A 57,671-nucleotide genomic window follows, 5' to 3' on the forward strand; every position below is an offset into this window, starting at 1 on the left:
CCCAGACCATCGGGTCGCCTTTCTTTTGGGTACTTTTCTTTGGCGAAGCAAAGAAAAGTGCCTCGCCCGCCGGGGCGAGTCCCGGCCAGCAGGCATACCCAGCGGCACGAGCAAACCAACATGGATCCCGGATCAAGTCCGGGATGACAGGCCCTGGAAACTAGTCCGCCACCACCACCGGAACACGCTGCGCCAGCGCACACATCAACTCATAACCGACCGTACCCGCAGCCGCTGCGACCTCGTCGATCGACAACAAGGCGCCGCTGGACGCCCGCCCCCACAAGGTCACGTCCGACCCCATGCCCGCATCGGGCACCGGTGTCAGGTCCACCGTGATCATGTCCATGCTGACGCGGCCCACCATGCGTGTGCGCACGCCATGAACCAGCACCGGTGTACCGGTCGTGCAGTGCCGGGGGTAGCCGTCGGCATAACCGCAGGCCACGACGCCGATGCGCAGCGGGCCGTCGGCTGTGAAGCTGGATCCGTAACCGACCGTGTCCCCCGCCACCAGCTGTTGCACACCAATGATTTTCGACGCCAGCGTCATCGTCGGCTGCAACCCCCAGTCGGCGGCACTGTGCTCGGGGAAATCGGGCGAACTGCCGTACACCGCGATGCCGGGCCGCACCCAGTCGGACTTCTCGCCGATGGCGATGCCATGGCGAAAGGTGGCCGCGCTGTTGCTCAGCGTGCGTTCGCCGGGCAGGTCGTGCGTGACCGACTCGAACACCTGCAGCTGGTGGGTGATCCCGCGTGCGCCGTCGGCGTCACTGAAATGGGTCATCAGTGAAATTTCTTCCACCTGCGGCAGGGCGTTGAGCCGCGTCCAGGCCGCGCGGTAACGCTCGGGCGTGAACCCCAGGCGGTTCATGCCCGAGTTCATCTTGAGGAAGACGCGGTGCGGCATCTGGGTCTTGTGGGCCGCGAGCATATCGATCTGCTCGTCGCAATGAATGGCGTGCCACAGGCCCAGGCGTGAACACAGTTCCAGGTCGCGTGCGTCAAAACAGCCTTCCAGCAGCAGGATGGGGCCGCGCCAGTCGAGCGCTCGCAGGCGCTGGGCCTCGGCCAGGTCCAGCAACGCAAAGCCGTCGGCGCTGCGCAGCGCATCAAACACGCGCTCGATGCCATGGCCGTAGGCGTTGGCCTTGACGACGGCCCAGACCCGCGCGTCCGGCGCAGCAGCGCGCGCGCGCGCCAGGTTGTGGCTGAGGGCGGCGGCATGAACAGTGGCAAGAATGGGGCGGGGCATGTCAGGCAACGGCTCGTGGTGATGGAAAACAGGACGGGGGCAAGGGTTAACGCAGGCTTGTCAAGACCTATTTGTCGATTCTGCCATCCTGCCGCGTGCTATAAACCTTGATAGTCAGGAGACATTCACTTATATCGTGCAACATCAGACGGCCTGATGCATTCGCCACAGTGACCAAAACAGATTAATGAAGCTGAAGCGCGGTTTTTACACCATCATGGCGGCCCAGTTTTTCAGCTCGCTGGCTGATAACGCGCTGTTCGTCGCCGCCGTGGAGCTGCTCAGAACCAGTGGCGCGCCCAAATGGCAGCCGGCTGCGCTGGTGCCCATGTTTGCGCTTTTTTACGTGGTGCTGGCGCCCTTTGTCGGCGCCTTTGCCGATGCGCAGCCCAAGGGCAAGGTCATGTTCATCAGCAATGCCATCAAGGTGGTGGGCTGCCTCATGATGCTGTTCGGCACCCACCCGCTGATGGCCTACGCGATTGTCGGCCTGGGTGCTGCGGCCTATTCACCGGCCAAATACGGCATCCTCACCGAACTGCTGCCGGCCTCCCAGCTGGTCAAGGCCAACGGCTGGATCGAAGGCCTGACGATTGCGTCCATCATCCTGGGCGTGCTGCTGGGCGGCCAGCTGGTCGGCCATTCGGTGTCGCACCTGTTGTTGTCGTTCGACTTCCCCATCATCAGCACCGGCATCGACACGCCGCCCGAAGCGGCCATCTGCGCGCTGATCCTCCTGTATGCGATCGCGGCCTGGTTCAACACGCGGATTCCGCTGACCGGCGTCGAAATGCGCCCGATGCCGCGCAACAAGCTCGAGCTGCTGCCCGACTTCTGGAACTGCAATTCCACGCTGTGGCGCGACAAGCTGGGCCAGATTTCGCTGGCCACCACCACGCTGTTCTGGGGCGTGTCGGGCAACCTGCGTTACATCGTGCTGGCCTGGAGCGCGGCGGCTTTGGGCTACAGCACCACACAGGCGTCGTCGCTGGTGGGCGTGGTGGCCATCGGCACCGCCGCCGGCGCGATCCTGGCGTCCATGCGCATGCGGCTGGAACACGCCACCCTGGTGATGCCACTGGGCATTGCCATGGGCCTGCTGGTGATCCTGATGAATTTCATCACCAACGTCTGGGTGGCCGCGCCCTTCCTGATCCTGCTCGGCGGCCTGGGCGGCTTCCTGGTGGTGCCGATGAACGCGCTGCTGCAGCACCGCGGCCACAACCTGATGGGCGCCGGCCGCTCCATCGCGGTGCAGAACTTCAACGAGCAGGCCTGTATTCTGGCGCTGGGCGCCGGCTACAGCCTGTCCACCGGCATGGGCCTGTCGGCCTTCGGCGCCATCACCGCCTTCGGTGTGGTGGTGGCCGGTTTCATGTGGCTGATCCAGCGCTGGCACAAAAGCAACTGCATCAAGTACAAAGAGCAGGTGGACCACCTGCTGACCATCGCGCGCAGCGACAACTCGCACTGATGCGGGGGGCATGGATGGGCGGCCGTGCCGTGGCCCCGTGGAGCCAGACGCCGTGAACCGTCGTGGCGCCGCCCTCGCTGTCTCCGCGCTGGTCTTCAACGCCTTTGTCTGGGGCGTGTCCTGGTGGCCGTTTCGCGAACTGCAGTCGCAGGGGCTGCACCCCCTGTGGTCCACCGCACTGATCTACTTCTTTTCGCTGGGCTGCATCTCGGCCTGGCGGCCCGGCGGCTGGCGCAGCTTCGCGCGGCACCCGCAGCTCTGGTGGCTGGCCGTCGCCGCAGGGCTGACCAATGTCGGCTTCAACTGGGCCGTGACCGTCGGCGATGTGGTGCGGGTGGTGCTGCTGTTCTACCTGATGCCGGCGTGGTCGGTGCTGCTGGCCTGGGGCCTGCTGGGGGAAAAGCCGACCCGCGCTTCGCTGCTGCGCCTGGCGCTGGCAATGGCCGGTGTGCTGATCGTGCTGAAGTCGCCGGACTCGCCCTGGCCGGTACCGCACAGCGCCGCCGACTGGCTGGCCCTGATGGGCGGCCTGAGCTTTGCCGCTACCAACGTGCTGCTGCGCAAGCTGGCGCACACGCCCAGCGAATCACGCATGATGGCCATGTTTGGCGGCGGCGGCCTCCTCGCCACCGCCACCGCATTGCTGGGCATGGCCTGGGACATCGTGCCGGCGCCGGTCTGGAGCACCTCGTGGGCCGCTGTGGCGCTGGGACTGGCAGTGGCCTTCCTGCTCAGCAACATGGCGCTGCAGTATGGCGCGGCGCGCCTGGCGGCCAGCACCACCGCACTCGTGATGCTGACCGAGATCCTGTTTGCCAGCCTGTCGGCGGCCGCACTCGGCGCGGCGGAATTCAGCTCGCGCACGCTGCTGGGCGGCAGCCTGATTGTGCTGGCCGCCGCGCTGGCTGCCCTCGCCCCTGCGCCCCCTCCCCCCAAATAACCTTCGAGTTTTTCGGCCAGCTGCCGTACAGTGGCAGATCAACCAGGAGCGCCCCATGAGCAGCATTTACGACTTCGAAGCCCGACAGATCAACGGCCAGGACATCCCGCTTTCGCAATTCAAGGGCAAGGTCATGCTGATCGTGAACACGGCCAGCAAGTGCGGCTTCACGCCGCAGTTCGGCGGCCTGGAGGAACTGCACAAGACCTACACCGGCAAGGGCCTGGTGGTGCTGGGTTTCCCGTGCAACCAGTTCGGCTCGCAGGACCCGGGCGCCGACGGCGAGATTGCCGAGTTCTGCCAGGTCAATTACGGCGTGAGTTTTCCGATGATGGGCAAGATCGACGTCAACGGCCCGGCTGCGCACCCGCTGTACAAATGGCTGTCGTCCGAAGCGCCGGGCCTGCTGGGCAGCAAGGCCATCAAATGGAACTTCACCAAGTTCCTGGTCGGCAAGGACGGCCAGGTGATCCGGCGTTATGCGCCGACCGACAAGCCGGCCGACCTGGCGAAAGACGTGGAAGCCGCGCTGGCCGCCTAGAAAGCGGCCCGCCCGCGTCGCGCGGCGGCGTCCGGCGATGGCGCTTTTGCCGGGCAGGGTCCGAGCCCGAACAGCGGACGCAACCAGGCGCTGCGGCGCACCAGGGCAGTCAAACCCCAGCAGCCCAGCACCGTTGCGCTCAACAACAGCAAGGGCTCGCCCAGCGGCCCCAGGTGCAGCGGCGCCAGCCACCAGGCCAGCGCGATGATCAGCGTCTGGTGCAGCAGATACCACGGGTACACCGACTCCCTGGCCCAGGGCAGCCAGTGCCAGGGATGATTGAGCTTCACGTGGCCCCAGCCGAGAATCGCCAGCAGCGCCGTCCACAGGTAGACGTCGGCCGTCAGGCGCAGCAGCTGGCGCGGCACGGTCAGCTCGGCGGGCAACGCGCGCATGCCCAGATACAGCGCCAGCAGCGCCAGCGCGATGCCGAGCGCCGGCCAGCGCAGCCGCGACGCCTCGGCCCACCAGCCTTCGTCCGTGCCTATCCACCAGCCGTAGAGAAACAGCGTGAAATACACCGCATGCAGCCAGCCGTCATGGATCAGGTCATGGGTGGGCGGAAAGTGCGGCCACAAGGCCAGTGACCAGGCCATCAGGGGCAGGGCCGGCACACTCAGCAGCGCCCAACCACGCAGGCCCGTGAACCCCCTGCGCAGGCGCCGGGCCGCAACCGAATGAAGCAGTGGCAGCAACAGGACCAGCACGGTGGTGTACACCCACAGGTAGGGCAGGTACCAGAGGTGATTCCAGGTCACCCCGAAGTCCGAGCCGTCAAACGCATTTTTCGGCCAGGGCCCGCCGCCGGCATAACGCAGCAGGAAGGCGCCAAAGCCGGGCGCAATGCGGCCGTTGGCCACGCCCTGCGCATAGGCCTGGAAGGGCACGATCACGGCCATGCCGAACAGCAGCGGCAACAACAGCCGCCAGCTGCGTTCGCGCCACAGGGCACCGGCGCCCCGGTCGCGCTGCAGAAAACCCAGGGCCAGCCCCGAAATCAGGAACACCAGGTCCATGCGCCATAGATTGAGCGACCGCATGGGCAACTGCAGCCACTCGGCCGCATGCGGGCTTTTCAGGTGCCAGGGCCAGCCGGCCACGTACGTAATACATGGCCACGTGATAGAGGATGACCAGGCCAAAGGCCAGGACGCGCAAGGCATCGATGTCGTGACGGCGGTTCATGGTTTTCTCCCGGAGGAAACACAAGTGACCGTCATTTTTTTTGTGCACCAGGCTTCTTCGGACACCCCCGTGGGACAAGTTGCAGGCTGTTTGTGACAAGCGGTGGCCGAGGGGGACGAAAATGCGGGCATTTCTTCTAGACTGACGGCATGTCGGACCCAGCAGACTCCAAAATAGCCTGGCTGGCGCGTTACCGGCCCTACCGGCGCGCCGCCGAAATCGGCTTCTGGATCACCGTGCTGTCTATCCACATGCTGTTCAACAGCATCACGGCCTGGATCGACCTGCGCCATGTGGCTTTTGTCCAGCCCCTGGTCTGGGAACTCTCAAGCAACCTGACCGTGGGCCTGCTGATTCCCGCACTGGTCGCCTTCGAACGGCGCTTTCCACTGCACTGGGACACGCTGCGCCGCAACCTGCCCTGGCACCTGGCCGGCACACTGGTGTTTTGCGCCGTGCATGTGCTGGTGATGATGACGCTGCGCAAGGCCGCCTACGCGACCGTGGGTGCCAGCTACCCCATCGGCAACTGGGCAACCGTGTTCACCTACGAGTACCTCAAGGACGTGCGCAGTTATGTGCTGATTCTTGGCACCGTGCTCGGCTACCGCCTGCTGCTGTTGCGCCTGCAGGGAGAGGCGCGTGTGCTGGACGCGCCCGAAGCCGCCGCGGGCACCGCACCGGCGGCCGGCGCTGCCACGCGGCCCGAACGTTTCCTGGTGCGCAAGTTGCGCAAGGAGTTCCTGATTGCCGCCACAGACATCGAATGGCTGCAGGCCCAGGGCAACTACGTTGGCATCCACGTCAACGGCCACGACTACCTGCTGCGCTCGACCCTCGCGGATTTCCTCGGCCAGCTGGACCCGGCGCGTTTTGTCCAGGTGCACCGGAGCTTCGCCGTCAACCTGGACCGTGTGGCCGAAATCGAGCCGCTGGACAGCGGCGACGCCCGCCTGCGCATGAAGGATGGCAGCCAGGTGGCGTGCAGCCGGCGCTACCGCGCAGCCCTGGGCGGCGTCTGACTCATGACCAAATCGACCTTCAGCCCAATCTGGACGGGCACTAACAGCTATCTATTTTGTAGCACATCAACCCCGGTCAGCGACTCGTCCAGCACTTCGATCCAGTGCCGCACCGGCGTGGCGGTGCCGCTTTGCAGGTGGGTGATGCAGCCGATGTTGGCCGACACAATCACCTCGGGGGCCATCTCGCCCAGGTTCGCCAGCTTGCGGTCGCGCAGCTGGAAAGCGATCTCCGGGTTCAGCACCGAGTAGGTGCCGGCGGAGCCGCAGCACAGATGGGCTTCGCAGCTGGCGACCTTCACGTCGAACCCCAGGGCGCCCAGTTGTTGCTCAACGCCGCCACGCAGCTGCTGGCCGTGCTGCAGGGTGCAGGGCGGATGAAACGCGATCTGGCCGGCCTGGGCCGTCACGCGCGCACGCAGCGGCGCCACCAGTTCGGGCAGCAGCTCGCTCAGGTCGCGCGTCAGTTCGCTGATGCGCGCCGCCTTGGCCGCATACGCCGCATCGTCCTGCAGGTGGTAGCCGTACTCCTTGACCGTGACGCCGCAGCCCGAGGCGTTCATCACAATCGCCTCGGTCCCCGCCTCGACATGCGGCCACCAGGCGTCGATGTTGCGGCGCATCTCGGCCTTGCCGCCGTCCTGGTCGTTCAGGTGAAACTTGACGGCGCCGCAGCAGCCGGCCTTGGCCGCCACCACAGTCTGGATGCCCGCCGCGTCGAGCACACGCGCCGTCGCGCTGTTGATGTTGGGCATCATGGCGGGCTGCACGCAACCGGCCAGCATCAGCATCTTGCGCGGGTGTTCACGCTGCGGCCAGCGGCCCGCTGGCTGGCGCGCCGGCACCTTGTTCTTCAGCGCCGCCGGCAACAGGCCACGCACGGCCTGACCGAGTTTCATCGCCGGTGCAAACAGCGGCGACGGCAGGCCTTCTTTCAGCGCCCAGCGCACGACGTTCTCGGAAGCGGGCCGCGGCACCCGTTCATCGACCAGCTTGCGGCCGATGTCGATCAGGTGGCCGTACTGCACGCCGCTGGGGCAGGTGGTTTCGCAGTTGCGGCAGGTCAGGCAGCGGTCCAGGTGCAACTGGGTCTTGCGCGTTGGCGCCTGGCCTTCGAGCACCTGCTTGATCAGGTAGATGCGCCCGCGCGGTCCGTCGAGTTCGTCGCCGAGCAGCTGGTAGGTCGGGCAGGTCGCGGTGCAAAAACCGCAGTGCACACATTTGCGCAGAATTGCTTCGGCCGCCTGGCCGTCGGCGGTGTTCTTGAATTCGGGGGCGAGGTGGGTTTGCATCAGAAGTCGGGGTAAAGGCGGCCGCGGTTGAAGATGCCGGCGGGATCGAATTCTTTCTTGAGCTGGCGGTGAATCCGGTCCAGCGGCGGTTTCAAGGGGTCAAATCGGCCCTCTGCCCTTGAGGATCGGGCGCCATTAGCTATAAAAAGCGTAGCGGTTCCGCCAACGGCGGCTGCGGCATCGCGCAGGCGCTGTGCCTCGCCGGCGGCGGCCCGCACCCAGCGCTGCGCACCGTGCCATTCGACCAGCGGCGGCTCGGGCAGGTCCAGCACCGGTGCGGTCTGCGGCACCGACAGGCGCCACAGGTCGCGCTCGCCGCGCGCCTGAAACCAGGGCAGCTGCTGGTCGCGGCACAAGGTCCAGTCGGGCGCCACCGCGGCCTGGTCCTGGCGTTCGCCGCCCAGTGTCTTGCAGGCGGCCTCGACCGCCGCGACGGCGCCGCGCAAACGCAGGTACAGGGTGGGTGCGCCGGCGTCGTCGACCCAGCAGCTGGCGTTGAGCGGCAAGGGCTGCCCGCCCCAGCGGTTCAACCTGGCCAGGGCCTCGGACTGGCTCATTCCGAACTTCAGCGTGGCTTCGGCCGGCGCCACCGGCAATACCTTGAGACTGATTTCCGTGAGCAGCCCCAGCGTGCCCATGGCCCCCACCATCAGCCGGGAGACGTCATAACCCGCCACGTTTTTCATGACCTGGCCGCCGAAGGTCAGCAACTCGCCCTTGCCATTGAGCAGGGTGACGCCAAGCACATAGTCGCGCACCGCACCCACGCTGGCGCGCGCCGGGCCGCTCAGGCCGGCGGCGACCATGCCCCCCACCGTGGCGCCTGGCCCGAACCGGGGCGGCTCGAAAGGCAGGCACTGGCCGCGTTCGGCCAGCAGCGCTTCAAGTTCGGCGAGCGGTGTGCCGGCCCGCGCGGTGACCACCAGTTCGGTGGGCTCGTAACTGGTGATGCCCGCCAGCGGCGTGACATCCAGCACCTCGCCCTGCAACGTCTGGCCGTAGAAGTCCTTGCTGCCACCACCGCGTATGCGCAGTGGCGCGCCGCTGGCTGCCGCGGCCCGCACCCGGTCCATGATCAATTGAAGCGCTGAATTCATGGTCCTGATGGTAAGGGGGCGCCGGCCGACCGGGTTTGATATTTTTGAACGCGGGCTGTTCGCTTTTTTGGGGCTCAGCCCGGGTCCGCGAAGAAGTTGACCGGCAGACCGGGCACATCGACGCGCATGGAAAACACGCAGCCGGACTGCGGCAGCGCGTCGAGCTCTGCGGCCGGCCGCCCCTGACGCGCCGTGGTCAGGTACAGCGTCCGCAGGTCATCGCCGCCAAAACACACCATGGTCGGACACACCACGGGGGTGGGCATGTCGGCCAGCAGTTCGCCGCCCGGCGACAGCTTGAGCACGCGCCCGCCCTCGTACATGGCCACCCAGTAATTGCCCTGGCTGTCCACCGCAGCGCCGTCGGGCCGGCCGCCATACCCCGGCATGCCGGCCTGCCAGCCGGGCGGCTTGGGCGGGAATTGCCGGAACACGCGTTGCCGGGCCAGGGTGTTGGCGGCAGCGTCCCAGTCCCAGGCATGGATGACATGGCCGGTCGTGTCGGCCCAGTACAGGGTCCGGCTGTCGGTCGACCAGGCCAGGCCGTTGCCCACGGTTGCGTCGCCGGCCATGCGCTCCAGCGTTGGCGTGTGGCCGGCCCGGCTGTCCAGGCAATACAGCGCCGCCTCGCGCGCATCGCGCGGCTCGTAAATGGTGCCGGCCCAGAAACGGCCCAGCGGGTCACATTTGCCGTCGTTGAAGCGGGTGGTTCGCGGGTCGTGCGCAGCCCCGGCGAGTTGCTCCAGCGCACCACCCCAAGTCCGCGCCCGGTAGATGCCGTCGCGCAGCGCGATCACGAGCCCGCCGCTGCGCGCCGGGGCGATGCAGCCGGGCTCCAAGTCGTGCGGCGCGGTCATGGCCCAGCTTTCCACCGTGCCCATGAACACATTGCTGCGATTGATTTTTTTGCCGGCGATATCGACCCAGTAGAGCAGCTGCTCGTCGGGGTGCCAGAACGGCGATTCGCCCAGTTCGCTGGGCTGCGCCACGGTGGTCGTCCAGATCACGGCGCAGGCTCCACCTGGACGCTCATGTGGGCGCTCATCGATTCGCCCGGTGCCAGCACCTGGATGCCCAGCTCATCGGCCTGGCCCGCGCCAGCCTGCAGCAGGTTAACCGCATTGTTGACATGGCTGACCGGCTCGATCGCCACAAAATCCCGCTTCGGGTTGGTGAACACCACCAGGCGGCCCAGATTGGACGCGATGCGGGTGTGCATTTTCTCGTCGTGCAGATGCACCACGCCGTTCCAGCCGTCAAAGCAGTGGTCCACATCGAGTGCGGCGCAGTCCACATCGAGTCCGTGCGCCGGCTGGCGATGTGTCGGCAGCTTTTCCTCGTTCATCTCCCAGCGCCCGGTCGCTTCAAACGTGATGCGGCTGCGGCTGCGCTTGACGAAGTAGGGGTGCCAACCCAGACCAGCCGGCGCCGGCGTGGCCGACTGGTTGGTCATGCTCAGCGTGAGTTCGAGGGTGTTGCCACTGAGGCGGAAAGTCTGCGAGGCGTCAAAGGCAAACGGCCAGGCGGCATCGGCGCTGTGTTCGAAGGCGAGCATCAGCAGTTGCTCGTCCTGCTCGAGCACCTGCCAGGGCCGCTGCCAGCCCAGGCCATGGATGGCGTGCGGTTCCGGTCCGTTGTTCTGCACCAGCGGGTGGCTGGTGCCCTGCCACTTCAGCGTGGCATGGCCGACACGGTTGGAAAACGGCACCAGCGGATAACTGCCGGCCAGGCGCACCGACATCAACTCGCTGGCGGGTGTCGAGCGCAGCACGGGCAGGTCGCCGAGCCAGAGGCCGGCCACGCAGCCGCCCAGGTCGGGCTTGATGTCACAACGCAGGCTGGCGCTGGACAAGGTGATGGGCTCGGTCATGGGCAGGTCTCCTGCCGACATTGTGCACCGGTGGGCAGACAGTTCCAGGCAAAAAAAAGCCCGCCAGAACCGAAGTTCTTGCGGGCTCAACATCCAAAGGAGACTCTCGCTATTTATCCCAAATTCATTGCAGCTGCCGTGGCCACCCGGAGGCGGCCACGGCTTGTGCCGGTCAGCGGCTGTAGGCGGTTTCGCCGTGCGACGTGATGTCCAGGCCTTCGCGCTCGTCTTCTTCGCTGACACGCAGGCCGATGGTCAGGTCCACCACCTTGTAGGCGATGAAGGACACCACACCGGACCAGACCACCGTGATCAACACAGCCTTGAGCTGGATCCAGACCTGGGCAACGATGGAGTAATCCGCCGCCGTCACCATGGTGGCCGTGACCCAGTCCGCCACGTAGCCGGGGCCGCCCAGGCTGGGGGAATTGAACACGCCGGTCAGCAGGGCACCGAGGATACCGCCGATGCCGTGCACGCCGAACACGTCGAGCGAGTCGTCCGCACCCAGCATTTTCTTCAGGCCATTGACACCCCAGAGGCAGGCAAAACCAGCCACCAGGCCAATGATCAGGCCGCCGCCGATGCCGACGTTGCCGGCTGCCGGCGTGATCGCCACCAGACCAGCGACCGCACCGGAAGCCGCACCCAGCATCGAAGCCTTGCCGCGCATCAGCGCCTCACCGACACACCAGGCCAGCACCGCGGCGGCCGTGGCACCCAGGGTGTTGATGAAAGCCAGGGCGGCGAAGCCGTTGGCTTCCAGGGCGGAACCGGCGTTGAAACCGAACCAGCCGACCCACAGCAGCGCGGAGCCGACCATGGTCAGTGTCAGGCTGTGAGGGGCCATGGCTTCCTTGCCGTAACCGATACGCTTGCCCACCATGTAGGCGCCGACCAGACCGGCGACGGCGGCGTTGATGTGCACGACGGTACCGCCGGCGAAATCAAGCGCACCCGACTGCCAGATGTACCCGGCTTTGGCGGTCATCTCGTCAACCACTTCCTTGGCGGTGTAGGCGTCAGGACCCATCCAGAACCACACCATGTGCGCCATCGGTGCGTAGCTGAAGGTGAACCAGATGACCATGAACATCAGCACGGCGGAGAACTTCATGCGTTCGGCAAAGGCGCCCACGATCAGTGCGCAGGTGATGCCGGCAAAGGTGGCCTGGAAGGCGGCGAAGATGATCTCGGGAATCACAACACCCTTGCTGAAGGTCGCTGCATTGGCAAAGGTGCCGGCAGCGTTGTCCCAGACACCTTTCATGAACAACCGGTCGAAGCCGCCGAAGAAGGCATTGCCCTCGGTGAAGGCCAGGCTGTAGCCGTAGATGAACCACAACACGACGATCATCGAGAAGGTGACCATGACCTGCATGAGTACCGACAGCATGTTCTTGCTGCGGACCAGGCCGCCGTAGAACAGGGCCAGGCCGGGAATGGTCATCAGGATCACCAGCATGGTCGACACCATCATCCAGGCGGTATCGCCCTTGTTGGGGACGGCGGCAGGCGCGGCTGGCGCAGCAGGAGCGGCAGGCGCTGCGGCTTCGGCTGCAGCCGGTGCTGCCACCGCTGCAGGGGCAGCTGCGGGCGCGGCCGCCGGTGCAGCGGCTTCAGAGGCCGCGGGGGCAGCTGCCGGCGCCTGCGCCAGCACGGCGGCGCCGGAAGTCAGCAGGCTCAGTCCCAGAGCCAGGGAGGCAAGTAGTTTTTTCATGTCTATTTCTCTTTTTAGGGTTGAGGCTTAGAGCGCTTCCTTGCCGGTTTCACCGGTGCGGATACGCACGACCTGCTCGAGGTTGTAGACGAAGACCTTGCCGTCGCCGATCTTGCCGGTACGGGCTGCGCCCTCCACGGCTTCGATGACGCGGTCCACCAGCTCGTCGGACACCGCTGCCTCGATCTTGACCTTGGGCAGGAAGTCCACGACGTATTCAGCGCCGCGGTACAGCTCCGTGTGGCCTTTCTGGCGGCCGAAGCCCTTGACTTCGGTCACGGTGATGCCCTGCACACCAATACCGGACAGCGCCTCGCGCACTTCGTCCAGCTTGAACGGTTTGATAATGGCCGTTACGAGTTTCATGAGTTCTCCTTTGCCTCAGCTTCTAGGCTGTGTTATTTCAGAAACTTTTCTTGACGGACAGAACCAGGCCATCCTTGGCGAGGTCACGGGTGCCCGAACCAGGCAAGGTGTAGGGAGCGCCCAAGCCACTGGTGCCGACCACGGCCAGGCTCACCACCAGGCCGTCGATGTCCTTGTTGACCGCCACCGAGTAGTCCGTGTAGGAATTGCCGTTCTTGATTTTCTGCGCGCCAATGTGCGGCACGATGGACCAGCCGGAACCCAAGTCAAAGTTGGCGCTGAGGTCGAGGTAGCCGCTGTTCTTGCTGTTGGCCGTGCCAAACAGATTGGTCGTGGCGTGCGAGTATTTGGCGGTGACGATACCGAAGGTGAGGGCACCGTACAACTCGAAGGTGTTGGGGCTCACGAAACCAGCAGTCTTTTTCAGGTTGTTGCCGGCATACCAGTAGTAGAGGCCGCCAACGTCATAACCCACGCTTTCGGACAACGCGCCTTTGTAGCCGCCATAGACGTCGATCTCGATCGGGCCTTTGGTCGTGTTGGGGTTGGCGGTGGAGTCTTTCAGCCAGCTGATGGTCGACGCCCAGGTACCGAGGTAAAAGCCGCTTTTGTGGGCGTAGTCGATGCCGCCATTGAGCGCTGGTTTTTTGCCGGTCTGCGAAATGCCGCGGTAGCGGTAGTCGGTGGTGGCGCCGACGTTGTAGGACAGGGTGTAGTCTGGCGCAGGGGCGGCGGTCTGGGCAAAGGCCGAACCGGCCAGGGCAAGTACCATCACCAGCATTGATTTTTTGGCGGCTGATTTCATCGAGGACTCCATAAATAGTTGAAAAAGGGAATTTGGCGCGATGAACACTTAGCATGGAGCGTGCCAAATTTTGTAGGCCTAAAGCCCCTTCGTCGTCTTCAGGGAGGGCTGACGCGTTAACTTGAACTGGAATAAATACAAGATGCGCACCGAAAAAGTGCATCGATATATGCTCGCTTTTGGTGCATGAGGGAGAAATCGACAAATGAGCTTATCTTTAGTGCAGAGCCGCGCCTTGCTGGGCATGCAGGCGCACCCGGTCTGCGTCGAAGTGCACCTGGCCAATGGCTTGCCAAGCTTTACGCTCGTAGGCCTGGCGGAGACAGAGGTCAAGGAAGCCCGTGAACGGGTGCGGTCTGCCATCCAGAACACCGGCCTGGAGTTTCCAGGCAACAAACGCATCACCGTCAACCTGGCGCCGGCCGACCTGCCCAAAGACTCCGGTCGCTTTGACCTGCCCATTGCGCTGGGCATTCTGGCGGCCAGCGGCCAGATCGACACCGCCAAGCTCGCAGGCTATGAGTTTGCCGGCGAGCTGTCGCTGGGCGGGGAGTTGCGCCCCATACGCGGTGCCCTGGCCATGAGCCTGGCCCTGCCGGGCCGGGATACCGGCCAGGCCCGACCCCGACTGGTGCTGCCGGGCGGCAGCGCCGAGGAAGCGGCGCTGGTGCCGGATGCCGAGGTCTACCGGGCGCATCACCTGCTCGACGTGGTCAGGCAATTTCTGCCGGGCGACACGGCTCCTGAAGACACGCAAGGCTGGGTCCGGCTCCAGCCCAGCGCACCGCAGGACGCCACCCCCTACCCGGACCTGTCCGATGTCAAGGGCCAGGCGGCGGCCAAGCGCGCACTGGAGATTGCCGCCGCGGGCGGCCACAGCCTGCTGATGGTGGGCGCGCCGGGCTCGGGCAAGTCCATGCTGGCCCAGCGTTTTGCCGGCCTGCTGCCGGCCATGAGCACCGCCGAGGCGCTCGAAAGCGCGGCCGTGGCCTCGCTCGGCGGCCGCTTTTCGCTGGACAGCTGGGCGGTCCGGCCTACCGCCGCACCGCACCATACAGCCAGCGCCGTGGCCCTGGTCGGCGGCGGCTCGCCGCCCCGTCCTGGTGAAATTTCACTCGCTCATCATGGCGTGTTGTTCCTCGATGAACTTCCGGAATTCCCGCGCGCCGCGCTGGAAGCCCTGCGCGAGCCGCTGGAGTCGGGCACCATCACGATCTCACGCGCCGCTCAACGTGCCGAGTTTCCGGCGCGCTTCCAGCTGATCGCTGCCATGAACCCTTGCCCTTGCGGCTACCTCGGCTCCAGCCTGCGCGCCTGCCGCTGCTCGCCGGACCAGGTCTCGCGTTACCAGGGCAAACTCAGCGGTCCGCTGCTGGACCGCATTGACCTGCATGTGGAAGTCGGGGCGCTGGCCGCCGAGGAACTGCTGGGTGCCGCACCGGGCGAAAGCACGGCCAGCATCCGGCAACGGGTGGTGGCGGCGCGTGAACGCGCTACGGCGCGCCAGGGCAGTAGCAACCAAGCGTTGCAGGGCAAGGCCATTGATGGGCAGTGCCAGCTCGACGATGCCGCCGCGAAATTCCTGAACACGGCGGCCGCGCGCCTGGGCTGGTCGGGACGCAGCATCCACCGCTGCCTGAAAGTGGCGCGCACGATCGCTGACCTGGCCGGCGCACAAGCCGTGCAAGTCACCCACGTGGCCGAGGCGGTGCAGTACCGGCGCGCGCTCAAAGCAAATTAAGGCCCCCACGGTCGCTCACTGCGTGTAGCTCCCTGCCCCCCGAGGGGGCCGCTGCGCCTGCGGCCCGGCAAAGCCGGTTCCGCGGCCCCTGCTTGAAGGAAGCGCCTCGCGGCCGTTCAAAGGTTCGGGGCCAGCAACCGCTGCAGGTCTTCCGCTTTTTCGCCGCGCCGCTTGGCGAGGTCCTGCAACTGGTCGTCGCCGATCTTGCCGACGTTGAAGTACACGCTTTGCGGATGGCTCAGGTAGAAACCGCTGACGCTGGCGGCCGGTGTCATGGCCAGGCTCTCGGTCAGCGCCATGCCGATGTCACCCGCCTGCAGCAGCTCGAACATGTCCTTCTTGACACTGTGGTCCGGGCAGGCCGGGTAGCCGGGCGCCGGGCGTATGCCCTGGTACTTCTCGGCAATCATGTCCTCGGTGCTCAGCGTTTCACCGGCGGCATAACCCCACAAATCCTCGCGCACCCGTTTGTGCAGGGCCTCGGCAAAGGCCTCGGCGAGCCGGTCGGCCAGTGACTTGAGCATGATGGACGAGTAGTCGTCGTGGTCGTCATTGAAGTACTTCTCCTTCTTCTCGGCGCCCAGGCCGGCCGTCACCGCAAACAGGCCGATGTAGTCAGGCAGCATGAAGGTGTTGTGGCCCTCGGCGCCCGCATGGCCGGCACGCACGGCCTTGGTTTCAGCCGACAAGACCTTGGGCGCGATGAAATCAGCGAGGCAGCGGCTGGGTCGCATCACGCCGTCGAGTGCGGTTTTTTCGGCCTGCTGGCGCAGGCCGTACCAAGTCATCGCCACTTCGCTGCGCGTCTCGTCCGTGTAGATCTCGATGTCGTCACCGACGCTGTTGGCCGGGTACAGGCCGATGACACCACTGGCTGTGAGCCAGCGGCCTTCGATCAGGCGCTTGAGCATGCGCTGCGCGTCGGCATACACACGCACGGCCTCGGTCCCCACCACCTCGTCCTTCAGGATGGCCGGGAACGGGCCAGCCAGGTCCCAGGTCTGGAAGAAGGGACCCCAGTCGATGTAGTTCGCCAGTTCGGCGAGGTCGAAGTTCTTGAACACGCGACGGCCGATGAATTTCGGCTTGGGGGGCGTGTAGTGGGCCCAGTCGATGGGTGTGGCATTGGCGCGAGCCTTGGCCAGCGGCCACATCGGCGTCTGCTTCTTGTTGGCGTGCTGGGTGCGCACCTTGTCATAGTCGGTATTGAGCTCGGCTATGTATTTGGCCGCCTGGTCGGAGAGAAGGCTTTGCGCCACGCTGACACTGCGCGACGCGTCGGGCACGTACACCACCGGGCCTTCATAATGCGGCGAAATCTTGACCGCCGTGTGGACCCGGGAGGTGGTGGCGCCGCCAATCATCAGCGGGATTTTCTTGATGCGGAAATGGTCGTCTTTCTGCATCTCGCCGGCCACGTACTGCATTTCTTCCAGGCTGGGCGTGATCAGCCCTGACAGGCCGACGATGTCCGCGCCCTCGATCTTGGCACGCGCCAGGATCTCGTGGCAGGGCACCATCACGCCCATGTTGACCACGTCGAAGTTGTTGCACTGGAGCACGACCGTGACGATGTTCTTGCCGATGTCGTGCACGTCGCCCTTGACGGTGGCGATGATGATCTTGCCCTTGGTCTTGACGTCGCCGCCTGCCGCTTCCAGCAGCAGCTTTTCAGCCTCGATGTAGGGCAGCAAATGCGCCACGGCCTGTTTCATCACGCGCGCGCTTTTCACCACCTGCGGCAAAAACATCTTGCCCTGGCCGAACAGGTCGCCAACCACGTTCATGCCGTCCATCAGCGGACCTTCGATCACATGCAGCGGCCGCCCGCCCTCGGCCTTGATCGCCTGCCAGACCTCTTCGGTATCGGTCACGATGTGTTCGTTCATGCCGTGCACCAGCGCATGCGACAGGCGCTGGCGCACTGGCAGCGCACGCCACTCATTGCGCTTGCTGTCGTCCTTGGCGCCGCTTTTGGCGCTCTCGGCGACCTCAATCAGGCGCTCGCTGGGGCTCAGGTGTTCTTCGCCGTCCTTGTAAACCGGTATGCGGTTCAACACCACATCCTCGACGCGTTCACGCAAGGTCGGCTCCAGGTCGTCGTAAACGCCGACCATGCCGGCGTTGACGATGCCCATGTCCATGCCGGCCTGGATCGCGTGGTACAGGAACACGGTGTGGATGGCTTCACGCACCGGATCGTTGCCGCGGAAGCTGAAGGACACATTCGACACGCCGCCGGACACCTTGGCGCCCGGCAGGTTCTGTTTGATCCAGCGCGTGGCGTTGATGAAGTCCACCGCGTAATTGTTGTGCTCCTCGATGCCGGTGGCTATCGCAAAGATGTTGGGGTCGAAGATGATGTCTTCCGGCGGGAAGTCCAGCTCGTCCACCAGCACGCGGTAGGCGCGCTCGCAGATCTCGATCTTGCGTTCGTAGGTATCGGCCTGGCCCTGTTCGTCGAAAGCCATGACCACGGCGGCCGCGCCGTAACGCTTGAGCAGTTTGGCCTGGTGTTTGAATGGCTCCAGCCCCTCCTTCATGGAGATCGAGTTGACGATGCCCTTGCCCTGGATGCAGCGCAGGCCGGCCTCGATCACGCTCCATTTGGAGCTGTCGATCATGATGGGCACACGTGCAATGTCGGGCTCGCTGGCGATCAGGTTCAGGAAACGCACCATGGCGGCCTGGCTGTCCAGCATGGCCTCGTCCATGTTGATGTCAATGATCTGCGCGCCGTTTTCGACCTGCTGGCGGGCCACGACGAGGGCCTGTTCGTACTCGCCATTGAGGATCAGGCGGGCAAAGGCCTTGGAGCCCGTGACATTGGTGCGCTCGCCGATGTTGACGAACAGGCTGCCCGCGCCGATGGCGACCGGCTCCAGGCCGGACAGTTTCATGGGGGGAACTTGGATTTCGGACATTCACTCACCTTGGATGAGGAAGCTCTGAACAAGCTTCCTTAGGTGAGCGCCGTTGCAAAGGCAGGCCGCGGGGGTCCTGCTGTCACCCAAGCCTGACGAAACCGGCTTCAACCGGGTTTCGCTGCAACGCTCCTTGAGTTGCTGGTATTTTAAACCAAGGTGCCGGTCAGGCCGTCAGCCGGGTCAGTGCTTCCTGGTACTTGGCCGCGGTTTTTTCGACCACGTCCTGCGGCACGCGCGGCGCCGGCGGCGTCTTGTCCCAGGGCTTGCCGTTGACCAGGGCCTGTTCCAGCCAGTCGCGCACGAACTGCTTGTCGTAGCTGGGCGGGTTGGTGCCTGCGGTGAAGGCCTGCTCGTAACCTTCGATCGGCCAGTAACGCGAGGAGTCGGGCGTCAGCACCTCGTCCATCAGGGTCAGCGTGCCGTTTTCGTCCAGGCCGAACTCGAACTTGGTGTCGGCAATGATGATGCCCTTGGTCAGGGCAAAGGCCGCCGCCTCCTTGTAGATGCGGATGCTGAGGTCACGGATCTGCGCGGCCAGCTCGGGGCCGACGACCTTGACCACCTGCTCGTAGCTGATGTTTTCGTCATGTTCGCCCACCGCCGCCTTGGCGGCCGGCGTGAAAATCGGCTCGGGCAACTTGCTGGCGTTTTTCAAACCGGCCGGCAACGGCACACCGCACACCGACTGGCTCTCCTGGTATTCCTTCCAGCCGCTGCCGGCCAGATAGCCGCGCACCACGGCCTCGACCGGAATTGGCTTGAGGCGCTTGACCAGCATGGAACGCCCGGTGACCTGCGGAACTTCGGCGGGCGTCACCACGCTTTCGGGCGCCTCGCCGGTCAGGTGGTTGGGGCAGATGTGGCCCAGCTTGTCAAACCAGAACAGGGCCATTTGCGTGAGCAGCACCCCTTTGCCCGGAATCGGCTCGCCCATGATGACGTCGAAGGCGCTGAGCCGGTCGCTGGCGACCATCAGCAGCCGGTCTTTGCCGACAGCGTAGTTGTCGCGAACCTTGCCGCGCGCGAGCAGGGGCAGGGAGGTCAGGGCCGAGGTGTGGAGAGCGGAGGTCATGGGATGCTTGCCAAAAGTAAAAAAGCCCGCCGGTGGCGGCGAGCTTTGAATTATCGCCAGTTCGGCACGGCGAGGATTTTCCGGGTTTAACGCACCACCTGGGTCAACTCGCCCCTGGCGTATTTGGCGGCCACCACACTCAGTGCTTCGCCCTTGATCTTGCTGGCCTGGCCTTCGCAGCCGAACTCGATGTAACGCTGTTTGCAGATGGCCTTGGCGGCCTCGCGCGCGGGTTTGAGCCATTCTCTGGCATCGAACTTGTCGGGGTTCTCGGCCAGGAACTTGCGCACCGCTCCGGTCATGGCCAGGCGGATGTCGGTGTCGATGTTGATTTTGCGCACGCCGAACTGGATGGCCTTCTGGATCTCCTCGACCGGCACACCGTAGGTTTCCTTCATCTTGCCGCCGTACTGATTGATGATGGCCAGCAGGTCCTGCGGCACACTGGACGAACCGTGCATGACCAGGTGGGTGTTGGGGATGCGGCGGTGAATTTCCTTGACACGTTCGATCGCCAGAATGTCGCCGGTGGGCTTGCGCGAGAACTTGTAGGCGCCGTGGCTGGTGCCGATCGCAATGGCCAGCGCATCGAGCTGGGTGCGCTTGACGAAGTCGGCGGCCTGCTCGGGGTCGGTCAGCAACTGGTCGTGGGTCATGACGGCGTCGGTGCCGTGGCCGTCTTCCTTGTCGCCCTGCATGGTTTCCAGGCTGCCCAGGCAGCCCAGTTCGCCTTCCACCGACACCCCGGTGGCGTGGGCCATGTCCACCACCTTGCGGGTGACCTCGACGTTGTAGTCGAAGCTGGCGATGGTCTTGCCGTCGGCCTCCAGGCTGCCGTCCATCATCACCGAGCTGAAGCCCAGGTCAATCGCACCCTGGCAGACGGCCGGGCTCTGGCCATGGTCCTGGTGCATGACCAGGGGAATGTGCGGGTAGGCCTCGACGGCGGCCAGAATCAGATGCTTGATGAAGGCTTCGCCGGCGTATTTGCGCGCGCCTGCGCTGGCCTGCAGAATGACGGGCGCACCCACCTCATCGGCGGCGGCCATCACGGCCTGGACCTGCTCCAGGTTGTTGACGTTGAAAGCTGGAATGCCGTAGGTGTTGACTGCCGCATGGTCCAGCAGCTCGCGCATGGAAACGAGTGCCATAGAAGATATCCCCAGGAAGGTTGAACGGATTCGGTAACTAACCGGTAACTTTTTTCATTTTACCCGCCGCGCCTACCCGCGGAGCCTTGGGGCGGCCTCCGGAGGGGCTTCCCGCGTCAGCCTGGAAGGGGCAAAGGTGTAGGACGAGCGACCCCGAGCGTCGCGCGCCCTTGCCAGGCGCTGGCATTAAGCCTGATTTAAGGCGTGCAGGGCTATCGTCCAGCCTTCCTTGCGTCCAACACGCCCTATGCACGCCTCCCCCAATCCAGCCATTTCCAGCACGTCGCACCTTTTTTTCTGGTCACTGGCCAGCCTTCTTATCCTGCTGGCCTGGGACGCTTCGGGACTGGATCTGACCCTGGCGCGCTGGTTTGGCTCGACCAGCGGCTTTGCCCTCGAAAACCACTGGTTCTGGCGCGGCGTGCTGCACGACGACATGCGTCCGCTGCCCTGGCTGTTCGAAGGGGCGCTGCTGATCGGCATCGCCCGGCCTGTCGGCCCCTTGCGGCGGCTGCCTGCCCCGCGCCGCGTCCAGCTGGCCCTGACCACGCTGTTGGCACTGCTGGTGGTCGCCGACATCAAGCTGCACAGCCACAGCAGCTGCCCCTGGAGCCTGCAGGAATTCGGCGGCGTGGCCAGCCATGTCTCGCACTGGGCCTGGGGCGTGCGGGACGGCGGGGACGGTGGTTGCTTTCCGGCCGGTCATGCCTCGGCGGGGTTTGCCTTTGTCGGCGGTTCTTTTGCCTTCCGGCATGTCCTGCCGGCCACGGCGCGCCGCTGGTTGCTGGGTTCCATGCTGGCCGGCCTGCTGCTGGGGCTGGCGCAACAGGTACGCGGCGCCCATTACATGAGTCACACCTTCTGGACCGCCTGGTTCTGCTGGGCCACTGCCGCCGGACTGGACCTCGGCGTCACCTGGCTCACCCGCCAGGTGTCACAAAGGCCGACAGGCGCTCAGGCCGAGGTGTCTGGGCCCTGAGGAACCGGGCCAGCGTCCGCCATCAAGGTGACGGAGCCCGACAGGTCTGGTTCACGCCACCCGGCAGATCTTGAGCATGTTGGTGCCGCCAGGGGCACCCATGGGTTCACCGCAGGTGATGGCGTACACATCGCCGCTTTGCACGATGTCGCGCCGCAGCAGGTGCCCTTCGGCCTGTTCCAGCGCGGTGTCGCGGTCGGCGCTGGTATCCATCAAGAGCGGACGCACATTGCGGTACAGCGCCATCTTGCGCTGCGTCGCCAGGCGGGGTGTGAGCGCGTAGATCGGGACACGAATGTCGTGACGGCTCATCCACAGCGGCGTGGAACCGCTGTCGGTCAGCGCCACGATGGCCTTGGCGCCCAGGTGGTGGGCCGTGAACAGCGCCCCCATGGCGATCGACTGGTCGATGCGCGTGAAGGTCTTGCCGCTGAAGTCGGCGTCCAGCGCCGCGTATTCGGCTTTTTCCGCTTCCAGGCAGATGTTGGCCATTTCCTCGATGGTCTCGAGCGGGTAATTGCCGGCGGCCGTTTCCGCGCTCAGCATTACGGCGTCGGTTCCGTCGAGCACGGCATTGGCCACATCGCTGACCTCAGCGCGCGTCGGCACCGGGTTGAGGATCATGCTTTCCATCATCTGCGTGGCGGTGATGACCACCTTGTCCATGGCGCGGGCCATCTTGATCATGCGTTTTTGCAGCGCCGGCACGGCGGCGTTGCCGACTTCCACCGCAAGGTCGCCGCGCGCGACCATGATGCCGTCGCTGACCCGCAGGATGTCTTCGAGGTTGGGAATGGCTTCGGCGCGTTCGATCTTGGCAATCAGGCCGGGCTTGTGTTTGTAGGGTGCGGCGGCCACATTGCAAAGCTGGCGCGCCATTTCCATGTCGGTGGCGTTTTTCGGAAAACTCACCGCCACATAGTCCGCCTGGAAACTCATGGCGGTACGGATGTCCTCCATGTCCTTGGCGGTCAGCGCAGGCGCGGTCAGGCCGCCGCCCTTTTTGTTGATGCCCTTGTTGTTGGAGAGTTCGCCACCGAGCTTGACGGTGGTGTGGACCTCCTCGCCGCGCACCGCGTCGATGGTCAGCACAATCAGGCCGTCGTTGAGCAGCAGCAGGTCACCGGCTTTCACGTCGCGCGGCAGCTCCTTGTAGTCCAGGCCCACACCCTTGATGTCGCCCGGCTCGGTCCGCGAGGCATCGAGCACGAACTTGGCACCAGGCACCAGCAGGACTTTGCCCTCGGCAAATTTGCCGACGCGAATCTTTGGTCCCTGCAGGTCGGCCATGATGGCCACCTCGCGGCCGGCCCGCTGGGCCGCCTCGCGCACCAGCCCGGCCCGGTCGATGTGGTCCTGCGCTGTGCCATGGCTGAAATTGAGGCGCACCACGTTGACGCCCGCACGTATCATTTTTTCAAGCAGCGCCGGATCGCTCGAGGCAGGGCCCAGGGTGGCAACAATTTTGGTGGCGCGGCGTGGCATGGATGTCTCCTGTAATTTAGAGACGATTCTCACACGGAACCGGTTACAGGCCGGGTACACCGGGCAGGCCGCGCAGGTCCGGGCGCAATGCGCAACAGGCTACAGCGCGCCCAACTCGTGCAGGACCCGGCGCACCGTTTCCACACCTTCCGGCGACAACGGTGCCTGCGGCGCGAGGGGATGGCCGACCTCGTACCCCTGCAGCACGAGGCCTGCCTTGATGCAGGCCGCCAAGTTGAAAGTGGCAAACACCTGGTTGATGCTCCAGAGCCTGCGCTGCAAGGCCATGGCCTCGCTCCAGCGGCCGGCCCGGCACAGGTCATACAACGCGATGCTCTGCCGGGGAACCAGGCAGGCCGGCCCGGCCATCCAGCCCGCGCCGCCCATCAGCATCACGGTCGCAGGCACATGCGACGACGCGGCAAAAACCTCCATCCGGCCCTCGACCACATTCATGATCGACAGCAGGCGCCCGGTGTTGAAGGAAGCGTCCTTGATATAACGAATGTTGGGGATGTGGCTGAGCCGCTCGATGACCGGCAGCTTGAGATCGGAGCGCTGGAAATTCGGGTTGGTGTAGATCACCACCGGCAACGACACGGCATCGGCAATCGCCTTGAAGTACTGGTACACCCCTTCGTCGTCCACGGGAAAATACGCTTCCAGCACCGCCAGGATGCCGTCGCAGCCCATGCGTTCGTACGCCCGGGCCTGGCCGACGGCGTCGACGATGGTGGTGGCCGCCACACCGGCCACCACCGGCACCTGCCGGCCCGCCGCCTGCACCACCACCTCCACCACCCGGCGCCGCTGCGCTGGGTTGAGGTAGGCAAATTCGCCGGTCGATCCCAGGGGCGTCAGGCCATGCACACCAGCCGCCATCAGGTCCTGGCAAAGGCGCGTCAGGACCTGCGCCTCCACCTCCCCTTCGGCGTCAATGGGCGACACCAGATAAGGAAAAACACCATGAAAATCCATCATCTGCAAACTCCCGGCAGCTATCCGTGGGTCCGAAAAAATTCAAGCAAAATAGCCTCTGGCCTTTGCCCTGCTTGCGGAGATAGCTATATTTCTAATAGCAAATGCCGCGCCGACTCAGCCCGCTGCCCGCTTCTGCAGGATCTCGAAAGCCGGCAGGGTCTTGCCTTCCAGCACTTCGAGAAAGGCACCGCCGCCGGTGGAGATGTAGCCCACGTCTTGCTCGATCCCGTATTTGGCAATCGCGGCCAAGGTGTCGCCGCCGCCGGCAATGCTGAAGGCGGGGCTGGCCGCAATCGCCTGCGCAATGGCTTTCGTGCCGCCCTCGAAGGCGGCGAACTCGAACACGCCCACCGGGCCGTTCCAGACAATGGTGCCGGCGGCCATCAGCTGATCGGCCAGCTTTTTCGCGGTTTGCGGGCCGATGTCCAGGATCAGGTCGTCGTCCGCCACTTCGGTGGCGGCTTTCATTGTGGCGGCCGCATCGGCTGCAAAGGTTTTGGCGGTGACCACGTCACTGGGAATGGGCACTTCGGCGCCACGCGCCTTCATCGCCGCCATGACGGCTCGGGCTTCATCGAGCAGTTCGCGTTCCGCCAGGCTTTTGCCGATGGGCAAACCATTGGCCAGCATGAAGGTGTTGGCAATCCCGCCCCCAACAATCAGCTGGTCCACCTTGCCGGCCAGTGCCTTCAGGATGGTCAGTTTGGTGGAGACCTTGCTGCCGGCCACGATGGCCACCAGCGGGCGCTTCGGGCTGGCCAGGGCCTTGGAGATCGCATCCATTTCGGCCGCCAGCAACGGACCGGCGCAGGCCACTTTGGCAAACTGGGCGATGCCGTAGGTCGAGGCCTCGGCGCGGTGCGCCGTGCCGAAGGCGTCGTGCACAAAAATATCGCAGAGCGCGGCCATCTTGCGGGCCAGCGCCTCGTCGTTCTTCTTCTCGCCGGGGTTGACGCGGCAGTTCTCCAGCAGCACCAGCTGGCCGGGCGCCACGTCCACACCGTCAACCCAGCCCGATTTCAGCGGCACCTCGCGCTGCATCAGTTCGCCCAGACGCTTGGCCACCGGCGCGAGCGAGTCTTCGGGCTTGAACTGCCCTTCCGTCGGCCGGCCCAGATGGGAGGTCACCATCACTGCGGCACCGGCGTCCAGCGCCATCTGGATACAGGGAATCGAGGCGCGGATGCGGGTGTCCTCGGTGATGTGGCCGCTGTCGTCCTGCGGCACATTGAGGTCGGCGCGAATGAAAACACGCCGGCCCTTGACAAGGCCCTGGGCGCACAGATCGGAGAAACGGATGAAGTTCATGAAAGCTCGCAAAGAAACGAAGAAGAAAATCGGTGTGCCAATGATTGTAGAAGCGCGTCCGGTGAGGCCTACCAGCCGAGGTAAACATGCAGCGGCAGGTACACCGCCATGCCGGCGATGATGGTGCCCAGAACGCCCCGGCGCCAGAAAAACCAGGCAGCGCCAGCCCCACGATGGTGAGCACAGTCCAGGCATCGGTCATGCAGCCCCCTTCGTCGTCGGCAACGGTGCCGGGGGCGGCGCAGGTTTTTCCAGCATCAGGCAGACCGCCACCGCCGCGGCAATCGCGACCAGGATGTTGAGCTTGAGCGGCAGGGCGAAGGCCGCCACCGCTGCGGCGCCGGCCACACCGGCGGAGATCAGGCGCAGCCGGCTGCTCGCCAGTGACAGCGTGATGCCCAGCAAGGCCAGGATGCCCGCAAACCCCAGACCCCAGTGCAGCGGCACGGCGTTGGCCATGGCGATGCCGAGCAGGCTGGGCACCACCCAGGCGACCCAGGTGACGGCGCAGTTGCCCGCCAGGCTGGCCTCCTGCGCGCGCAGGGTCGTCAGATCATCGGGTGGCACCGGCTTCGGATGGCGGGCGGTGAACATCACATAACTGAGGTCGGTCGTGAAGTAGCCGCCGGCCATGCGGCGCCACAGCGGCTGGTGCATCATGTACGGGCGCAGGTGAGCGCTGAACACGACAAAGCGCAGGTTCACGCAGGCCGCGGTCGCCAGGATCACCCACATGGGCGCGCCGGCCACCATCAGCGGCACCGCCGCCAGTTGCGAACTGCCGGCAAAAACCACCAGCGTCATCAGCACACACTCAAACACGCTGAGCCCCGACTTGACCATGGCCACGCCGGTCATCAGGCCCCAGGCGGCGGTACCGGCAGCAATGGGCGCCATGTCGCGCACGCCCTGGCGGAACTCGGGGTGGCGCCAGAGCGGCTCTTGGGGGGAATTCATGGCGCGGCCTCCGGGTCCGGGCCGAACCGCATACCGGGTGTCAGTGGGAATCCGCGTAAAAACTGCGCGGCATCCAGCGCCTTGCCGCCCGCTTTCTGCAGGCGCGTCAGGCGCAGTACGCCGTCTGCCGCGGCGACATCAACCCCCTGCTCGCTGACGGCCAGCACTTCGCCCGGCCGGGCGCCGGCCGGCAAGGGCCCCGGCCGCATGGCCGCCTCCCAGATCTTGAGGTTTTCACCCGCCACCGGGCTGGCGGCCCCCGGAAACGGGTTGAAGGCGCGGATACGCCGTGCGATCACCGCCGCACTTTGCGTCCAGTCGATGGTGGCCTCGTGTTTTTCGATCTTGTGGGCGTAGCTGATGCCCTGAGCCGGCTGCTTGACGGGGGTCAGCCCGCCGCAGGCCGCCAGCTCCAGCGCCTCGACCATCAGCCGGCCCCCCAGGGCAGCCAGCCGGTCGTGCAGGCTACCGGTGGTGTCGGTCGGAAGGATCGCGATTTTCTCCACCAGCAACATGTCACCGGTGTCCAGCCCGGCGTCCATTTGCATGATGGTGATGCCGGTTTCGCTGTCGCCGGCCTCGATGGCGCGGTGAATGGGCGCCGCACCACGCCAGCGCGGCAGCAAAGATGCATGGATATTGAAGCAACCGAGCCGGGGCGTTGTGAGCACCCACTGCGGCAGGATCAGGCCGTAGGCGGCCACCACCATGGCGTCGGCCTGCGCCGCCTCGATGGCGGCACGTGCTGCGGCAGCGTCTTCGGGATATTTGCCGTCCAGCCGCAGGCTGCGCGGCTGCGCCACGGGAATGTTGTGGTCGAGGGCGAACTGCTTGACGCTGGAGGCTTGCAGTTTCATGCCGCGGCCGGCGGGCCGGTCCGGCTGGGTCAGGACCAGGGAAATTTCAAAACCTGCAGCATGCAGCTGCGCGAGGGCCACACGGGCGAATTCGGGGGTACCGGCAAAGATGACACGCATCCGGGCATTTTCGCCCATGCGCAGGGCGCATCAGGGTCAGCGGACCAATTCGCGTTCTTCGTCTTTCTTCTGCTTGATCATCTTGGTCTTGATGCGGTTGCGCTTGAGCGGCGACAGGTACTCGACAAACACCTTGCCCATCAGGTGGTCCATCTCGTGCTGGACACACACCGCCAGCAGGCCTTCAGCGCTGTGCGTCTGCGGCTGGCCCTGCAGGTCCAGCGCTCGCACCTTGATCGCGCTGGCGCGCTCCACCCCGTCATAGACACCGGGCACGGACAGGCAGCCTTCGTCGTTGACTTGGGTCTCGGGACTGGACCAGGTGATTTCGGGGTTGATCAGCACCAGCGGCTGGTCCCGGCCTTCACTGACATCGATCACCACCACTCTTTCGTGAACGTTGACCTGGCTGGCGGCCAGGCCGATGCCCTCGGCGGCATACATGGTTTCCAGCATGTCCCCCACCAAAGTGCGAATGCGCGCGTCCACCGCGGCCACGGGCTTGGCAATGGTGTGCAGACGCGGGTCAGGGTAACGAAGAATGGTCAGTTGGGTCATGGTGGCAGGCAATCAGATGTCGCTATTTTCGCTAATTTTCGCCATTTTTCAGCATCCGCGCTGTCGCGAAATGGCATATTCGTTGCCTAATCAAGGGCTTAAGTACAGAATCGCTAGTGATTTATCAAGATAAAAACGTGGCGTCCGGCCTTGATGCCCAAGGCCGCGCCAGCCCCAAGGGCCTCAAGATGCAACATATTTTTGGTCGGTTCAGTCAGATTTCAATAGCCGCCGCTCTGCTGGCATCCAGCGCAGGCCTGCACGCGCAGAATTTCCCGATCACCGCCGGCCAGAAGGCCACGGCCAGCCAGGTGGCCCAAACCGGCGTGCCACTGAGCGACCTGGCCCCCAACGCCCCCGACGAATACACCGTCAAGCGCGGCGACACCTTGTGGGCCATCTCGGGCATGTTCCTGAAAACCCCGTGGCGCTGGCCCGAGTTGTGGGGCATGAATCTGGACGACATCCGCAATCCGCACCGGATTTACCCCGGTCAGCAGCTTTACCTGGACAAATCCGGCGGTCGCGCCACCTTGCGGGCCCGGCGTCCGGGCGACGGTGACGGCCAGCCCGGCACCGTGCGGGTATCGCCGCGCACGCGTTACGAATCGCTGGCTGATGCAGCCATCCCGACACTGTCGCCACAGGCGATTGAACCCTTTCTGTCGGAAGCCCTGATCGTCGACGAAGCCGTGTTCTTGACTGCGCCGCGCATTGTGGCCGCCCAGGAGGGCCGGGTGCTGCTCAGTCGCGGCGACCGCGCCTATGCCCGTGGTCTCTACAGCAGCAAGGACACCGGCAAGCCGCTGAGCACCGCCAAAGGGGAGCCGCTGGACTACCGGGTCTTCCGCAATGCCACACCGCTGAAAGACCCCACCACCGGCGAAATCCTCGGCTACGAGGCACAGTTTCTCGGCAAAGCCGAGCTGGTGCGCGGCGAATCCACCGCCAGCGTGAAGGGCAAGGACGGCAAGTTCGTCAATGAGGTCATCCCGGCCACCATCGACATCCTTGTCGCTAAGGAAGAAATGCGCGTGGGTGACCGGCTGGTGCCGGAACCGCCGCGCGAACTGCTGAGTTATGTGCCGCGCGCGCCACAACTGCCTATTGAAGGCCAGATTGTCTCGATTTACGGCAGCGCCGTGCGTTATGCCTCGGGCAACCAGGTTGTGGTGATCAACCGCGGCATCCGCGACGGACTGGAGCGGGGCCATGTGATGGCCATTTTGCGAAGCGGAGAGCGCATCACGGACCGCACGGACTCCGCCAGAACAGTGATCAAGCTGCCCAACGAACGCAACGGCTTGCTGATTGTTTTCCGCACTTTTGAAAAGCTCTCCTACGCGCTGGTCCTTGAGGTCAGCGAAGGCGTGAAAGTGGGCGACCGCTTCGAAAATCCCAACTGAGCGTCGGCGCCCGCTTGTGCAGGCCGTCTGCATGAATTCCGCCGCCACCTCCGCCTGGATGCGACTCTTCCATGGACGCTGCTGAACTTGGCGCATGGTTGCGCCTGTCGCTGACCCCGGGCATCGGCAACGCGGGAGCCCGGCAGCTGCTGGCCACCTTCGGGTCGGCCCAGTCCATCTTTGAACAGGACGCCGGCACCCTGCGGCAGCTCGGCTCCGACCGCCTGGCCGATGCGCTGCTGACCGAGCCCGCCACCCTGGCCCATCAGCTGCAGACCACGCTGGCCTGGTTGCAGGGCGCAGACAACCGGCGCGTGGTAACGCTTGGCGATGCCGGCTACCCGCCTGCACTGCTTGACATCGAAGACCCGCCCTGCATGCTTTATATGCTTGGAACCCTTGACCCTTGGTCGCCGTCAGCTATCAATAACGTAGCGCCCTGCCTTGCCATCGTGGGCAGCCGGAATCCCACGCCGCAAGGTGAAAGCAATGCCCGGCAATTTGCCAGGGTGTTCGGCGAAGCCGGTCTCTGTGTGGTGTCGGGGCTGGCGCTGGGCGTGGACGGCGCCGCCCACGACGGCGCCCTGCTCGGCGGCGGCACCACCCTGGCCGTGGTCGGCACCGGGCTGGACCGGGTGTATCCCAAGCAGCACCTGGCGCTCGCCCACCGCATTGCCGAGCGCGGCCTGATCATCAGCGAGTTCCCGCTCGGCACACCGCCCCTGACCGCCAATTTTCCGAAACGCAACCGCCTGATTTCCGGCCTGTCACAGGGCACGCTGGTCGTCGAAGCGGCGCTCAAGTCGGGCTCGCTGATCACCGCACGCCTGGCCGCGGAACAAGGCAAGGAGGTGTTCGCCATCCCCGGCTCCATCCATTCCCCGCAGTCGCGGGGCTGCCACGCCCTCATCAAACAGGGCGCCAAGCTGGTGGAGTCCGCCCAGGACGTGCTGGAGGAGTTGAACCTGCCCCAACTTTCGACTGTATTGCCAGCCGCACATGAAGATGTGGATGGACAGCCCGCAGACGACCCGCTGTTTGCGGCGATGGGGTTCGAACCCGTCAGCCTCGACGCCCTGCAGGCGCGCACCGGACTGGCAACTGCCGAATTGCAGGCCCGATTGCTGGCGCTTGAACTGGCCGGAGAGGTCGCCAGGCTGCAGGGCGGGCTGTTCCAGCGCATGGCAAGGGTTTGACGCCTGCGGCTACGTCGAGCCAAGGGCCTTCCGCCTCGCATACCGGCCACACCGTTCCCAACTGCGTTATATTGGGTGCATGTTTGAAGTACTGGTGTACGTTTACGAAAATTACTGGCAAGGCGACGCCTGCCCCGAGCTGCACCAACTGAGCCGCAAACTCACGGCCGTCGGTTTTGAGGCGGACGAGATCCAGGCCGCACTGGTCTGGCTCAATGGCCTGAACATCGCCGCGCAGAACACCCAGGTCGGCATGCCCGCCGGATCATCGGCCGGTGCGTCCCCTGTGCCCACCACAGCCAGCGCGCCGCCCGGCTTCCAGGCCCAGTCGGCCGGCAGCCTGCGTGTCTATTCGGTGGCAGAACAGGACCACCTTGGCGCCCAGGCCCTGGGCTTCGTCAGTTTCCTGGAATCCTCGGGCGTGCTGCCATCCCACATGCGGGAAATCGTGATCGACCGGGCGATGGCCGCACCCGGGGACCCCTTGGCGCTGGATGACCTCAAGATCATTGTGCTGATGGTGTACTGGAGCTTTGGCGAAGAACCCGATGCACTGGTCCTGGACGAACTCTGCGACGACGCGGACTTCCGCGTAGCTCATTGAGCCCCCACGCTTTTCACTTCGTGTAATGCGCTGCCCCCCGAGGGGGCGCTGCGCCTGCGGACTGGCAGAGCCAGATCCGCGGCCTCTGCTGGTATTTTGAGAAAGCGCGCGCACTCACCTCATGTCCGCTCAATGGTTTAGCCTAACAAGCGCTCCGGGTTGGCGTCGAGCTTGGCCAGCGCGTCGCGGGTGGCGCGCACGGTGAGGGCTTCGTCTTCGGTCGGCACGAGCAGGCCGGCCTGCAAATAGGCCGCCAGACGGCGCGCCTGGATCAGGAAGTTGCGGCCGTCGGTCGACGCAAACAGGTTCAGCTGCTTGCGGTCACTGCGCCAGGCAAACTGCACATGGTTGACCTGGCCGTTGTGGTCGAGCGTGAACCAGGCCCCGAGTTGCAGCTCCTGTGACCAGGAACGCATGGCTTCGCTCGGCTGGCTGCCGCCGTCGGCAATGACCTCGATCTCCGAGGCATCGATGCCAATCATCATGACCAGGTTTTCGGTGTCCAGCGGCAGATCACCGACATCCTCGTCCGACAGGTAATCCTCCAGATTCGCCAGCCGCTTGGACATCTCCTCGATGCGCTCCAGGGAAATGGCATCGGTCTTGGACATGAAGGCGTCCGCCAGCGTGTCGCTGATGATCTTCAGGTGCTGGTCCTGCACCGGCGGGCTCATCCCCAGCATGGACATGCCGGAGCGAAGCAGGTGCAGCAACTTGGGCAGGTCGGCAATGACGCGGGCCCGGTCGTTGCGGTTGGGCTTGGCACTGGCCGCCCAGACCAGGTCGGCGGCGGCCTGCTTGAGCGTGATCGTTTCCTTGTGCTGCGGACCATTTTTCATGGCCGCGATGGCCAGCACCTCGGCCCAGATCTTGAAGAGGAATTCACGGATCTCTTCGCGCACCGGCATGTCGTTGAGCATGCTGCGCATCTCGATCGTGTACTGGATGGCCATGGTTTCCTTCTGCTCCATCTGCTGGGCCACACTCACCACGCGGGCAGTGCTGCCTTGCCCGGAGAGGAACTTCGAAAGGAATTTCTGGAACTCGTCGTAGACCAGCTGGAACACCCGCCGGCCGGTTTCCGGGTATTGCTCGATGACCTGCACAATGCGCTTGATTTCAATCTCCAGCGCACCGCCCGAGATCGTCGCGTCGAAACCCAGTACGCAGGAGCCCATGCGGTCGATCAGGCGGCGCGCCGGATGCTGCAGGGAACCGAAAAATTCGGGTTCTGAAATCGCCACACGCAGCACCGGCATCTGCAATCTGGCAAACCACACCCGCACGGCAGGCGGAATACGGTCTTCCGCCAGAATGCTCTGGAACATGAGCGCCACGATTTCAATCGTGGCCTTTTCACTGGACGTGCTCGCCGCCTGCTTGAGGTCGCTGGTGCGCTGGCGCAAAGCCCCTGCCGCCTGCTCCACGTCAACGGCACCATACATCTGATCGGGTGCGTCAACCAGGGTGCCTTCATAGGCATTGCCCACCGCGGCACGGGTTTGCACCCTGGCCAGAGCCTGCGCCAGCTGGGGCGAGGGCTGGTTGGCGTGGGTATGGTCAAAGTCAACCGCGTGGTCGGACAGCAGGCGTTTGAGATGCCCCATCACCCCCTGCGCCCGCATGCGCGCCCGCGCCAGTGGCGATGTCCCGGTCTGCATGCGGGTCTCGTCAAGGATTGCCTCTCTGGCTGCGGCAGAGTTCGCCGCTCCCCCCCTGCCGTCCGGCGAACTGCCAGAACCGGCTCCACCACCACGCCCCGAGCCTGAACCCGGGGTCGAACCGGAGCGCCCGCCTCCGGCCCCACCTCTTGTGTCACCCCCGCCGATGCCGTATCCGCCGGATGAGCCCACGCCGGGCGCCTGCCCGGCCGGCCCAGCGGCACGGATGCCTGCCGGCTTGGCCTTGGCGCGCACGGGCAACGGGCTGTTTGCAGAGGGCGTCCGTTTGACGAGGGCCCGCAGGTCGATGTCCACCATCACGTTTTCCTTGATCAGGAATTCGTTGGCGGCCCGGTAGGCCTCCAGCAGGTGCGCGGTCAACTGCTGCTGGATCAAATCCTGCACCGTCAACCACACCTCGCGCGACAGGGGCGCCAGGGTCCATTGCTCCACCATCTTTTGCGAAAGGACTTCAGGGCGCAGGATGTCTTCCTTGGCGAGCTCGGACACGCCTTCCAGGCTCTGGACGCGCAGCCGCAGGTCGTTGAGCTCCCAGCTGGCGCTGTCCAGCAGGCGCAAGGCCAGGCGGGAGGCCAAAATCCGGTTCTCCATTACCTCGTTGCCCATCAACTCGAACTTGCCGGTATCCACCGCCATGCCCGCGGGCGCGGCCGTCGGGATCAGCGCATTTTTCCAGGCGGCGATGGTGGCGTTGACCCAGACCGTTTCCGAGTCCTGAAAGGACAACCAGGCGTCACGGCGATCCTGCATGTCGCGGGCACTGCCGCTTTGCTCGGTCTGGGACGACAGCTTCTGGCGGATGGCACCAGCCAGCTGGGGCAGGATGCGCGCGGCGTGGCTCACAAACCGTTCGCGCGCCTGCCGGGCAAGAAGAAGGTCTCTTTTGGTGTTTGCGGCCACGACCGTGATATGTGTTGTTGCGGTTTGCCTAAACCGTCGCCCCGGCATTCGGGTCGTTGGGGTCCTCGTCCTTCTTCCCCGACTGCTTGACGAGATCCTCGCGCTTGATGCCCAGCCACATCGCTATCGCCGCAGCCACAAACACCGAAGAATAGATGCCAAACAGGATGCCGATCGTCAGGGCAAGCGCGAAATAAAACAGTGTCGGTCCGCCAAAGAGCAGCATCGACAACACCATGATCTGGGTGGAACCGTGCGTGATGATGGTGCGGCTGATGGTCGAGGTGATCGCGTTGTCGATGATCTGCACGGTGTTCATCTTTCGGTACCGGCGGAAATTTTCACGAATCCGGTCGAAAATCACCACGGATTCATTGACCGAGTAGCCCAGCACGGCCAGCACGGCCGCCAGCACCGAGAGCGAAAACTCCCACTGGAAAAATGCGAAGAAGCCAAGAATGATCACAATGTCATGCAGGTTGGCAATGATGGCTGCCACCGCATACTTCCATTCGAAACGAAAAGCCAGGTAGATCATGATGCCGACCACCACCATGGCCAGCGCCTTCAGGCCATCCTGGGCCAGCTCCTCGCCCACTTGAGGGCCGACAAACTCGGTCCGCCGCAAGACAATCTGGGGGTCGTCGGCTTTCAGCGCCGTCATCACTTTCTCGCTCTGCTGGGCGGTGGTCACGCCTTTCTGCGCAGGCAACCGGATCATCACTTCGCGCGCCGTGCCGAAATTTTGCACCTGCACATCGGTAAAGCCCAGGCCCGCCACCGTACCCCTGACCTTTTCAACATCGGCGGGCTGGGAATAGCTGACCTCCATCACCGTGCCGCCGGTGAACTCCACCGACAGGTGCAGGCCACGCGAAAACAGGAAGAACACGGCCAGCACAAAGGTCGTGAATGAAATCACATTGAAGATCAAGGCATGCCGCATGAACGGGATGTCTTTGTGGATTTTGAAAAATTCCATGGCGTTCTTTGTCCGTTGTTCTTTGGTCTAGTTGGCCGACGCTGTGGGCTTGGAAGACACAGCGGTGCTGCCGGCGGGTCGCCAGACGGTACCAATGGACACCGATTTGAGTTTCTTCTGCCGGCCGTACCAGAGGTTGACCAGCCCGCGCGAGAAAAACACCGCCGAGAACATGCTGGTCAGAATGCCGATGACGTGCACCACGGCAAATCCGCGCACCGGTCCGGAGCCGAAGGCCAGCAAGGCCAGACCGGCAATCAGCGTGGTGATGTTCGAGTCCAGGATGGTGGCCCAGGCACGCTCATAACCACTGTGGATGGCGGCCTGAGGCGCCACGCCATTGCGCAACTCCTCGCGCACCCGCTCGTTGATTAGGACATTGGAGTCAATCGCCATGCCGAGCGCCAGCGCCATGGCCGCCATGCCGGGCAGAGTCAGGGTCGCCTGCAGCATGGACAGCACCGCCACCAGCAGCAGCAGGTTCACCGCCAGGGCCAGACCGGAGAACAGCCCGAACAGCATGTAGTAAACCGCCATGAATGCGACGATCACGAGGAAGCCCCAGGCCACGCTGTGAAAGCCCTTGGCGATGTTTTCAGCGCCCAGGCTGGGGCCGATGGTGCGTTCTTCAATGATTTCCATGGGCGCGGCGAGTGAACCGGCACGCAGCAGCAGCGCGAGGTCATTGGCTTCCGTCACGCTCATCGAACCGGAAATCTGGAAGCGGTTGCCGAGTTCACTCTGGATCACCGGCGCCGTCAGCACCTCGCCCTTGCCTTTTTCAAACAGCACGATCGCCATGCGTTTCTTGACGTTTTCGCGGCTCACATCACGCATGATGCGCCCGCCCTTGGCATCCACGGTCAGGTCCACTTTGGGTTGCTGGCTCTGCGAGTCAAACCCGGGCTGGGCGTCCGTCAGGCTTTCTCCGGTCAGGATCACCTGCTTCTTGACAATCACCGGACGGCCGTCGCGCTCCAGGAAGCGCTCGGAGCCAAAAGGAACGGCGCTGGCGCCGCTTTCGGCTGCGCGGCCCTCGGCGCTTTCGTCGACCAGCCGCATTTCCAGCGTGGCCGTGCGCCCCAGAATATCCTTGGCCTTGGCCGTGTCCTGCACACCGGGCAACTGCACGACGATGCGGTCCAGTCCCTGTTGCTGGATCACCGGCTCGGCCACGCCGAGTTCGTTGATGCGGTTGTGCAGCGTCACCATGTTCTGCTTGAGCGCCTGCTCCTGCACCAGACGTGCCGCCTCGGGCTTGATGCTGGCAGTGAGCTTGTACTCGGTTCCATCGGGCGCATCGACCATCTGCAGGTCCGCGAACTGGTCCTGGATCAGGCGTTTGGCGGCGTCCAGCGTGGCGGATTCACGGAAACGGACTTCAATGGTCTGCCCGTTGCGGTTGATGCCGCCATGGCGGATGTTCTTTTCGCGCAACACCAGGCGGATGTCTCCGGCCAGCGACTCGGCTTTTTTGGTCAGTGCCGCCTGCATGTCCACCTGCAGCATGAAATGCACACCGCCGCGCAAGTCCAGACCCAGGTACATGGGCCGGGCGTTCAGCGCGGTCAACCAGGCGGGCGAGCGTGACAGCAGATTGAGCGCCACGATGTAGGACGGCGTGGCCGGGTCGGGTAGCAGCGCCTTTTCAATCGCGTCCTTGGCCTTGAGCTGGGTGTCGGTGTCGCCGAACCGCGCCTTGACCGACGTGACATCGAAAGTCACCGCCTCCGCAACGATGTTGACATCCTTGAGCGCCTTCTCGACGCGAGCGACTGTTGTCTCGTCGATCTTGACGCTGGACCTGGCGGCGGAAACCTGCACCGCAGGCGCCTCGCCAAAAAAGTTGGGCAGCGTGTAAAGGGCGGCGATCAACAGGGCGACGACGATGACCGCGTACTTCCAGACCGGATAACGATTCATGAGCGTGCTGTTCCTGGGAAACTGAGGGGCTGAAACAGCCGGCCCATGCCGGCCGGCCGGGAGAAACGACTAGGACTTGATGCTGCCTTTGGGCAGGACCTGGACGATGGCACTGCGCTGCAGCTGGACCTCGACGCCGGTGGCAAGTTCGAGGCTCAGGTAGGCCTCGCCGAGTTTGGTGACCGTGCCGAGCAGGCCACCGGCGGTGACCACTTCGTCGCCTTTGGCCAATGCGTCAATCATCGCGCGATGCTCTTTCTGCTTTTTCATCTGCGGGCGGATCATCACAAAATACAGCACCACAAACATCAGCACCAGCGGCAGCATGCTGGTGAGCGAAGAGAGCATGCCGCCTTCGGCAGCAGCGGCTGGGGCGGTTTGGGCAAACGCGGAAGAAATAAACACGGCAGACTCCACAACAATAAGTAAGGCGCCCACTGGTCACAGCGGGGGCGAGGAAGGCCGATTGTATGCGGCCGGGTGGATGTCAGGACTTGTAACCCTACCGGTTTTCGCCCTTTGCAGGCCATTGCCGGCCGGCAAATGCAGCCAGCCGGGCCTTTTCACGCGGGACGCGACCTCTGGCTTGGCCCGGCGGGTCCTCAGGCAGCCCGCTGGCGCTCGCTGGAGGCCGGCTGGCGGAACGCCGCCATCGCGGCGCTCCATGCTTGCCGGGCAGCCTCGACATGGCGTGCCTTGACGTGACCATAACCCTTGATGAGCTCAGGAATACGCGCGATGTCCAGGGCCGCGGCATGGTTGGCCGCATCCAGCGTCCGCAGCACCTCCTCGATGCTGGCCTCGTATTGGGCAATCAGTTCGCGCTCCATCCTGCGCTCTTCGGTGCGTCCGAACGGGTCCAGCGCCGTACCACGCAAGCCCTTGAGCCTCGCCAGCAGCTTGAAGCCGGTCAGCATCCAGGGGCCGAATTTCTGCTTTTGCAGCTCGCCCTTGTCGTTCTGCTTCGCAATCATGGGCGGCGCCAGGTGGTAGTTGAGCTTGAAGTCGCCTTCAAACATCGCGTCGACCTTCTCGAGAAAGCTGCGGTCGGTGTGCAGCCGCGCGACCTCGTACTCGTCCTTGTAGGCCATCAGCTTGAACAGGGACTTCGCGACGGCCTGCGTGAGCAACGTTTTTCCGAGCGCCGATTCCGCCTGCTGGACCCGGTTCACGAAACTTTCGTAGCGCCTGGCATAGGCCGCGTTCTGGTATTCCGTCAGAAAGGCCACGCGGCGTGCCACCAGCTCAGGCAGGCCCTGGCGCGGGGCCGGCATGCTGATGACTTGTGCGGAAGCAAACAGCTTTTCCACCGAGGGCAGGTCGTGGGCCGCGCGGCGGCCCCATTCGAAAGCCGTTTTGTTGTTGTCCACCGCGACCGCATTGAGCTCGATGGCACGCATCAGCGACGCGTATTCCAGCGGAATCCACCCTTTTTGCCAGGCGTAGCCCAGCATCATCGGGTTGGTGTAAATGCTGTCGCCCATCAGCTTGATGGACGCCGCGTCGGCATTGAAGGCACCCACACCGGCCACCCCGACGGCCTTGGCGATTTCCGCGGCGCAGGCCTCGGCCGGGTTCTGCCAGTTGGCGTTGTGCACAAACGCCGCCGTCGGTGTGCTGTGGGAGTTGAGCGCCACGTGGGTGCGACCCTCGCGCATGCGCAGCACCGTTTCCTTGCCGGCCGTCACGATGGGGTCGCAGCCAATGATCAGGTCGGCGCCGGCCATGCCGACACGGGTGGTGCGGATATCGTCCTGGCTCGCGCCTATCAGCACATGGCTCCAGGTCGCGCCGCCTTTTTGTGCCAGTCCACCGGCGTCCTGCGTGACGATGCCCTTGCCTTCGATGTGGCCGGCCATGCCCAGCAACTGCCCGATGGTGATGACGCCGGTGCCGCCGACGCCGGCCACCACGATGCCCCAGACCGCGCCGTTGACACCTTGTGTCGCGGGAATCTGCGGCTGCGGCAGGGCGCCCATCTCGAACGGTGAAGCCGCCTTGCCCTTGGCCTTTTTCTTGAGCTGGCCACCCTCGACGGTCACGAAGCTCGGGCAGAAACCCTTCAGGCAGGACATGTCCTTGTTGCAGGTGGACTGGTTGATCTGGCGCTTGCGGCCGAACTCGGTCTCCAGCGGTTCGACGCTCAGGCAGTTGGACTGCACGCTGCAGTCCCCGCAGCCTTCGCAGACCAGCTCGTTGATGACCACACGCACCGCCGGATCAACCATCGTGCCGCGCTTGCGGCGCCGGCGTTTTTCAGTGGCGCAGGTCTGGTCGTAAATGATGACCGTGGTGCCCTTGATCTCGCGGAACTGCCGCTGGATGGTGTCGAGCTCGTCGCGGTGGTGCACCGTCACGCCTTCGGCCAGCGCCACACCGTCGTATTTTTCCGGCTCATCGGTCACCACGACGATTTTTGCCGCACCTTCGGCCCGCATGGACTGCGCAATCTGCACCACCGAGAGGCCTTCCGGCCGCTCGCCGATCTGCTGGCCGCCGGTCATGGCCACTGCGTCGTTGTAGAGAATCTTGTAGGTGATGTTCACGCCCGAGGCAATCGACTGGCGCACCGCCAACGAGCCGCTGTGGAAGTAGGTGCCGTCACCGAGGTTGGCAAAAATATGCTGGTCGGTCGTGAAAGGCTGCTGGCCGACCCAGGGCACGCCCTCGCCGCCCATCTGGGTGAAGCCCGACGTGCTGCGGTCCATCCACAATGCCATGAAATGGCAGCCGATGCCGGCCATGGCGCGCGAGCCCTCGGGCACCTTGGTCGAGGTGTTGTGCGGGCAACCCGAGCAAAACCAGGGCTGACGGTCGGCCTTGACTTCCAGCACCTGCAGCGAGCGTTCCTTGGCTTCCAGAATCGCCAGCTGCGCGTCGATGCGTGCCGTCATGTCGCTGTCCAGACCCAGCTTGCGCACGCGCTGGGCAATCGCGCGGGCGATCAGCGAAGGCGACAGGTCGGCGTTGGCACGCAGCAAGGTGTTGGCCGTCGGGTTCGGCATGGACCACTCGCCGCCGCTGAAGTCACCCTCGACCTCGTTGAACTTGCCGTAGATGTTGGGGCGCACATCGGCGCGCCAGTTGTAGAGCTCTTCCTTGAGCTGGTACTCGATGACCTGGCGCTTTTCCTCGACCACCAGGATTTCCTGCAGGCCGGTGGCAAATTCGCGCGTGCCCTGCGCTTCCAGCGGCCAGACCACCCCCACCTTGTGCAGGCGAATGCCGAGCTGGCGGCAGGTGGCGTCGTCCAGGCCCAGGTCGATCAGGGCCTGGCGCGTGTCGTTGTAAGCCTTGCCGCTGGCAATGATGCCAAAGCGGTCGTTCGGGCCTTCGATCACGTTGTAATTGAGCCGGTTGGCGCGGATGTAGGCCAGCGCGGCATACCATTTGTAATCGAACAGGCGCGCTTCCTGGTCCAGCGCCGCATCCGGCCAGCGGATGTGCACGCCGCCCGGCGGCATCTGGAAATCAAGCGGGATCTTGATCTGCACGCGCTCGGGATCGATCATCGCGGTGGCGCTGGATTCGACAATTTCCTGGATGGTTTTCATGCCGGCCCAGACGCCCGAAAAGCGGCTCATGGCAAACGCGTGTATGCCCAGGTCCAGGATTTCCTGCACGTTGGTCGGGAAAAACACCGGCAGGCCGCAGGCCTTGAAGATGTGGTCGCTCTGGTGCGCGGCGGTGGAGCTCTTGGCCACATGGTCATCGCCGGCGACGGCAATCACGCCGCCCCAGGGGGTGGTGCCGGCCATGTTGGCGTGTTTGAACACGTCGGAGCAGCGGTCCACGCCCGGCCCCTTGCCATACCAGATGCCGAACACGCCGTCGTACTTGTTGGTGCCCGGTGGCGAAAAGCCCAGCTGCTGGGTGCCCCACAGCGCGGTGGCGGCGAGTTCCTCATTGACGCCGGGCTGGAACACGATGTTCTGCGCCTTCAGGTAGCTCGATGCCTTCCACAAGGCCTGGTCATAACCGCCGAGCGGCGAACCGCGGTAACCGCTGATGAAGCCGGCGGTATTCTTGCCCTGCAGGGCATCGCGCTGGCGCTGCAGCATAGGCAGCTTGACCAGCGCCTGGACCCCGCTCATGAAAGCCTGGCCGTAATCGAGGCTGTATTTGTCGTCGAGCGTGACCGTCTCGAGGGCTTTGCGGATGTGTTCGGGAAGAGGGGCGTTCATCTTGTCTCCAGTCGTGGGGCTGACACCGCTTTGTAGGCAGCGCGAAAAGGCTCACACCCGGATAGGGTGATGCCTCTATATAGGAGCAAAGTGTAGGCGTGATGGCCAGATAAGTCTTTGCTTTTTATGCCTTGTTTAAGGCGCTTCAAGCAAGATTCTTGCTTAAAATTACCCTCCATGGAAACACTCGACAAGTTTGACCTCGCGATCCTGAATGAATTGCAGACCGACGGCCGCTTGAGCAACGCCGAACTCAGCACCCGCGTCGGCCTCAGCGCCGCGCCGTGCTGGCGGCGCGTCAGGGCTCTGGAGGAAGGCGGCTTCATCAAGGGCTACCGCGCGGAGATCGACCGGCACAAGATCGGCCTGGGCGTGCTGGCTTTTGTGCGCCTCGATGCGGACCGCAACACCGGCGATGCGACCAGCGCGATGGAGGAAGCCATCCGCAAATTGCCCGAAATCATTGCCTGTCACTACATCAGCGGCACCGGCACCTTCGAGTTGCAGGTGGTGGCCCGGGACCTTGACAGTTTTTCGCGCTTCGCCCTGAAAAGCCTGCTGAACCTGCCCAACGTGAAGGACATGCACACCAGCTTTTCGCTGGGCGAGATCAAGTCCAGCAGCGTGCTGCCCCTGGGCCACTTGTCAGACAAAGCCCCATGACACGCCGCACCATGCCTGTTTGCCGCTCCCACGCAGCCTTGGCCCTGTTTGCAGTGCTTTTTATGGCTCCAGCCCTTACTGCACGCGCACAATCAGCTCCCGATTTGATAGCAAATCAGGCGCCCCTGCCGATGCGCAACCTGCAAATCGAGGTACGCCAGGTGCGCGACAGCAGTCAGTCCCGGAACACCCTGGGCGCCGCCGGCACAGTGCGCCTGCAGCCCGAGCACTCTGGAGGGCAGGTCCACCTCGAAGCGCAAAGCAGCCAGCGAACCGGGTCGGACGACGTGACCCAAAGGCTGCTGGTACTGAACGGCCGCAGCGCCAACATCCTGCTGGGCACCAGCGTTCCCTTGCGGCTGCTGCACAGCTTTGTGCAAAACGGCATCGTGCGTTACGGCAGCGGCACGGTGCTGGTGACCGCGGGCAACGGCTTTGCAGCCCGGCCGCTCTGGCGTGGCGGCGACAGCGCCGAGCTGGAACTGGCTGCCGTGCAAAGCCCACGCAGCGCGACGTCGCCACCCGCGGATTCCCGCGTGGTGACGACGCTGGTTGCACCGCTCAATGAATGGGTGACCGTGGCCCAGTCGGAGGAAGACGGCACCGGCAGCCGTTCCGGCTTGTTCACCACCACGCAGTCGGCGACCCGCTCGACACTGACGGTGCAGCTGCGGATTTCGGTGCGTTAGGGAAGCGCTTCCTAAGGGCCTTCTTTTCCATCCCGCACGCAGCGCGCCACCAGCGGCAGCAAGGGGTAACGCAGCACCGCCTCGCGCCCGCCCGACCCCAGGCCAAACTCGGCGCGCATGCGCGGGTTGCTGTACACGGGCTGCGAGGCGCCTTGACCGCCAGCGTCGCGGAAAAGCACGTCGGAGGCGCGCGAACTCTCGATCAGCGCGCTGTCATCGACAAACCTCACGCTGAAATCAATGCCGTGTTCACAGCGGTAACGCGCGGGCACTGACCCGGTGCCGGTAACGGCGCAAGCCGAGAGCAAGGCAGCCGCAGCGAGCAGCAGGCCGCAGCGGGGGAGAAAGGTGGACGGCAGGTTCATTTGGGCCACAACACCCACAGGCGCAGGGGCTGGTTCACGCGGCTGGCGAATTCGCCGGCTTGCGGCCCCGTCCCGGCAAAATAATCGGCCCGCACGGCACCCACAATGGCGCTGCCCGTGTCCTGCGCAATCACGAGTTTTTGCAGGTCCGCCGCCGCGCCGCGCGAGGCGAGCCAGACCGGCGTGCCGTAGGGAATGCTTTCGCGGTCCACCGCGATCGAACGGCCGGGCGTGAGCGGCACACCCTGGGCGCCGCGCGGGCCGTAGGCCGCGTCCATATCGCTCAGGGCCTCCTCGCGGAAAAAGATGTAGCGCGGGTTGCTCCACAGCAGTTGCGGCACGCGCTGCGGATTCTGCGCGGCCCAGGCCTTGGTGGATTCGGTCCAGGGCGCGTTCATCCGGCCCTGGCCTTGATCCATCAGCCACTGGGTAATGCTGCGAAAAGGCTGGTCGTTGGAACCGGCGAACGCCACCCGCACGGTACGCTGCGAACCACCGGCGTCGGTGATCGCCAGCCGGCCCGAGCCCTGGATGTGCAGCGACATTGCATCAATCGGATCGGCCAGCCAGGCGATCTCCCGCCCGCGAAGCGCGGCCTGCGCCTCGGGCAACGTCTCGATTTCCTGCCGGGTGTACCAGGGCTTGCGGCTGCCCAGACCGGCCGGCGGCTGGTACAGCGGCACCGGGTAGGCGGCACCGGGCTGCCGACTGGCCCGGAGCACGGGTTCGTAATAACTGGTGAGCAGCCCCTCGGCCGAGCCTTGCAGGGTTTCGACGCGGTAAGGCTGCAACCGGCCCAGCATCCAGGCACGCTGCTCCGCCCCTGTTGCAATGCTCAGGCGCCGCACCTCGCCACACAGCGGGGCAAACACCGGCCCGGGCCGCTCACAGCTTTTGAGCCAGGCGTTCCAGGCCTCGAACAGGGCGTCGTTTTCAAACCCCGGCAGTTCGCTCCAGGCCACCGGCACCCAGCGGCTCTTGCCGCGCAGCATGGCGGCCGGCTCGGCGCCTGATCCGGGACGCGCAGGCACACTGGCCGCGGCGGGCGTCGAAGGCAGGGGTGCAGGCACGGGCGCCGTCGCGCAGGACACCAGGCCCAGCACGGCGGCGATAATGACAAGCGTCGGTGTTATCCGGGAAAAAACAGTCATGGCCTTACTTTTACTCGAAGCCCTGGGGGCCTTGCTCATTCTGGTTTTCATTGTCTGGTGGACGATGTTCTCCGGCCGCAACAAGGGAGAACTCAAAAGCGATGTCCCGCGTGAGGCACCGCCGGAAAAACCCGGCGATCCGCTATAAATTACGGAGCAGATTCGCCAACTCCACCGCCGACTTTACCTGCATTTTGTCAAAAACCCGGGCCCGGTGCACTTCCACCGTGCGCACGCTGATGTCGAGCTGGTCGGCCACCAGCTTGTTCGGCAGACCCTCCACCACCAGCGCCATCACGTCGCGCTCGCGCTCGGTCAGGCCTTCCAGGCGCGCACGCAGGCCGGTGTGCTCGCTGAGCTGGGACAGTACCCTGGCGGACTGCATCAGCGCCTGCTCGATGCGGTCCACCAGCGCATTGTCGGAAAAGGGCTTCTCGCAAAAATCGAAAGCACCGCGCTTGACGGCATCGACCGCGGTCGGCACGTCGGCGTGACCGGTCAGAAAAATCACCGGCAGGGTGGGCAGCAGGCCATACCCGATCAGTTTTTCGAACATGGCCAGCCCGCTCATGCCGCCCATGCGCACGTCGAGCAGGGCACAGGAGGGCGCGCTGACGGTGAACGGCGCCGAGATCCGCTCGTCGAACGCCTCGGCGCTGGCAAACGTCTCGCTGGTCAGGCGCCGCGAACGCAGCAGCCAGGCCAGCGCCTCGCGCACGCTGGCATCGTCATCGACGATGTAAACCGTGGCGTTGTGGATGGGTTCCATGGCAATTCCTTCGCGGGACAGGTTCAGGCGGACGTTTCGGCCGCCACGACGGCGGTGACCGCGGCCGGCAATGTAAAGGTGAAAATCGTACCCTGAGGCTGGGCCGCCTCAAACCCCAGAAACCCGCCGTGCTGCTCGATCACCGTGCGACACAGGCTCAGCCCCAGACCCATGCCTTCGGCCTTGGTGGTGAAAAAGGGGGTGAACAGCTGGCGCGCCACCTCCTCCGAAATGCCTTCGCCATGGTCGATCACGGCAAACTCCACCCAGCGGCTGTGGGCGTTGGAGGCCGCCGGCCGCACGCGCAGGATCAGCAGCTTGTCGGTACGCCGGCTCTTGTCCGTTGACTGCATGGCCTGCATGCCATTGCGCGCCAGGTTCAGCAGCACCTGCTCGACCATGGTCCGGTCGCACAACACCGGCTCGCAACTTTCGTCCACCTGGATCAACACCCGGACCCCGAGCTTGCGCGCCTGCAGGCTGACCAGCGGCAGCACCGCGTCCAGCAGGGCGCGCGGCGCGACGGGCTCGCGCACCTGGTCGCGGCGACGCACAAAGTCGTGCACGCTCTTGATGACCTTGCCGGCACGTTCGGCCTGTTCGGCGATGCGGCGCATCGCCAGCTGCAGGTCCTGGTGGTCGGGCGGTTGCGATTCGCCGGCCACCGCGTTCTGCAGCAAGTTCAGCGAACCGGTCGCATAACTCGAAATGGCCGCCAGCGGCTGGTTCAGTTCGTGGCTCAGCAGTGACGCCATCTCGCCGACCGTGGCCAGCCTGGCCGTGGCCTGCAACCGGTCCTGGCTGGCGCGCGACAGCTCCTCGATGCGCCGCTGTTCGCTCACATCAAGAATGGCGCTCATCCAGCCGGTCTGCTTGCCCACGGCGTTGATCAGCGGTGCCTCGATGATCAGCACCGGAAAACGCGAGCCGTCCCGGCGCATGAAAACAGACTCGAAGCCTTCCCGCGGCAGGGTCGCGCCGGCCAGTCGCCGCGCCTGCCGCTGCTCGTACTCCTCGACCTGCTCGGGCGGCCAGTACGGCGGCGGCGTGCCGTGTTTAAGCAACTCGGCGGCTTCCAGCCCCACCATCTGGCAGAAGGCCGGGTTAACGTAAGTCACGCGACCCTGCAAGTCCCTGGCGCGCATGCCGGTGACCAGCGAGTCCTCCATCGCCTTGCGAAAGGCCAGCGCGTCGGCCAGGTCGTGCTCGACCTTCAGGCGCCGGCGCATGTCGCGCCCGAGCAGCGCCAGCACGGCGACCAGCGCCAGCGACATGGCGGCCACCAGCGCGGTCAGCAGGTTGGGAAACAGGGCGGGCGTGCCGAGCTGGCGCTCCAGCCGCAGAACCATGGTGTTGCCCGGCAAGTCGAGCAGCTGTTGCGCGACATAGACCCTGTTGCCGCGGGCCGGGTTGCCGTACATGGCCAGACGGGTGCCATCGGCCTCGGTGAACGCCAGGCCGTGACCACGTGCGAGTTGCCGGCCCACCAGCTCGGACAGGATATCCTGCAGCGAATAGGTCGCCAGCAGGTAGCCCGCCAGCTGCCCGCCGGCGAGTACCGGCAGGCACATGTCCAGCACCTCCAGGCCCAGCCCGTCGGCCTGCGGCAGGAAGTAGCTGCTTGAATAGGCCGGGCCGCTGAAACGGCGCGCCGCCGCGCAGGCAAAACTGACGTCGGTCTGCGCACTGGCACGCCCGAGCCGCTCAAACACCGAAGGCCGGTAAGGCGTTTCCGCATAGGCGACCGGCGCCAGCGCCACATTGCGCCACTCCAGCCGCAACATCTCCCGGTGTTCGTGCAGCAGCGCGGATGCGGACCCACGCCAGGCGGCCGGATCGGGGCTGCTGGCCTGCAAGGCCTGGATACCCTGGACGTTGCGCGTCAGTGCGGCGCGAATGTCGGTGGTGGTCTGTACCGCGTCCTGCTCGAGCCGGCTTTGCACCTGGCTGGACTCGTAACGCCCGGCAAGCCAGACCAGGGTGGACAACAGGCCGAGCAGCAGGGCCACCAACAGCGCCCACAAGCCCCAGCGCCGGCTCCAGCGCGGCCGGTCCGAAGACGGTTCGGCGCGGCGGACCGCCTCGTCGTGCCCGCTCACAACACCCCGTGGTCCAGCGCGGGCAGCTGCAGGCGAACCGCCCGCAACCTGTCCGCGCTCACCTCGGCCATGACCACGGCGGGGCCCTGGGCCTGCTCACCCAGCACTTCGCCCCAGGGATCAACCACCAGGCTCTGACCCCAGGTGCGGCGCCCGTTGTCGTGTTCGCCCCCCTGGGCCGCCGCCACCACGTAGGCCAGGTTTTCAATCGCGCGCGCGCGCAGCAGGACTTCCCAGTGCGCCCGGCCGGTGGTCTGCGTGAAGGCGCTGGGCACCAGCAGCAGGTCCGCCTTCATGGCCCGGTACAACTCGGGAAAGCGCAGGTCGTAACAGACGCTCAGGCCGACCCGGTAACGGTGACCATCGACCGAGGGCAGCTCGAAGGTCACCGGCGCTGCGCCGCTTTCAATCACACGCGACTCGTCGTACTGCTCCAGCCCGTTGTCAAACCGGAACAGGTGAATCTTGTCGTAACGCGCGACGCACTGTCCCGACGGCGCATACACCAGCGAGCTGTTGCGCACACGCTGGCGGTCGCTGGCGCCGAGCGGCACGGTACCGCCCACAATCCAGAGCCCCAGTTCACGCGCGGACCGGGCCAGAAAATCCTGGATGGGTCCCGCGCCGGGGGCCTCCTGCACGGCCAGCTTGTCGGTGTCCTTCAGGCCCATCACGCAAAAATACTCGGGCAGCAACGCCAGCTCGGCGCCCTGCGCGGCCGCACGCTCCAGCAAGTGCCTGGCCATGGCCAGGTTGGCGGGGACGCTGGTCCCCGAGACCATTTGAAGGGCGGCGACGTGCATGGCTACTTCCTTGCTCCGGTGTCCTCGTCGGGCTTCTCGCCGGGCTTGACCTCGGCCGCGGCCTTGCGATCCACCTTGGTGATTTTCGGGTTGGTCCAGGTGCCGTCAATGTGGAATTCCTGGGTCGCCGCCTCGGTCAGCGGGCGCCGCAGGAAATACTGGGCCAGAAAGGAACCCAGGCCAATCGCCGGATTGATGACGGTGGCAATCAGGGACGCGGTGCCGGCGTTGATCTCCGGCACCACCACCACCGTCAGGTCCTGGGTTTCTTTGGCAATGTCGGCCTTGCCTTCCATCAGCACGGCGGCGTTGACGCCCTTCATCTGCAGGTTGTTGGTAAACGCCAGGCCCTGGTTGATGCTGACGTCGCCACGCACGAAGTCGAAGGAAAAACCGTCCGAAAACACATCGCGGAAATCCAGTGTCAGGCGCCGCGGCAGGGCCTGCAGGCTGAGCACCCCGAGCAGCTTGGCAATACCCGGCTCGGCCTTGAGAAACTGCCCCGAGGCCACATTCACATTGAACTGCCCGCTCAGGCTCGGGTAGTCCAGGCTCAGCGGCGAGCCCACCCAGGCGATCTGGCCTTCGAGCTTGCCCTTGCCGCGACGGATCACATCGCTCATGCCGAAACGCTTGAGCAGTTCACCCGAATCGGCAATGTCCAGCCTGAAATTCATGACGCTGCGGCGCCGCTCGGCCGTCCCGCGCGCCCCCCCCGCAGCGACCGGCTGCTGCGCGTTGACGGCCACCCAGTTGCCGGTGGCCGTCAGTGTGGCCTCCGGCACGATGACATTGAGCTTGTTGAGCCGCCACTCGCGCACGCCCCCTTCGCGGGCCACCGTCCCGGCGCCGCGGTTGATGGCTTCGATTTCAACCCGGCCCAGTTTCTTGCCGCGCAGCTCCAGGTCTTCCACCACGATGTCAAGCGCCGGGACGTTGGCAGGCTGCTCGTTGAGGATGGCCTCGACCTCGTTGGCCGTGCTCTGGCCCAGGCTCAGGCGTGACAGGCGCGCATACAGCCGGCCGGCACCCGCGCCCCCGGGCTGGCGAAACTCGACGTAGCCATTGAGTTCGGTCGCGTCGATGTTGGCGCGCCAGGTCAGGCCGTCACGCGATCCGCCCAGCACGACGTTGTTGAGTTTTCGCCCGTCGAACAGCAGCTCCCTGGCGCGTATCGCCATGGTGGTCGGCAGATAACCCATCACGGCGCTGGCGGGGGTCAGTCGCTCGGCCGGCGCCGCGGCCACCGGCGCCGCGCCGGTGGCCAGCACTTTTTCCCAGGCATCGATGTCGACACTCGCGAGATTGATGTTGGCGGCCACTCCGCTATCGGGCAAGGGCGCACTTTCACCGGCCTCCAGGCCGACGGCAATGCTGCCGCGCAAGACACGCGGCTCCGGCCCGCTGATGTCGCGCAGGTACTGCACCGAGGCCAGCCGCCCCACGCTCAGCGACAACTGGTCCTGCAGCCCCGCGCCGGCCGCGCCGCGCACGACCGTGTTGTCAAAACGCACGGGCAGGGCGGTCTCGGCGCCCTTGTTCAGGGGAGCCGGCAGGCTCAGGGCCATGCCCTGCAGGTTGCTGGAGACACTGATCTCGGTCGCGCCGCGCCGGAACCCGAGGCTCGCGGTGTAGGCAGCGCTGCCACTGGCACGGCTGCCCAGGCGCGACACCAGATCGAGCCCCCGGGCCTGCCGCAGCCCCTCGGCGCTCAGGGTGCCCTGGGCCCGAATCAGCACGGTGGCGTCCGGAAACTCCGCGGGCCGCGCCGCGCCGGCCTGCGCCGTGCGCGTGCCGCCCTCCAGACGCACGTCGCCGCCCAGCAGGCGCGCCTGCCCGCCACTGATGGCAAAACCACTTTCGGTAAAGCTCACCAGCGCCTTCGCGCGCGTGAGCTGCGGCGTGTCCGGTGTGAACTGCACATCGTTGCCTGCCAGGCTGACACTGCCTTTCACTTTGGACTTGTCGAGGTCGGCCAGCGGCAGGCTCAGTTCAAGCTTGTAGCCGGCCGCCCCGGTTGCCACGGTGGTGGCCAGCGCCTTGCCGGTGATGTCCCCCAGCGGTGAGGTGTTGACGACCGCCACCGCCTCGGCCAGCGGGCCCTTGATCTCGCCCGTCACCTGCACCGTGGCCGCGTGCATGAGGTCCGGAATCCGCGCATCGGCCTTGACCACCTGCAGCCCGGGGAAACCGGCGATACGGCCGGTCGCGCCATTGACCTGCATGGAGGCACGGTCAAACACCAGTTCGCCATCGAGTTCGCTCAGGGCCGGCCAGGCGCTGGCATCACGGGGTTGTATCGACCGCGGCACATAGGCCAGGGTGGTCTTGGCCACCCTGGCCGACACCCGGAACTCGCCGAGCCTGGGGTCGGCAAACGGCATGTCATTCAAATTGCCCTTGAGCCGGAATTTCACGTCGCTGAGCGCACCCTGGGTCACCGCATCACGCACATAGTGGCGCACCGTGTCCGGCAGGATCAGGGGCAGGTAACGATGCACCCGGCCGCCGTCGCCACGGCTCAGGCTGCCCTGCAAATCCAGCACACCGGGAAAGCGGCCGTCATGGGCAGTGCCACCGGCAGGCGCCGCCGGGGCGTCGGCGGTGTGCCAGCTGGCCTGCGCGCTGCCCTGGGCATCGGCGTTGGCAAACACCAGGTTGCGCAGCTGCAAGTCGATTTTCGGGCCGTTCAGCTTCCATTGGGCATCGGTCGAGAGCTGCTCGAACGGCACGCGCGGGTCTTCGAAAATGCCGGGCAAATGCAATTCACCCTTGGTGATCCTGACTTTGGCCTGCCCACCCTGATGGGTCAGGTCAAACTCCACCGCCGCGCCCCGCACCCCGGGCCGGTTGCCGACCCCCTGAGCCGCTGCCTGGGCTGCCACTTCAAGCTGCGACACCCGGCCCTTGGCCGCATAGCTGAGCGGCGCATCGAGTGCGCCCTGCCAGCGCGCTTCAACCACGTCCACCAGGCCCTTGGGCATCAGCGAAGTGAGCATGGCATGCGCTGCATCGCCCAGCGGCAGCCGGCTGGCGATCAGCGCCAGCGCGGCGAGATCGAGTTTGTCCGCCCGGAACTCGCCGCGCGCAGCCGTCTTGCCTTCGGCACCGGTATAAACCAGCGACACATTGCCGCCCGGCCACTGCAAACCATCGCGGGTGCGAAACTGCAGCCCTTCGGTGGCAAACTCGAAGCCGTTGGCGAACTGCCGGCCGCCAAAACGGCCGCTCACCGCCTGCAGCGCCAGCGGCTGCAGGGCCTTGCCCAGTTGCGCATCCACCGCCAGCAGCGCCACATCGGCCGTGCCGCCGGTGATCTGCCCGTTGCTGACATCGGCCCAGGCCCGCAGCGCGCCGCTGCCGGCCCGCAGGTCGATGCCCAGACTCGCCAGGTCGGCGTAACGCTTGACCTCGGACACATCGACCCGCCCGAACTCGGCATACATCTGCCCGGCCCAGCGACGCCATTGACCGGCGCCGCCTGACCACAGCGACTCGCGAAACACGCCGCGCAGGCTGAACCGCTCGCCCCATGCAGGCGGCGGCGTCGCATCCAGGCGCATCAGGTGGCGGCGGCCCGGGTTGCGCAAGGTCCAGTCCACCTCGGTCAGGGCCAGCAACGGGACTTGCCGCAGGTCGTCGGTCCAGCGCACCGTGCCGCCGCGAACGACAAATTCGGTTTGCGAAAACACCCAGTCGGCGATGGCGTTGCTGTCGTCGTTGGGGTCGCGCGACACATCGAGGCCGGCCACATAAATCTTGCCGTCGGCCGTACGCCGGATGTCCAGTTCGGGCCGGTCAATGTAAAGCTGCTCGAAACCCAGACCCCACAGCGAGGATGGCGAGACGGCTGCCAGCACGCGCGGCAGGCGCAGGGCTTCGCGCCCCTGGGCGTCCAGCAGCGCCACATCACGCAGCTCGAAGGACGGAATCAGCCCCCCGGGCCGGGCCGTGATCTGGCCGATGCGCACCGGTACACCCAGGGCCTGGCTGGCTGCCGATTCCAGGCGCGGGCGGAATTCACCGATTCGCGGCACAATCCAGCCGTGCAGCACGGCCCAGGCCGCGCCGAAAAGCACCCAGAAAGCCAGCACCAGGCCCAAGGCCAGGCGGGCAACCAGCGCGGCAATTTTGAGACGTCGAGAGGCAAGCGCCGGCTGGGAGGGTGTCGTTTGATCCATGGACATGAGAATTATGACCTTCAGCGCTTCCGTCCGTTCAATGCAACCCAGGGAAGTCCTGTAATGTCCATGCCATCGACCGACCTTTCAGCCCAGCCCCTGGCGGCATCGGGCTACTCGCGGTTTGTGCAGCGCATACGGCGGCGTTACGCCGCTGAGCTGGCCCTGTTGCCCCCCGGCGCACCCGAGCGGGCCGGCATGCAGATCACCTACGACGCCTTGCAGGCAGGCGGACTGGACACCGGCGCGGCCCTGCGGGTGCTGCGCCAGCTGGTCATGGAGCGTCTGGTGGTGCTTGACTGTGATGGTGGCCAGGCGCCGCTGCAGGTCATCACCAAGGCCATGACCGAGCTGGCCGAGCTGGCGCTGGACATCGCCATCTGCGAGTCGCGCAAGCCGCTGGACGCGCTGCATGGCGCTCCCCAGGCGCTCGACGTGCCGGGCGCCCCGGTCGGGCAACGCGCCCAGCTATGGGTGATCGGCATGGGCAAGCTCGGGGCCAGGGAGCTCAATGTCTCCAGCGACATCGACCTGATCTACGTCTATGACCACGACGGCGAGACCACCGGCCGGGAAGATGGCCGGGGCGTCATTTCCAACCATGAATATTTCGCGCAGCAGGTCAAGGCCATCTACAACCTGATTGGCGAAGCCACCGAACACGGTTTTGTGTTCCGGGTGGACCTGGCCCTGCGGCCCAACGGCAACTCGGGCCCGGCCGCCGTCTCGCTGGGCGCGCTGGAAGAATACTTCCAGGTCCAGGGGCGCGAATGGGAGCGTTTTGCCTGGCTCAAGAGCCGGGTGGTGGCGCCGCTCGAATGTATCCAGAACGGCTCGGCCCAGGCCATGCGCGGGTCCGTCCTGCCTTTTGTCTTCCGCCGCTACCTTGACTACAACGTGTTCGACGCGCTGCGCATCCTGCACCGGCAGATCCGCGAACACGCCGCCAAGCGGGCCGCCGGCCACCCCGAACGCGCCAACGACGTGAAGATGTCGCGCGGCGGCATCCGCGAGATTGAATTCACCGTGCAACTGCTGCAGGTGGTGCGCGGTGGGCAGTTCCCCGAGTTGCGCACCCGCCCGACGGTCGATGCGCTGCAGCGCGTGGCGAGCGCCGGACTGATGGCGCAGGCCACGGCCGAGGCCTTGATGCGCGCCTACGATTTTCTGCGTCGCGTCGAGCACCGCATCCAGTACCTCGACGACCAGCAAACCCATGTGTTGCCGACACGCGATGATGATCTGGCCTGGATCGCCCAGACCCTGGGTTACAGCAGCTGCTGCCCGTTTCTGAGCGAGCTCGACATGCACCGGGAGCTGGTCGCCCAGGAGTTCGACACGCTGCTGGGTCAGAAAAGCGAGTGCAAGGGCTGCGGCAAATCGGCCCCGGCCGCACCGCAAAACCTCGACGAGTTGCTGGAAAAACTCGCGGACCAGTGGCCCGACAAATTCCGCGCCCGGCTGGAGTTGTGGCGCGAGCACCCGCGCGTGCTGGGGCTGCGCGACGACGCCAGGACGCGCCTGGCGCGGCTGGTGCAGCGCACCGCCCAGTGGCTGCTCGAAGGCAAGGTCGGCGAGGATGCGGCGGTGCGCATCATCGACTGGATCGAGCCGCTGCTGCGCCGGGAGAGTTATCTGGCGCTGCTGGTGGAGCGTCCCGCCGTGCATGAGCGCCTGCTGCGCCTGCTGGGCGCGGCCAAATGGCCGGCGCGTTACCTGCTGCAGCACCCGGGTGTGATCGATGAGCTGGCCAGCGACGCCATGCTGCATGAACGTTTTGACGCCGCCGCCTTCATGCAGGAGCTGCAGCAGCGGCTGGCCGCCCTGCGCCGCACCGGCGAGGACGACGAGGAAAGCTGCCTGAACCTGCTGCGCCGCGCGCACCATGCCGAGCTGTTTCGCACGCTGGCGCGCGACGTCGAAGGCCAACTCACGGTCGAGCAGGTCGCCGACGACCTCAGCGCGCTGGCCGAAGCCGTGCTCAAGGTCACGACCGACTGGTGCTGGCAGCGCCTGAAAAACCGCCACCGCGAGACACCGCAGTTCGCCATCATTGCCTACGGCAAGCTGGGCGGCAAGGAGCTCGGCTACGGCAGCGACCTGGACATCGTGTTCGTCTATGACGACGAGGACGAGCGCGCCTCGGAGGTGTATGCCGCTTTTGTGCGCAAGCTGATCAACTGGCTGACCATCAAGACCGGCGAGGGCGACCTGTTCGAGATCGACACCGCCTTGCGGCCCAACGGCAACTCGGGGTTGCTGGTCACGCGTTTCGAGGCGTACGCCAATTACCAGCAGCAGCGCGGCAGCAACACCGCCTGGACCTGGGAACACCAGGCCATCACCCGCGCCCGATTTGTGCAGGGCAGCGACGCCCTGCGCCAGCGTTTTGACGCCGTGCGCCTGGCGGTAATCAGCGCGGCGCGCGACATTCCGGCACTGCGCCGCGAGATTGTCGCGATGCGCGAGAAAGTGCGCGCAGCCCATCCGATCAGGGGCGAAAAAACCGGGGAAAAATTCGACGTCAAACACAGCCCTGGCGGCATGGTGGACGCCGAGTTTGTCGTGCAGTTTCTGGTGTTGTCGCAGTCGCGCAGCCACCCCGAGCTGGCCGACAACGTGGGCAACATCGCCTTGCTGCAGCGCGCCGAAGCCGCCGGCCTGCTGCCCGCCGGGCAGGGCCAGGCGGCGGCCCGCGCCTACCGCGCGCTGCGCCGGGTGCAGCACCAGGCGCGCCTCAATGAGGAGCCGACCCAGGTGGTGCCATCGGTACTCCAGGCTGAACGCGAGGCCATCCTCGCCGTGTGGCACACGGTGTTCGAAAGCACGGAGCTCCACCTCGAAGCCTGAGGACGGCGGAAAGGGGCGCTGCGGGGCAGGGCCCGTGGCGCCCGCCCATGAAGACGCCTGGACGTCGCGCATTAAATTAAAACAATTGTTTTAATTAAATCAATCGTTTGATTTATGTGGTCCAATCGGGCCCATGAAATCCTCCCTGCCTGCCCACCCACCCGCCAGCGGCCCCGAAGCCCGCAGGCAGCGCGCCGACGGCGCCGAAGCCCGGGCCCACCTGCTGCTCACAGCCCTGAAGCTGTTCGCCGAAAAGGGCTTTGCCAAAACATCGACGCGCGAGATTGCGCACGCGGCCGGTGCCAACCTTGCCGCGATCAGCTACTACTTTGGCGACAAGGCCGGGCTGTACCGCGCGGTTTTCACCGAACCGCTGGGCAAGCCCTGCGACGACCTTGCGCGCTTCCTGCCGGCGCACCTGACGCTGCGGCAGGCGCTCGAAGGGTTTATCGGGGGTTTTCTCGAGCCCCTGAAGCTGGGCGACCTGGTGCAACAGCTGACGCGCCTGCACTTTCGCGAAATGCTGGAACCCACCGGCCTGTGGGCCGAGCAACTCGACAACAACATCCTGCCGGCGCATGCCGCCCTGGTGGAAGTGCTGGGCCGTCATCTGGGCGTCACGACACCCGACGACGATCTGCACCGGCTGGCGTTTTCCATCGCCGGGCTGGCCATGCAGACCTTCATCAGCCGCGACCTGATCGTGACGGTCCGGCCGCAGCTGATCGCCACGCCCCAAGCCATCGACCTGTGGGCCGCGCGTCTGGTGGATTTTGCCGAGGCCATGGTCGCGGTGGAACGCGCCCGGCGCCAGCCCTCCCTGCCCGTGAAAAAGAACAAGCCATGAGAAAAACCCGCTTCATCGCCGTTGCCCTGGTGCCGCTGCTGCTGGGCGCCTACGCCCTGCAAAGCCCGCCGGCAGCGGTTTCTGCCAACGCCCCGGCGCAATGGTTTGCCCCCTTGCCGGCAGCCGCCGGCAGCGCCGGCCTGCCGCACAACGGCGCCCTGACCGACCTGACCCAATGGTGGCAGCAGCAGGGCGACCCCCTGCTGGTCGAACTGATCGCCGCCGCCCAGGCGGTAAGCCCGACCGTGGCCACGGCGCGGTCCCGCATCGAGCAGGCGCGTGCCACGCGGGTGGGCGCCGGCGCCGCCCTGCTGCCCTCGCTCGATGCTTCCGCCAGCGCCAGCCGGGGCCGGTCGCAACCGCCGACCGGGCCCGGCGCAGCGCCGGTGACCACCACCCTGCAGTCCGGCCTGCAGGCGAGCTGGGAAATCGACGTGTTCGGCGGCCGGCTGGCCGGCCGCGATGCCGCCGGCGAACGCCTGGCCGGTGCCCGGGCGCAGTGGCACGACGCACGTGTGTCGGTGGCGGCCGAGGTGGCCAACCAGTACTACAGCCTGCGCACCTGCCGCCAGCTCGAGGCGGTGACACGGGCCGATGCCAGCTCGCGCGGCGAGACGGCGCGTCTGTCGGGGCTGAGCACCGGCGCCGGTTTCACCGCCCCGGCCACCGACGCGCTGGCACGCGCCAGTGCGGCCGAAGCCAGCGGCCGGGCCATCCAGCAGCGTGCCCAGTGCGAGCTCGACCTGAAGGCGCTGGTGGCCCTGACCGGCCTGGCCGAGCCGGACATCAGGCAAAAAGTGGCCGCAGCGCCCGATCTGCCTCCGCAACCAGCTATGATTTCAATAGCAAATGTGCCGGCCAGTGCGCTCGCGCAGCGTCCCGACGTGTTCAATGCCGAGCGCGAGGTCGCGGCCGCCAGTGCCGAGGTCGGCAGTGCCCAGGCCGAACGTTACCCGCGCCTGAGCCTGAGCGGCGCCATCGGCAGTTCGCGTTTTCGCGCCACCGGCGTGACCACCACCCTCGACACCTGGTCCATCGGGCCGCTGGCCCTGACCCTGCCGCTGTTCGATGGCGGCCGCCGCGCGGCCGACGTCGATGCGGCGCAGGCGCGTTACGAGGAAGCCGCCGCGCTGTACCGCGCGCGGGTACGGCAGGCGGTGCGCGAGGTCGAGGAAGCCCTGGTCACGCTGCAGAGCACGGCCGAGCGCGAAGGTGATGCCCAGACTGCGGTGACCGGTTACCGCGCGTCCTTCACCGGCACCGACGCGCGTTACCGCAATGGCCTGGCCAGCCTCGTTGAACTGGAAGACGCGCGCCGCGCGCAACTCGGTGCCGAAACCGCCTTGGCCACGCTGCAGCGCGAACGCCGGTCGGCCTGGGTGGCGCTGTACCGCGCCATGGGCGGCGGCTGGACACCGGCCATGACCGGCCCTGACGCCGGCCCTTCGGCCTCGTCGAATGCCCAGGCCGCGTCCGCCCGGCCCTGAGCTCTTCCAGCTCTTCTTTTTTTTCTCCTTTTGACCGTCCCTGTTTGATTCCAAGAACACCATGAAAAAATTCAAACTCAAACCCGTTGCCGTGATCGCCATCGTTGTGGCCGCGGTGGCCGCAGGCGCCTTCTTTTTCCTGTCGTCCGGAACATCCGGGGACGCCGCGGCAGACGCCAAGGCCGCGCCCAAGCCGGCCCTGACCGTGACCGCCGCGCAGCCGCAGCCGGCGCGCCTGCCGCTCACGCTGGCCGCCAATGGCAACATCGTGGCCTGGCAGGAAGCCATCATCGGCTCCGAATCGAACGGCCTGCGCCTGACCGAGGTGCGGGTCAATGTCGGCGACGTGGTCCAGGCCGGCCAGGTGCTGGCGACCTTTTCAACCGAAAGCGTGCAGGCCGACGTGGCCCAGGCGCGCGCCAGCCTGCTCGAAGCGCAGGCCAGCGCGGCCGACGCCGCGGCCAATGCCGAACGCGCGCGCACGCTGCAGAACTCGGGCGCACTGAGCACCCAGCAAATCAACCAGTACCTGACGACAGAAAAAACCGCGCGCGCGCGTGCCGAGGCGGCGCAGGCCGTGCTGGGCGCGCAGCAGCTGCGCGGCCGGCAAACCCAGGTGCTGGCACCCGACAGCGGCGTGATCTCCGCGCGCACCGCCACCGTGGGTGCTGTCGTCAGCGCCGGCACCGAGCTGTTTCGGCTGATCCGCAAGGGCCGGCTCGAGTGGCGCGCCGAAGTGACCTCGGCCGAACTCGGCCGCATCACGGCCGGCACCACGGCGGTCGTGCGTCCCGCCAGCGGCGGCGAGATCCAGGGCCGCGTGCGCATGATTGCGCCCACGGTCGATCCGCAGACCCGCTCAGCGCTGGTCTATGTCGATCTGCCCATTCTGCCCGCCAAAAATTCGCCCGCGAAGGCCGGCATGTTTGCGCGCGGCGAGTTCAACCTCGGCGCCTCGGACGCACTGACGGTGCCGCAACGCGCCATCGTCGTGCGCGACGGCTTCAACTTCGTGTTCCGCCTGGCACCCGACAACCGCGTCAGCCAGGTCAAGGTGGTGACGGGCCGGCTCGCCGGCGACCGGGTCGAGGTGCTCTCGGGTCTGACGCCCGATGCGCGCATCGTGGTTGATGGCGCTGGTTTCCTCAACGATGGCGACCTGGTCCGCGTTTCCGAAACGACCG

The 57,671-nt window shown here is 65.5% G+C and carries 45 protein-coding genes, 1 pseudogene and 1 riboswitch (1 of these 47 running past the window's edge); of the genes and pseudogenes, 16 read left to right on the forward strand and 30 right to left on the reverse strand.

What is annotated here, in order from left to right; translation table 11 throughout:
- Window positions 1–160 precede the first annotated feature (160 nt).
- The gene (alr, locus tag AAG813_RS13905; protein ID WP_341916142.1) at window positions 161–1,258 is read right to left on the reverse strand and encodes an alanine racemase; all 1,098 of its coding nucleotides are present in this window, start codon (window positions 1,256–1,258) and stop codon (window positions 161–163) included.
- A 193-nt stretch (window positions 1,259–1,451) separates the two neighbouring features.
- On the opposite strand from alr, the gene lplT reads away from it, so the two are divergent.
- From lplT to AAG813_RS13920, 3 genes are read left to right on the forward strand one after another with little or no spacing between them, the layout of a single operon-like run.
- The gene (gene lplT / locus AAG813_RS13910; protein ID WP_341916224.1) at window positions 1,452–2,732 is read left to right on the forward strand and encodes a lysophospholipid transporter LplT; all 1,281 of its coding nucleotides are present in this window, start codon (window positions 1,452–1,454) and stop codon (window positions 2,730–2,732) included.
- 10 nt (window positions 2,733–2,742) lie between these two features.
- Complete coding sequence (locus AAG813_RS13915) at window positions 2,743–3,672, forward strand: DMT family transporter (RefSeq protein WP_341916143.1); 930 nt, start codon at window positions 2,743–2,745, stop codon at window positions 3,670–3,672.
- Window positions 3,673–3,727: 55 nt separating this feature from the next.
- Entirely contained in the window at window positions 3,728–4,213 is a 486-nt protein-coding gene (locus AAG813_RS13920) for a glutathione peroxidase (RefSeq protein ID WP_341916144.1), read from the forward strand.
- Here AAG813_RS13920 and AAG813_RS13925 read toward each other — a convergent pair.
- Entirely contained in the window at window positions 4,210–5,313 is a 1,104-nt protein-coding gene (locus AAG813_RS13925) for an acyltransferase family protein (RefSeq protein WP_341916145.1), read from the reverse strand. The genes AAG813_RS13920 and AAG813_RS13925 overlap by 4 nt on opposite strands.
- Before the next feature lie 234 nt (window positions 5,314–5,547).
- Here AAG813_RS13925 and AAG813_RS13930 point away from each other — a divergent pair, with 234 nt between their 5' ends.
- Window positions 5,548–6,420 carry a LytTR family DNA-binding domain-containing protein gene (locus AAG813_RS13930; RefSeq protein WP_341916146.1) on the forward strand — a complete coding sequence of 291 codons (873 nt, stop codon included), beginning with the start codon at window positions 5,548–5,550 and terminating at the stop codon, window positions 6,418–6,420.
- A 47-nt stretch (window positions 6,421–6,467) separates the two neighbouring features.
- On the opposite strand, the gene glcF is transcribed toward AAG813_RS13930, so the two are convergent.
- The 7 genes from glcF to AAG813_RS13965 all read right to left on the reverse strand — a co-directional run bounded on the left by glcF (window position 6,468) and on the right by AAG813_RS13965 (window position 13,570).
- Window positions 6,468–7,712 (reverse strand): glycolate oxidase subunit GlcF, encoded by a 1,245-nt coding sequence (glcF, locus tag AAG813_RS13935; RefSeq protein WP_341916147.1) that lies wholly within the window; start codon window positions 7,710–7,712, stop codon window positions 6,468–6,470.
- On the reverse strand, window positions 7,712–8,809 hold the full coding sequence (glcE, locus tag AAG813_RS13940) for a glycolate oxidase subunit GlcE (protein WP_341916148.1): 1,098 nt from the start codon (window positions 8,807–8,809) through the stop codon (window positions 7,712–7,714). Before glcE ends, glcF begins: the two co-directional genes overlap by 1 nt.
- Window positions 8,810–8,883: 74 nt before the next feature.
- The gene (locus AAG813_RS13945) at window positions 8,884–9,816 is read right to left on the reverse strand and encodes an SMP-30/gluconolactonase/LRE family protein (protein ID WP_341916149.1); all 933 of its coding nucleotides are present in this window, start codon (window positions 9,814–9,816) and stop codon (window positions 8,884–8,886) included.
- Complete coding sequence (locus tag AAG813_RS13950) at window positions 9,813–10,679, reverse strand: aldose 1-epimerase (RefSeq protein ID WP_341916150.1); 867 nt, start codon at window positions 10,677–10,679, stop codon at window positions 9,813–9,815. Before AAG813_RS13950 ends, AAG813_RS13945 begins: the two co-directional genes overlap by 4 nt.
- 172 nt (window positions 10,680–10,851) lie before the next feature.
- A complete protein-coding gene (gene amt / locus AAG813_RS13955; protein ID WP_341916151.1) occupies window positions 10,852–12,399 on the reverse strand; it encodes an ammonium transporter in 1,548 nt (515 codons plus the stop codon).
- A 27-nt stretch (window positions 12,400–12,426) separates the two neighbouring features.
- Complete coding sequence (gene glnK / locus AAG813_RS13960) at window positions 12,427–12,765, reverse strand: P-II family nitrogen regulator (RefSeq protein WP_077591625.1); 339 nt, start codon at window positions 12,763–12,765, stop codon at window positions 12,427–12,429.
- A gap of 37 nt (window positions 12,766–12,802) precedes the next feature.
- Complete coding sequence (locus tag AAG813_RS13965) at window positions 12,803–13,570, reverse strand: TorF family putative porin (RefSeq protein ID WP_341916152.1); 768 nt, start codon at window positions 13,568–13,570, stop codon at window positions 12,803–12,805.
- A 205-nt stretch (window positions 13,571–13,775) separates the two neighbouring features.
- Here AAG813_RS13965 and AAG813_RS13970 point away from each other — a divergent pair, with 205 nt between their 5' ends.
- Window positions 13,776–15,311: a YifB family Mg chelatase-like AAA ATPase gene (locus tag AAG813_RS13970; RefSeq protein ID WP_341916153.1), complete on the forward strand. Its 1,536-nt coding sequence runs from the start codon at window positions 13,776–13,778 to the stop codon at window positions 15,309–15,311.
- A gap of 116 nt (window positions 15,312–15,427) precedes the next feature.
- On the opposite strand, the gene metH is transcribed toward AAG813_RS13970, so the two are convergent.
- The 3 genes from metH to fba all read right to left on the reverse strand — a co-directional run bounded on the left by metH (window position 15,428) and on the right by fba (window position 20,461).
- On the reverse strand, window positions 15,428–18,211 hold the full coding sequence (gene metH / locus AAG813_RS13975) for a methionine synthase (protein WP_341916154.1): 2,784 nt from the start codon (window positions 18,209–18,211) through the stop codon (window positions 15,428–15,430).
- Between the two features lie 61 nt (window positions 18,212–18,272).
- Window positions 18,273–18,376, reverse strand: a riboswitch (S-adenosyl-L-homocysteine riboswitch).
- A 25-nt stretch (window positions 18,377–18,401) separates the two neighbouring features.
- Entirely contained in the window at window positions 18,402–19,310 is a 909-nt protein-coding gene (locus tag AAG813_RS13980; RefSeq protein WP_341916155.1) for a phosphoribosylaminoimidazolesuccinocarboxamide synthase, read from the reverse strand.
- Window positions 19,311–19,396: 86 nt separating this feature from the next.
- A complete protein-coding gene (fba, locus tag AAG813_RS13985; protein ID WP_341916156.1) occupies window positions 19,397–20,461 on the reverse strand; it encodes a class II fructose-bisphosphate aldolase in 1,065 nt (354 codons plus the stop codon).
- 247 nt (window positions 20,462–20,708) lie between these two features.
- Here fba and AAG813_RS13990 point away from each other — a divergent pair, with 247 nt between their 5' ends.
- Window positions 20,709–21,440, forward strand: coding sequence for a phosphatase PAP2 family protein (locus AAG813_RS13990; RefSeq protein WP_341916157.1), 732 nt, complete (start codon window positions 20,709–20,711; stop codon window positions 21,438–21,440).
- Window positions 21,441–21,491: 51 nt separating this feature from the next.
- Here AAG813_RS13990 and pyk read toward each other — a convergent pair whose 3' ends face one another.
- From pyk to def, 7 genes and pseudogenes are all read right to left on the reverse strand, one after another.
- The gene (gene pyk, locus AAG813_RS13995) at window positions 21,492–22,925 is read right to left on the reverse strand and encodes a pyruvate kinase (RefSeq protein ID WP_300536374.1); all 1,434 of its coding nucleotides are present in this window, start codon (window positions 22,923–22,925) and stop codon (window positions 21,492–21,494) included.
- 99 nt (window positions 22,926–23,024) lie between these two features.
- Window positions 23,025–23,906 carry a dihydrodipicolinate synthase family protein gene (locus AAG813_RS14000; RefSeq protein ID WP_341916158.1) on the reverse strand — a complete coding sequence of 294 codons (882 nt, stop codon included), beginning with the start codon at window positions 23,904–23,906 and terminating at the stop codon, window positions 23,025–23,027.
- A 114-nt stretch (window positions 23,907–24,020) separates the two neighbouring features.
- Window positions 24,021–25,214: a phosphoglycerate kinase gene (locus AAG813_RS14005; RefSeq protein WP_341916159.1), complete on the reverse strand. Its 1,194-nt coding sequence runs from the start codon at window positions 25,212–25,214 to the stop codon at window positions 24,021–24,023.
- Between the two features lie 68 nt (window positions 25,215–25,282).
- Window positions 25,283–25,381, reverse strand: a pseudogene (locus AAG813_RS14010) (AzlD domain-containing protein); the annotation flags it as partial.
- A gap of 31 nt (window positions 25,382–25,412) precedes the next feature.
- Complete coding sequence (locus AAG813_RS14015; protein ID WP_341916160.1) at window positions 25,413–26,171, reverse strand: AzlC family ABC transporter permease; 759 nt, start codon at window positions 26,169–26,171, stop codon at window positions 25,413–25,415.
- Window positions 26,168–27,148, reverse strand: a complete 981-nt coding sequence (gene fmt, locus AAG813_RS14020; RefSeq protein WP_341916161.1) for a methionyl-tRNA formyltransferase — start codon at window positions 27,146–27,148, stop codon at window positions 26,168–26,170. Before fmt ends, AAG813_RS14015 begins: the two co-directional genes overlap by 4 nt.
- A gap of 36 nt (window positions 27,149–27,184) precedes the next feature.
- Complete coding sequence (gene def, locus AAG813_RS14025) at window positions 27,185–27,706, reverse strand: peptide deformylase (RefSeq protein WP_341916162.1); 522 nt, start codon at window positions 27,704–27,706, stop codon at window positions 27,185–27,187.
- Between the two features lie 188 nt (window positions 27,707–27,894).
- Here def and AAG813_RS14030 point away from each other — a divergent pair, with 188 nt between their 5' ends.
- The 3 genes from AAG813_RS14030 to AAG813_RS14040 all read left to right on the forward strand — a co-directional run bounded on the left by AAG813_RS14030 (window position 27,895) and on the right by AAG813_RS14040 (window position 30,912).
- On the forward strand, window positions 27,895–29,112 hold the full coding sequence (locus AAG813_RS14030; RefSeq protein WP_341916226.1) for a LysM domain-containing protein: 1,218 nt from the start codon (window positions 27,895–27,897) through the stop codon (window positions 29,110–29,112).
- Window positions 29,113–29,183: 71 nt separating this feature from the next.
- The gene (gene dprA / locus AAG813_RS14035) at window positions 29,184–30,308 is read left to right on the forward strand and encodes a DNA-processing protein DprA (protein ID WP_341916163.1); all 1,125 of its coding nucleotides are present in this window, start codon (window positions 29,184–29,186) and stop codon (window positions 30,306–30,308) included.
- Window positions 30,309–30,387: 79 nt separating this feature from the next.
- A complete protein-coding gene (locus AAG813_RS14040; RefSeq protein WP_341916164.1) occupies window positions 30,388–30,912 on the forward strand; it encodes a DUF494 domain-containing protein in 525 nt (174 codons plus the stop codon).
- A gap of 137 nt (window positions 30,913–31,049) precedes the next feature.
- Here the strand turns inward: AAG813_RS14040 and AAG813_RS14045 are convergent, their stop codons facing one another.
- The 5 genes from AAG813_RS14045 to AAG813_RS14065 form a co-directional block, all read right to left on the reverse strand.
- A complete protein-coding gene (locus tag AAG813_RS14045; protein ID WP_341916165.1) occupies window positions 31,050–33,494 on the reverse strand; it encodes a DUF1631 family protein in 2,445 nt (814 codons plus the stop codon).
- A 28-nt stretch (window positions 33,495–33,522) separates the two neighbouring features.
- Complete coding sequence (gene secF, locus AAG813_RS14050) at window positions 33,523–34,476, reverse strand: protein translocase subunit SecF (RefSeq protein ID WP_341916166.1); 954 nt, start codon at window positions 34,474–34,476, stop codon at window positions 33,523–33,525.
- Between the two features lie 27 nt (window positions 34,477–34,503).
- A complete protein-coding gene (gene secD / locus AAG813_RS14055; RefSeq protein WP_341916167.1) occupies window positions 34,504–36,399 on the reverse strand; it encodes a protein translocase subunit SecD in 1,896 nt (631 codons plus the stop codon).
- A 69-nt stretch (window positions 36,400–36,468) separates the two neighbouring features.
- Complete coding sequence (gene yajC / locus AAG813_RS14060; protein WP_096666202.1) at window positions 36,469–36,804, reverse strand: preprotein translocase subunit YajC; 336 nt, start codon at window positions 36,802–36,804, stop codon at window positions 36,469–36,471.
- A 197-nt stretch (window positions 36,805–37,001) separates the two neighbouring features.
- Window positions 37,002–40,583 carry an indolepyruvate ferredoxin oxidoreductase family protein gene (locus tag AAG813_RS14065; RefSeq protein WP_341916168.1) on the reverse strand — a complete coding sequence of 1,194 codons (3,582 nt, stop codon included), beginning with the start codon at window positions 40,581–40,583 and terminating at the stop codon, window positions 37,002–37,004.
- 177 nt (window positions 40,584–40,760) lie between these two features.
- On the opposite strand from AAG813_RS14065, the gene AAG813_RS14070 reads away from it, so the two are divergent.
- A complete protein-coding gene (locus AAG813_RS14070; protein ID WP_341916169.1) occupies window positions 40,761–41,246 on the forward strand; it encodes an Lrp/AsnC family transcriptional regulator in 486 nt (161 codons plus the stop codon).
- Window positions 41,247–41,377: 131 nt separating this feature from the next.
- Window positions 41,378–41,935: a hypothetical protein gene (locus tag AAG813_RS14075; RefSeq protein WP_341916170.1), complete on the forward strand. Its 558-nt coding sequence runs from the start codon at window positions 41,378–41,380 to the stop codon at window positions 41,933–41,935.
- Between the two features lie 11 nt (window positions 41,936–41,946).
- Here AAG813_RS14075 and AAG813_RS14080 read toward each other — a convergent pair whose 3' ends face one another.
- Window positions 41,947–42,300, reverse strand: a complete 354-nt coding sequence (locus AAG813_RS14080; protein WP_341916171.1) for a hypothetical protein — start codon at window positions 42,298–42,300, stop codon at window positions 41,947–41,949.
- Window positions 42,297–43,502 carry an MltA domain-containing protein gene (locus AAG813_RS14085; RefSeq protein ID WP_341916172.1) on the reverse strand — a complete coding sequence of 402 codons (1,206 nt, stop codon included), beginning with the start codon at window positions 43,500–43,502 and terminating at the stop codon, window positions 42,297–42,299. Before AAG813_RS14085 ends, AAG813_RS14080 begins: the two co-directional genes overlap by 4 nt.
- Here AAG813_RS14085 and AAG813_RS14090 point away from each other — a divergent pair.
- Entirely contained in the window at window positions 43,450–43,599 is a 150-nt protein-coding gene (locus tag AAG813_RS14090; protein WP_341916173.1) for a hypothetical protein, read from the forward strand. The two genes, AAG813_RS14085 and AAG813_RS14090, sit on opposite strands and share 53 nt — an antisense overlap.
- Here AAG813_RS14090 and AAG813_RS14095 read toward each other — a convergent pair.
- Genes AAG813_RS14095 through AAG813_RS14110 form a run of 4 tightly spaced genes read right to left on the reverse strand, consistent with a single transcriptional unit; the run spans window position 43,594 to window position 51,309 of the window.
- Complete coding sequence (locus AAG813_RS14095; protein WP_341916174.1) at window positions 43,594–44,220, reverse strand: response regulator; 627 nt, start codon at window positions 44,218–44,220, stop codon at window positions 43,594–43,596. The genes AAG813_RS14090 and AAG813_RS14095 overlap by 6 nt on opposite strands.
- Window positions 44,221–44,243: 23 nt before the next feature.
- Entirely contained in the window at window positions 44,244–46,319 is a 2,076-nt protein-coding gene (locus AAG813_RS14100; protein WP_341916175.1) for a PAS domain S-box protein, read from the reverse strand.
- Complete coding sequence (locus AAG813_RS14105; RefSeq protein WP_341916176.1) at window positions 46,316–47,122, reverse strand: carbon-nitrogen hydrolase family protein; 807 nt, start codon at window positions 47,120–47,122, stop codon at window positions 46,316–46,318. Before AAG813_RS14105 ends, AAG813_RS14100 begins: the two co-directional genes overlap by 4 nt.
- Window positions 47,123–47,124: 2 nt before the next feature.
- Window positions 47,125–51,309 (reverse strand): YhdP family protein, encoded by a 4,185-nt coding sequence (locus AAG813_RS14110; protein WP_341916177.1) that lies wholly within the window; start codon window positions 51,307–51,309, stop codon window positions 47,125–47,127.
- A gap of 57 nt (window positions 51,310–51,366) precedes the next feature.
- On the opposite strand from AAG813_RS14110, the gene glnE reads away from it, so the two are divergent.
- From glnE to AAG813_RS14130, 4 genes are all read left to right on the forward strand, one after another.
- Window positions 51,367–54,153, forward strand: a complete 2,787-nt coding sequence (gene glnE / locus AAG813_RS14115) for a bifunctional [glutamate--ammonia ligase]-adenylyl-L-tyrosine phosphorylase/[glutamate--ammonia-ligase] adenylyltransferase (RefSeq protein WP_341916178.1) — start codon at window positions 51,367–51,369, stop codon at window positions 54,151–54,153.
- Between the two features lie 133 nt (window positions 54,154–54,286).
- Entirely contained in the window at window positions 54,287–55,000 is a 714-nt protein-coding gene (locus tag AAG813_RS14120; protein WP_341916179.1) for a CerR family C-terminal domain-containing protein, read from the forward strand.
- Entirely contained in the window at window positions 54,997–56,487 is a 1,491-nt protein-coding gene (locus AAG813_RS14125; RefSeq protein WP_341916180.1) for an efflux transporter outer membrane subunit, read from the forward strand. The genes AAG813_RS14120 and AAG813_RS14125 overlap by 4 nt, the downstream gene beginning before the upstream one ends.
- A gap of 61 nt (window positions 56,488–56,548) precedes the next feature.
- Window positions 56,549–57,671, forward strand: partial view of an efflux RND transporter periplasmic adaptor subunit gene (locus AAG813_RS14130; RefSeq protein WP_341916181.1) — the 5' portion only. 53 nt of this gene lie beyond the right edge of the window; 1,123 of the gene's 1,176 nt are visible here — the first part of the coding sequence; its start codon is at window positions 56,549–56,551; the stop codon falls past the right edge of the window.

It is taken from the genome of Polaromonas sp. YR568 (assembly GCF_943371715.1).
Classification (GTDB): domain Bacteria; phylum Pseudomonadota; class Gammaproteobacteria; order Burkholderiales; family Burkholderiaceae_C; genus Polaromonas.

What these genes read in the sequence shown, in the direction of transcription:
- alr (WP_341916142.1), bottom strand. Translation starts at nt 1,258, where the DNA reads ATGCCCCGCCCCATTCTTGCCACTGTTCATGCCGCCGCCCTCAGCCAC.
- AAG813_RS13915 (WP_341916143.1), top strand. Translation starts at nt 2,743, where the DNA reads ATGGATGGGCGGCCGTGCCGTGGCCCCGTGGAGCCAGACGCCGTGAAC.
- AAG813_RS13920 (WP_341916144.1), top strand. Translation starts at nt 3,728, where the DNA reads ATGAGCAGCATTTACGACTTCGAAGCCCGACAGATCAACGGCCAGGAC.
- AAG813_RS13930 (WP_341916146.1), top strand. Translation starts at nt 5,548, where the DNA reads ATGTCGGACCCAGCAGACTCCAAAATAGCCTGGCTGGCGCGTTACCGG.
- glcF (WP_341916147.1), bottom strand. Translation starts at nt 7,712, where the DNA reads ATGCAAACCCACCTCGCCCCCGAATTCAAGAACACCGCCGACGGCCAG.
- glcE (WP_341916148.1), bottom strand. Translation starts at nt 8,809, where the DNA reads ATGAATTCAGCGCTTCAATTGATCATGGACCGGGTGCGGGCCGCGGCA.
- AAG813_RS13950 (WP_341916150.1), bottom strand. Translation starts at nt 10,679, where the DNA reads ATGACCGAGCCCATCACCTTGTCCAGCGCCAGCCTGCGTTGTGACATC.
- amt (WP_341916151.1), bottom strand. Translation starts at nt 12,399, where the DNA reads ATGAAAAAACTACTTGCCTCCCTGGCTCTGGGACTGAGCCTGCTGACT.
- glnK (WP_077591625.1), bottom strand. Translation starts at nt 12,765, where the DNA reads ATGAAACTCGTAACGGCCATTATCAAACCGTTCAAGCTGGACGAAGTG.
- AAG813_RS13965 (WP_341916152.1), bottom strand. Translation starts at nt 13,570, where the DNA reads ATGAAATCAGCCGCCAAAAAATCAATGCTGGTGATGGTACTTGCCCTG.
- AAG813_RS13970 (WP_341916153.1), top strand. Translation starts at nt 13,776, where the DNA reads ATGAGCTTATCTTTAGTGCAGAGCCGCGCCTTGCTGGGCATGCAGGCG.
- metH (WP_341916154.1), bottom strand. Translation starts at nt 18,211, where the DNA reads ATGAAACTGTCCGGCCTGGAGCCGGTCGCCATCGGCGCGGGCAGCCTG.
- AAG813_RS13980 (WP_341916155.1), bottom strand. Translation starts at nt 19,310, where the DNA reads ATGACCTCCGCTCTCCACACCTCGGCCCTGACCTCCCTGCCCCTGCTC.
- fba (WP_341916156.1), bottom strand. Translation starts at nt 20,461, where the DNA reads ATGGCACTCGTTTCCATGCGCGAGCTGCTGGACCATGCGGCAGTCAAC.
- AAG813_RS13990 (WP_341916157.1), top strand. Translation starts at nt 20,709, where the DNA reads ATGCACGCCTCCCCCAATCCAGCCATTTCCAGCACGTCGCACCTTTTT.
- pyk (WP_300536374.1), bottom strand. Translation starts at nt 22,925, where the DNA reads ATGCCACGCCGCGCCACCAAAATTGTTGCCACCCTGGGCCCTGCCTCG.
- AAG813_RS14000 (WP_341916158.1), bottom strand. Translation starts at nt 23,906, where the DNA reads ATGATGGATTTTCATGGTGTTTTTCCTTATCTGGTGTCGCCCATTGAC.
- AAG813_RS14005 (WP_341916159.1), bottom strand. Translation starts at nt 25,214, where the DNA reads ATGAACTTCATCCGTTTCTCCGATCTGTGCGCCCAGGGCCTTGTCAAG.
- AAG813_RS14015 (WP_341916160.1), bottom strand. Translation starts at nt 26,171, where the DNA reads ATGAATTCCCCCCAAGAGCCGCTCTGGCGCCACCCCGAGTTCCGCCAG.
- fmt (WP_341916161.1), bottom strand. Translation starts at nt 27,148, where the DNA reads ATGCGTGTCATCTTTGCCGGTACCCCCGAATTCGCCCGTGTGGCCCTC.
- def (WP_341916162.1), bottom strand. Translation starts at nt 27,706, where the DNA reads ATGACCCAACTGACCATTCTTCGTTACCCTGACCCGCGTCTGCACACC.
- AAG813_RS14030 (WP_341916226.1), top strand. Translation starts at nt 27,895, where the DNA reads ATGCAACATATTTTTGGTCGGTTCAGTCAGATTTCAATAGCCGCCGCT.
- dprA (WP_341916163.1), top strand. Translation starts at nt 29,184, where the DNA reads ATGGACGCTGCTGAACTTGGCGCATGGTTGCGCCTGTCGCTGACCCCG.
- AAG813_RS14040 (WP_341916164.1), top strand. Translation starts at nt 30,388, where the DNA reads ATGTTTGAAGTACTGGTGTACGTTTACGAAAATTACTGGCAAGGCGAC.
- secF (WP_341916166.1), bottom strand. Translation starts at nt 34,476, where the DNA reads ATGGAATTTTTCAAAATCCACAAAGACATCCCGTTCATGCGGCATGCC.
- secD (WP_341916167.1), bottom strand. Translation starts at nt 36,399, where the DNA reads ATGAATCGTTATCCGGTCTGGAAGTACGCGGTCATCGTCGTCGCCCTG.
- AAG813_RS14065 (WP_341916168.1), bottom strand. Translation starts at nt 40,583, where the DNA reads ATGAACGCCCCTCTTCCCGAACACATCCGCAAAGCCCTCGAGACGGTC.
- AAG813_RS14070 (WP_341916169.1), top strand. Translation starts at nt 40,761, where the DNA reads ATGGAAACACTCGACAAGTTTGACCTCGCGATCCTGAATGAATTGCAG.
- AAG813_RS14075 (WP_341916170.1), top strand. Translation starts at nt 41,378, where the DNA reads ATGCGCAACCTGCAAATCGAGGTACGCCAGGTGCGCGACAGCAGTCAG.
- AAG813_RS14080 (WP_341916171.1), bottom strand. Translation starts at nt 42,300, where the DNA reads ATGAACCTGCCGTCCACCTTTCTCCCCCGCTGCGGCCTGCTGCTCGCT.
- AAG813_RS14090 (WP_341916173.1), top strand. Translation starts at nt 43,450, where the DNA reads ATGGCCTTACTTTTACTCGAAGCCCTGGGGGCCTTGCTCATTCTGGTT.
- AAG813_RS14085 (WP_341916172.1), bottom strand. Translation starts at nt 43,502, where the DNA reads ATGAAAACCAGAATGAGCAAGGCCCCCAGGGCTTCGAGTAAAAGTAAG.
- AAG813_RS14095 (WP_341916174.1), bottom strand. Translation starts at nt 44,220, where the DNA reads ATGGAACCCATCCACAACGCCACGGTTTACATCGTCGATGACGATGCC.
- AAG813_RS14105 (WP_341916176.1), bottom strand. Translation starts at nt 47,122, where the DNA reads ATGCACGTCGCCGCCCTTCAAATGGTCTCGGGGACCAGCGTCCCCGCC.
- AAG813_RS14110 (WP_341916177.1), bottom strand. Translation starts at nt 51,309, where the DNA reads ATGTCCATGGATCAAACGACACCCTCCCAGCCGGCGCTTGCCTCTCGA.
- glnE (WP_341916178.1), top strand. Translation starts at nt 51,367, where the DNA reads ATGTCCATGCCATCGACCGACCTTTCAGCCCAGCCCCTGGCGGCATCG.
- AAG813_RS14120 (WP_341916179.1), top strand. Translation starts at nt 54,287, where the DNA reads ATGAAATCCTCCCTGCCTGCCCACCCACCCGCCAGCGGCCCCGAAGCC.
- AAG813_RS14125 (WP_341916180.1), top strand. Translation starts at nt 54,997, where the DNA reads ATGAGAAAAACCCGCTTCATCGCCGTTGCCCTGGTGCCGCTGCTGCTG.